The sequence below is a fragment of the Paenibacillus dendritiformis genome (genome assembly GCF_015845845.1).
Lineage (GTDB): Bacteria > Bacillota > Bacilli > Paenibacillales > Paenibacillaceae > Paenibacillus_B > Paenibacillus_B dendritiformis_C.
Genome location: NZ_LDIG01000123.1, coordinates 1 through 55,787 on the forward strand (window position 1 = coordinate 1; position 55,787 = coordinate 55,787).

The window sequence follows — 55,787 nt, forward strand, 5'->3', positions numbered from 1 at the left end:
GGGTCTGTCAAGAGTTTTGTGTAAACGCATTGATGATGAAGCCCCCTCGGGGGCGGTTCGCCCCTTAGCTTAAATGTTGTCCGACCCGATCCGGGAAGAAGATGGAGAGCTGGAGGAGGATTTGTCCCCAGTTCTGCACGCGCCCCGTCCATTTGCGAGTCACATCCATCGTCGCCAGGTACAGCATCTTCAGCAACGCCTCGTCCGTCGGGAAGATGCTCTTGCCCTTGGTCACTTTGCGAAGTTGGCGATGGTAGCTCTCGATGATGTTTGTGGTATAAATCAACTTACGGATCTCTGGCGGAAACTTGAAGAAGGTCGCGAGCTCATCCCAATTGTTGCGCCAGGAACGGATAATGAGCGGGTACTTCGTTCCCCAGACTTCTTCAAAGCGATCCAATTCCACAAGAGCGGCTTCTTCCGTGCTCGCCTTGTAGATCGGCTTCAGATCGGCAGTGACCTTCTTTAGGTCCTTGTAGGACACATAGCGCGTTGAATTGCGAATCTGATGAATGATGCATTTCTGAATCTCCGTCTGTGGATAGCATGCGGTGATGGCCTGCGAGAAGCCGGTCAGGTTGTCCACACACGTAATGAGAATGTCCTGTACGCCGCGATTCTTCAACTCATTCAGCACGCTCAGCCAGAACTTTGCAGATTCATTCTCGCCGATCCAGATGCCCAGAACATCCTTGTTGCCATCCAAATCGATGCCGATGACCATGTAAGCCGCCTTATTGACGATGGCGCCATCTTGCTTCACTTTAAAGTGAATGGCGTCCAAAAATACAACGGCATACACGCTTTGCAGCGGCCGGTTTTGCCATTCTTTGACCAGGGGCATGATCTTGTTGGTGACATTGGAGATAAGCGTAGGGGACACCTCAATGCCGTATAGCTGCTGGAGATGATCCTGAATCTCCCGTGTGCTTACGCCCTTGGCATAGAGCGCAATGATCTGATCCTCAATGCCGGTCACGTTCGACTGATACTTTTTCACCACCAGTGGCTCGAACTCACCTTGCCGGTCGCGGGGCACCGAAATCTCTTGCTCCCCATACTCACTGGTGATCTTCTTGCGGCTCTTGCCATTGCGTGAATTGGAGGTGGTCTTCTCCGCTTTCTCATGCTTCTCATAGCCCAGATGCGTGTCCATCTCGGCCTCCAGCATTTCCTGAATCGTCTCGGCGAACAGATCCTTCAAGGCGTTTTGCGCATCTTTCGCGGTCATGAGCTTGTTCTCTTTAATAAACGCTCGTAGTTGCTCTTTCGTCCATAGTCCCATGTGTTCTCCCAACCTTTCTATTAGTTCCATTTTAATAGGTTTTGGAGTTTACACAAACTATTTTACAGACTCAGTTTGTCCAATAGGTGTAGAAATTTCTTTCTCTATTTTTAGTCTACTCTCACTTACGTTAAACCATGTCATCATATTATTTATGATACGTTCCATATTTACCACAGGAGAGAGAAACAAACACTGCTTCAACGGCTCATGGCTATATTCTAATAGGCTAAAATATGCTCCTATGCTACAAGCAAAAATGCTTATATTATTTGATAACGATTTTGCATAGGTCATAATTGTATTAAGGTCTTGAACACAGTTTTGAACTTTGCAAAGATAAGTATCATCCTTACGGTCACCATGTTGAGGTAAATCAAAACTAAGCACTTGATAACCTACTGCTGTTGCTTCTTCTGCAAATACAATAATCGAGTCATCTGCCTTATTTGACATGTTACCATGCACCACCACAAATAACTTATCTGATTTGTCACCCCACAAAATTGCTGGAATGTTTTCTATTTTAAAATTATTTTTTATCATTACAATTTATCCTCCATAGAAATATAAATAATTCGTCATTCCAAATATTACAAATGTATTTACCTAAATAAATATTGGCTCTCTTTCTTTAAAATCTGTTATTCTTGTATAAGCATGGGCTACATTGCATTGAACCATAAAGTTCTTGATTTTAACAACTTCTTTGTCAGTTTCAAATAATTGTAGCCATTTAAACCAATACAAATAATTGCTGATATATTTAGTTGCAACACCATTAAACTTATTCATCCACTTTTTTAATTTGCTGTGTACAGCATTAATGTGTTGAATATGGTAAATTCCTTCTTTATGTTTTCCTCTTTGTATACGTTTATGTTCCAATGAACAATCTTTGGCAAACTGAACATAACTCTTATGACTATCAGTACAAAAGATAGAGTTATCCCCTACACGACCGTCATAGAGTCTTTCTAATTCTTGGTGTGTCATTCTACCTCTACATAGTAACTCCATAATTAGATTACCCTGTCTATCAATAGCAGTAGCAATACAAACCTGTTCGTTAGATATACCTCTCTTTTTAATCTGTTTGCCTCTTTTACGAGATTTTCTCGGCATTTTAGAAGGTTTTGTACCTTTGAAACTCTCTGCAAAGAATACTTCATCAGCCTCAATTACTCCCTCAACAGAGCCTACACCAAAAAATGACCTTATACAATCAAGTATTTTGTGTCTCCAAAAGAAACTTGTAAAACATAGCCTATTTTTGGGATGCGGCATGATGATGATTTTCGGTTCAGGCGTTTATTTACGAGCCATTGTTCGAAAAGATCGGGGGGGGATGCCGTATAATCGTTGAAACAGCTGATTGTAAACGGAAACAGAAGAAAAACCGCATTCGATGGCGATCTTTAATACGGTTTTATTTGTGTTTATCAGCATGTTTTGGCTGCGAATAACTCGATAAATTTGTAACCATGAGTATGGAGATATCCCGACAATTTCCTTGAAATAATGAGCAAATTGAAATTTACTGAAGTATGAAATATCCGCCATTTCATCTAACGTCCATGGGTGCTGATAATTTTCTTCACATTGCACATAGTCCATAACAAATTGAACCCATTTCGTCAACGAAGGGTGTCTTTCTGTACAAGAAGCAAATTTGAATATCACAATGAAGAGACGATATCGATTTGGCAGCCCGGTTTAAAAAAGACGGTTCAATTTCAATTAGAAACTTCATGCGTTTTACAAGAAATTGTACCATATGGGGCGTCCTAAGAAGTTAGCCGATTCTTTTCGTTATGGCGGCTGGATGGCGTGCAGCGCGATGCACGCTATTTTTTTGGGCGAGAATATGGAAATATGTTGAAAAAGAAGCTTTCTATAGTAAAATGATGGTAATAGTTTTTCCTAAACTTCATAGAGAAGAGGAGTGCAGGCGCTACTCAGCTCAATACTTTTCCACAACCAGAATTTTCTTTGTCACGGCACTCTTCAATGTCATTATCTCCTGTCCCATAGTGACATTATCTCAGAACAGTTATAGGGTGACATTATCACAGACGAATAACATACATGATTATTGAAGTATTGACACCAAAAATATATAGTGGTATTTTAAGGGAATCAAGATAGAAGAAGATTCAAAATTAGAGTTACGCTAGCCAAGAGAAAAGAAAAAAATTTCGATGTATTGAACGTTAACAGGCTTTGCATTTTCATTTTAAATGGACCCCGCCCTCAATTACTACACCGAAGTGTCAAAACGGTCGCATTCATCATGCCACGCTTTTACAGCCGTTTCTGGATGATATGAAAGAACCACTGAACTCGTTGTGCCCCCTTACAGGCCAAAACTCAATATTGTGGAAAGGTATGGAAATGGCCCAAGTCCGATGTTAGTCAATAATGGGTTCTATCAGACGGTGACCGATCTCAGAACTAATGTTTGAGACCCATCGAAATAAATGAACATAAATTCCATACACTTCTTGTGTAAAAATAGACAATAATAGCCGTTGATGTCGCTATGTATAACAAGCCTGTCTTCTTTTTTATGTGTAATTTTCCGAATGAGAAAGGAAGTCGAGGATGTATAAAAATTTGTTAGAAATGCTAGATTATACGGCGTATCACTATCCCGATCGCAAAGCGTTTATTTATTTGAAAAACGGGGAAATCGAGAGTGAAAGCTGCACCTATCATGAGCTGCGCCTCCGTTCCCAGAAGCTTGCCGCGTATTTTCAATTTCTGAACTTGTCCGGCGAGAGAATCATGATTCTGTTGCCGAGCGGGATCGACTATATCATTGCTTTTTTCGGATGCTTGCAGGCAGGCGCTTTGCCGGTGCCAGCCTTTCCTCCCAGCAAGTCGCGCAATGGGCAACGAGTCACAGCGATCTATGAGAACGCCAAGCCTGCCCTGCTTATTACGCAATCTCCCCTTGATTCCATGAAGCTTCCAGAGAAGATGAGAAGTGCCTACTCCATTCAGCTTGACGATATTCTGCAGCGTGACGATGAATTTACCTATCGGGCACAAACGATCCCGATCGACCATATCGCTTTCCTTCAATATACGTCCGGATCTACCAACACTCCGAAGGGCGTAATGGTAAGCCATCGCAATTTACTCCACAATCTCGAAATCATGAAGAAACGATTCTATCATTCAAATGACACGATTATGGTGTCTTGGCTGCCGATGTACCATGATATGGGGCTCATCGGGAACGTGCTGCAAAACGTATACAATGGCGGAAGCTGTTATCTGATGTCGCCCATGGATTTCATCCAAAAGCCGATTCGATGGCTGCGGACGATCACGAAATATCGAGCTACCTTCAGTGGAGCCCCCGACTTTGCCTACCGACTATGCGTCCAAAAAATAACGGATGAAGATAAACAAGAACTGAATCTGAGCCCTTGGGCGATCGCCTTCAACGGCTCCGAGCCGGTTCGGGCAGAAACGATCCGCCAGTTTTGCGATAGCTTCCGCGTATGCGGCTTCCGCGATGAAGCGCTGCTGCCTAGCTACGGCCTGGCCGAGGCGACGCTGTGCGTGACCGTTGCGGCCAAAGAGGCGCAAAAGAAGCTGCTCTATCTGGACGATAAGGCGCTCCAGCAGAACAATGTCGCCCCAGTCAAAGCCCACGGGGATGCGGCGCGTGCCCAGGTCGGCTGCGGTTCGATTTTTTCGGATCAGCAAATCAAAATCGTAGACCCGTCCACCCAGCTCGAATGCGAGGGGGGCGAAATCGGCGAAATATGGATTAAGGGAGAAAGCGTCGCCCAAGGCTATTGGGATGCTCCGGTCGAGAGCGAAGCGACATTTGCGGCTTATTTGTTGGATTCGGAGGAAGGTCCGTTCTTGCGCACCGGTGATCTCGGCTTTGTTCACGGTGGCGAATTATACATAGCCGGACGGCTAAAAGACTTGATCATCATTCGGGGACAGAACTATTATCCTCAGGATATCGAGGAGATTGCCGCCAGCTGCCATCCGGATATTAACGGGGCGAGTCTGGCCGCATTTTCGATAGAGGTGCAGGGCGGAGAGGAACTTGTCGTAGTATGCGAAATGAACCGGGAATTCAAGCATGCCGTGCAGCGCAAGCAACTCGATTGGGAAGCTTGCTGCAGCGGGATTGCTCATCGAATTCGCGAAGCCATTGCCGAACAGCTCCAGCTATATGCCTATGATGTCAAGCTCGTCAAGCCTTTGAATCTCCCGAAAACAACCAGTAACAAGATTCAGCGCCGCAAGTGCAAAGAGATGTATCTGAACGGAAGTTTATTCGTGTGGGGTGGATTAAATGGACAAGGGACAGGACAAGCGTTACAAGGACATATGTAATTGGTTCGTGCAGCAAATCAGCGCGCTGAAGCAAATATCGCAACATGAAATCAAGGCCGAATTTCCATTTTCCCGATATGGCCTTGACTCGAAGGAATTGGTGTCTTTATCCGGTGAATTGGAATCGTTCGTTAAGCGTTCCGTTGATCCAACCCTGTTCTGGGACTATCCTTCCATCCAAGCCGTGGCTCGGCATTTTGCGTTCGGAGGGGAGAATGGGCATGCAGCACGAGATGACTGCGGAGCCGAGCAAGAGGACGCGATTGCTGTCATCGGCATGGGCTGCCGATTTCCCAAATCGAGCAGCATCGACGAATATTGGCATAATCTCCGCAGCGGAGAAAATTGCATCACGGAGATGCCCGAGCTGCGCTCGTCACGGTTCGCGCAGGACGGTATGCACCGTGCCGGTATCGTTGAAGAAATCGACCTGTTCGATAATGAAGCCTTCCACTTATCTCCCCGCGAGGCAGAGCAGATGGATCCGCAGCAGCGCATGCTGTTGGAAGTGGTATGGGAGGCGCTCGAGGATGCGGGATTGACGAACGAAGCGATGAACGGCTCGAGGACGGGCGTGTTCGTCGGCATTTCCAGCAACGATTACGGCTGCGGCAAGCTGTCCGATTACGAGCGAAGCGGCATTTATACGGTGACGGGAAATTCCAATTGCATTGCCGCCAATCGAATTTCGTATATATGGAACTTGCGGGGCCCAAGCATGGCCGTGGATACAGCCTGCTCTTCCTCTCTCGTCGCGGTTCATCTGGCTTGCCAAAGTTTGAAAACGGGCGAGACGAATATGGCGATCGCGGGCGGGGTGAACGTGATATTGAATCCGGCCATCAGCAAAGCTTTCCGCGAAGCGGGTATGCTCTCGGCAGACGGCAGGTGCAAAACGTTCGATTCGCGCGCTGACGGTTACGTACGGGGAGAAGGAGCCGGCGCGGTCATCTTGAAGCCGCTGGCTGCTGCCCTTCGCGACCGTGATCGCATATACGCCGTGATCAGGGGGAGTGCCGTCAATCAGGACGGCTTAAGCAACGGCTTAACTGCACCCAATGGTCAGGCCCAGGAAGAGGTGCTGCAGGACGCTTACCGCGCCGCGGGCATATCCGGAGAAGAGATCGACTATATCGAAGCGCACGGGACGGGAACCGCTCTGGGAGATCCGATCGAAGTTCAGGCGATCGGGCGGGTGCTGTCTAGGAACCGCTCCGCTGCGAGCAAGTGCTACATCGGTTCGGTCAAGACCAACATCGGTCATCTGGAGGCGGCTGCCGGGATTGCCGGCTTCATCAAAACCGTGCTTTGCCTGCACTACCGGGAATGGGTTCCGCACTTGAACCTGCAGGAGATCAATCCATACATCCCGCTTCGCGATCTTCCGCTCCAGATCGTGCGGGATCCGGTAAGCTGGCCGGCAGGAAGCAGAGCTTCGGTGGCCGGGGTAAGCTCATTCGGCTTCGGCGGAACGAACGCTCACGTTGTGCTGCAGGAGTATGCAACTTCGTTGATGCCGCCGGCGCGGACATCGCAGCAGGCGCCTCCTTCGTTACATATTCTTCCTTTGTCCGCCAATAGCCACGGCTCCCTGACACGTCTTGCCGCCGACATGAGACGATACCTGCAGGAGCGCACTGATGCTTCGTTGGACGATATTTGCTACACGGCGCAGCAGAGGCGCACGCACCGTGCCTGGCGCGCAGCCGTTCTCGGGAGCAACCGCGAGGAGCTCGCTCTTGAGTTGGAGCGACTTACTTCGACTTGCGCGATCGCCGATCCGTCCAATCTTGTGTTCGTCTTCTCCGGCCAAGGCAATCAATGGAACGGAATGGGACTGCAATACTTATCCGGGGATAACGCATTTACACGAACATTCCTGGAATGCGATGCGATATGGAGCAAGTATGCCGGATGGTCGTTATGGGACGAACTTCACCGCGGAGATGCCGATGCTTGGGCAGATCGCACCGATGCGGCTCAGCCGCTCGTCTTTGCCGTTCAAGCGTCCCTTCTCGCTCTATGGAGGAGCTGGGGAATTGAACCGAAGGCGGTCATCGGGCACAGTCTTGGGGAAATTTCAGCGCACTACGCGGCTGGCGTGCTCACCTTGGAAGATGCGATGCGTCTCGTATATTGGCGCGGCACGCTCATGCAATCGACCAAGGGACAAGGTGCCATGGTCTCCATACGCATGCCGCTTGCCGATATCGAGCAGCGCCTCGGCGAATATCCGGGCGTAGGGATATCGGCGGTGAACGGGCCCTCATCCGTTGTCCTGGCCGGAGAAGCACATGAAGTGGAGCGCTTGCTGAGGAACCTGCCCGATACGGTTAAAACCCATCTCCTTTCAAGCTCGTTTGCCTTTCACAGCCACTTCATGGAGCCGTTATGCGATCGTCTTCAAACCGAGCTTGGCCCGGTTCGCCACCGACTGGCCCGCTTGCGCATCTATTCGACAGTGACGGGGCGGATGGAGAATGGGCTGAGGCTGGGGGCGGAGCATTGGTCTGACAATATGCGCAAGCCTGTTCGATTTGCGGACGCGCTGCATGCGGCCATGCTGGACGGATACGATGCCTTTGTAGAGCTCGGCCCTCATCCGGTCCTCACACAGCATGTAGAAGAATGCGGTCAGGCCGGAGGAGTCAAGCTGGCGGCATTCTCGATGCGCAGGGGCGATGACGGAGCATGCATGCCGGAGGCTGCGGCTAGGTTATACCGGTATGGGGCGGATCTGGACTGGAATGCCGTCGGCAGCCGGGGACAATGCATTGCCATACCGACCTATCCTTGGGAGAAGAGACGGCTGTGGATCGACGATCCGGAGGCGCTGGAGAGAGGAACGATTGGAGCGGTGCCCGAATCGCAAACGGACCGGGCGAGGGAAAGCTCTAGAAACGCTTCCTCAGTTCAGCATATCCTTCAAGCCGTACGCGATCGCGTGGAAACGCTGCCACTGCTCGAGGAGCACTTGCAGGGCATGTTCGCCAGCGTGCTGAAGATAATTCCCGCGTCCGACCTGTCCCTGGATCGTCCGCTGGTCATGCTCGGGATGGATTCCATAATGGCGCTGCAGCTGAAGCATGCGATCGAACAGCAATTCCAAGTATCTTTGCCGATTGTTCAGTTATTGGAAGGGATCACTACCCGCCAGGCCGCATCGAAATTGCACGGCATCCTGCTGGATGCCCGGGATAGGCAGAGCAACGAAGAACGATCGCAAATCGACGATTTGCTGAATTCCGGCGACATGGAGCGAGATCTGGGCGAGTTGTCCGACGAAGACATGGAACGGCTCCTTCTGCTGTTAACGCAAGAGAAGGGGTCATGATCGTGCTTCACATCAATGACAGGAGATGAACAAGATGAACGATTCGATTGTCACTGCAGGCTTATCCCGACAGGACAAAGAAAGGCTGATCCGCCAGCTCCTGCAGCAGCGTCAGGAGAAGCGGGATACGATGGCATCTTACGGGCAGAAGGCGCTCTGGCTGCTGCAGCAGGCCCATCCGGACAATTGCGCCTACCATATGCAAGCGGCATGGGATCTGTTAACGCCTGTGGATGAGCATAAGCTGCGCTTATCCTTTCAAAGTGTATATGATACGTACAGTTCTTTGCGCACTGTGTTTTCTATAGAAGACGGAGAGATCAAACGTCATGTAAGGCCTGACGGAGAAGTTGATTTTCGGGTGCATCGGCTCGCGTCTTGGGGATCCGAAGCGGAAGAATTGTTCCAGCGCTGCATGCGGGAGCCGTTCTCATTGCATGATGGCCCGCTGTTCCGTATTTTCCTGTTCTATGCTCCCGATCGTCCGCCACGACTATTGATATCAATGCATCACATAATTGCGGATGCATGGTCGATCGTCATGCTGCTGCGCGATTTCGCAAATCGGTACCAGCATGGCGTTCCGGTTCGGGAGCGATTGCGGGAGAGCCGCAGCTACAGCGCATTTGTGGATTGGCAGCAGGGTTATTTGCAGAGTGAGCGTGCAGAACAAGACCGGAACTACTGGGAGCGTACGCTTGCGGAGCCGCTGCCCATCTGCGCGCTGGTCGCGGACAAAGTCGGGGGCGGAGCCTCCGCGTACGATCATAGAGGGGAAAACTGTATCTTCAGGTTCAGTGAATCCTTGTCCCAAGAAGTGATTCGATTAAGCAGGAAGCTCGGTGTTACCGTGAATACGCTGCTGCTATCTTCCTTTGCTGCGCTGCTGTATCGCTATACGGAGCAAGAGGAAGTCGTAATCGGCACGTTCGTCTCCGGAAGGAACGAAGCCGGCTTCGAGGAGGTTTTCGGCTATTTGGTCAACACGGTTGCCCTGCGCCTCGAGTGCTCGGGCGAATTGCCATTTGGGAAGCTCGCGGATTCGGTCAAGCGATCAATGCTGGGGGCCATGGAGCACCAGGATTATCCGTTCCCTTTGGTGGCGGAACGGCTGCAGCCGGAGCGCGATGCCAAGATTTCACCCGTGTTTCAGGTTGCGTTTGTCATGGAACGGGCCCAGAGCGGGGATGGAACTCGCTCTCCGTTATTCATAAGCGATGATCAGGAGGTGACAGAGCTCGGGGGGATGATTTGGCGGCCGGTGCCGCTGGGAACCAAGGATACGCCGTTCGAGCTCGTCTTGATGGTGGAGGAGACGGACGCGTTCATCCATGGTTCTTTCATCTATCGCTCGAATTTGTTCAGTGCTGCCTTCATGAAGACAATGGCGCGCTTGTATACGGAGCTGGTCGAGGGGGTCGTGCGGAATCCGGAGGAGCGGATCGGCACGCTGAGGCTGAATGCGCGATCTGGCCATGGCCGGCGGTTGCAACTCCCGTCCGCGCCGCTGCCTCACATCTGCTTGCATCATTTGCTCGAATATCAAGCGTCGCAGCGGCCGGACTCGGCGGCCGTTACGTTCATGGACGATACGTTGACCTACCTGGAGCTGGAGCATAGGGCGAATCGCATCGCTTGGTGGCTGTCCGGCAAAGGCGTACGGAAGGGCGAATTTGTAGGAGTGTGCTTGCGTCGTTCGCCGGACATGGTCGCAGCGGTATTTGCCGTCTTGAAGCTCGGCGCGGTCTTTGTGCCGATCGATCCCTCATATCCGCCGCAGCGCATCGTCTATATGGCGAACAAGGTCGAGATGAGGGTCATCATCAGCACTTCGCCGATCGGCCTGGGTTCGTTCGGAGAAGGCATCGAACTGGCGCTGCTCGATCGGGACGAGGCGGACATTGCTGGCCAGAGCGCGAGGCCGACCGGGCTGGACGTAGGAATCCGCGACCTGGCTTATGTCATCTTCACGTCCGGATCCACTGGCAAGCCGAAGGCTGTCATGATTGAGCACTGCGGCATATGGAATATGGCAGAGGCGCAGCGTCAATATTTCAATCTTAGCGATAGAAGCAAGGTGCTCCAGTTCGCATCCTTCAGCTTCGATGCCTGGGTGTTTGAGGTCGTGATGGCATTTCGCAGCGGGGGAACGCTGTGCATGGCCGACAGGGATACGCTGATGCCCGGCGCGGCAATGGCACGGTGGATGAGGGAAAAGCGGATTTCTCATGCGGTGCTTCCTCCATCTGTTCTAACCTTGATTCCGGATGCGGACTTGCCGGAATTGGAGGTCCTCATATCGGCGGGCGAAGCGTGCACCCGCGATATCGTGGCACGCTGGGCTCCGGGAAGGCGTTTTTACAACGCATACGGTCCTTCGGAAGCAACCGTCTGGGTAACGGTCAAGGAATGCGGTTCAGATGAATCGATCATCGATCTCGGAGAAGCGATCCCGAATGTGGAGGTGCAGGTGTTCAATGACTACATGCAGCGCCCATTGCCTGGGGGCATTGGCGAATTGTACGTCGGCGGAATCGGGCTTGCCCGCGGGTATTGTAACGATGCCGAATTGACGCAGGCCAAATTCATTACGCCTTCGGCCGGCGATGGACACGAGCAGGGGCGCTTATATCGAACAGGCGATTTGGTAAGATGCCTGCCCGACGGAAGGCTCCAGTTCGTTGGCAGACGGGACGATCAAGTCAAGGTCAGGGGGGTAAGACTTCATCTCGGCGAAATCGAATCCCACTTGTCAGAGCGTTCTGACATTGCCAGCTGTGCCGTCATTGTCGCCGGAGAGGCTCCCGATCAGGCTTCGCTCGCCGCTTTTGTCGTCATGAAGCCGCAATCAGCGTGGGAGGAGACGGCTGTAAGGAAATTTCTGCAAGAACGTATGCCGGGCCATTACATTCCGTCCCGCTTTGTGGTACTAGGCGACATGCCTTTGACGCCCAATGGCAAGGTGGATCGCAATGCATTGTGCTCCTTGCTTGCAGAGGAGGCCGAAGAGGCTTACGGGATGCATGACGCGTCGGAAGATAACAGCTTCGGCAGTGATATGGTCGAAGAAGTGATGATACAAATATGGAAACAATTGCTTGGGAAAAAGCAGGTGCGTCCAGAAGAGCAATTCTTCGAGGCTGGCGGCCACTCCTTGCTGGCAACCCGGCTCATCACGGCCGTTCATGACGTGTTCGGAATCGAATTGCCGATCGGCACGGTCTTCGCCAAGCCCGCCCTGCGCGATATGGCATACGAAATCCGCCGAATGCTGCAGAAGGCGGAGGGCGGAACGGACAAGGCGGACATCGTTCCGCTGAAGCTGGCCGGGGATTACCGGGCTCCGCTAACGAGCGCCCAGCAGAGAATGTGGTTCCTGCAGAAGCTGGATGAGGATCAGACGGCTTATTTGCTGCCCGGCACGTTGTCTCTTGACGGGCCGCTGGACGTGGAGGCTCTCGAGCAAGCTCTGAAAGAGCTGATTCGCAGACATGATTCTCTCCGGACGACCATTCATGAAGAGGGAGGTATCCCCTTCTCCTTAGTCAGGGAGGAAAAGGCGTTCCGGCTGGCAATCAAGACATGCACGGAGGAAGAGGCACAGCAATGGATAAGAGAGGAGTGCCGTCGTCCGATTCGGGTGTCGGATAGCGAGCTGTACCGGATGACGCTGCTCCGCACGGGAGAACGCCGCCACTACTTGGTGCTAGTGCTGCACCATATTATCACGGACGGCTGGTCGACAGGCATAATCCTGAACGAGCTTCGGCAGCTCTATGCGATCCGGGTCGGGCAATCCCGGCAGACTTTGCCGAATCCGCCGCTGACGTATTCCGATTATGCCCGCTGGGAGCAAGAATGGATAGGAAGCGACTCCTATAGCCAGCAGCTTGAATATTGGGCAGGCGTGCTGCAGCAGCCGATTCCGCCCCTGCTGCTGCCGACCGACAGCCCTCGGACGCTTGCGTCGAGCTATCGGGGCAAGCAGGTCAGCTTGAAGCTTCCGCAAGCGCTCAGCGAGGAGTTGAAAGAGCTGGGGCAACGGCACAATTGCACGCTGTTCATGACGCTCGTCACTGTTTTCAATGTGCTGCTGTACCGATTGAGCAGAACCTCCGACATCGCCGTCGGCGTTCCGGTTGCGAACCGCCATCACCGGCATGTGGATCAAGTCGTCGGGTTATTCGTGAACACGCTGCTCCTCCGGCTTGATTTATCCGGCAATCCTGATTTTAACCAGCTGCTGTTGTTAGCGAGGGACGCAGCCATCAATGCTTATGCGCATCAGGACATGCCTTTCGAGAAGCTGGTGGAGATGGCAAGACCGGATCGGGATCTTAGCCGCTCCTCCATGTTCCAGGTCATGTTCAATATGCTTAACATTCCGCCGGTTACGGCTCAGTTGAGCGGACTGACTACGCAGATCATCGAGCTGGACGAGCCCGATTCCAAATGCGAGCTGACGCTGTACGCACTGGAGCAAGCCGAAGGGATTCAACTAACGATGACGTATGCTTCCAACCTGTTCGGGGAGGAAAGGGCAACCGAAATGCTGGCTCAATTCGAATGTCTGTGCCGCCAGATCGTGAATGATCCCGATTGGCCGATTGAGCGGTATTCGCTCCTCACCGAACGCTCGGCCGCGGTTCTGCCCGATCCGAGCATGCCGCTAAGGCAGGCGCGCGATCCGCTTCTGCAGCCGGTTCATGTGATGTTCAGGCACAAGGCGGCGCAATGTCCAGAGGCTATTGCGGTCATCGATAGCGATGATGCCGAATACACGTATCGCGATCTGGATGAACGCAGCGACAGACTGGCCGCGAAGTTGATTCGCTTCGCCCGCCAGCGGCGAGGAGTGATAGCCATATACGGTGAGCGAAGCGCGTCTCTTATCGTCGCCATGCTCGCCGTGCTCAAGAGCGGCTCGGCATTTGCGGTGATTGATCCGGCGCAGCCGGCGATCCGCGCGACAGAGTTGCTCAAGGCGTCCAAGGCGGACGGCATCGTCTTTCTCAGCGCGGAGCGGGAGAGACTGGGCGGGTTGCTCGATGAATGGGCAAGTCATGTATCGTTCTGCATTTACGGCATCAACGGCGATTATGCAGCTGATGAAGAAGACTCAGTCCGAGCGATACTGGCGCAGCTCGAGAAGGGATGCTCCGTGGAGGATCCGGCCTATGTGCTGTTTACCTCTGGCACGACGGGAGCGCCGAAGGGAATTCAATGCACGCACGAGCCGCTTGCCAACTTCATTCGCTGGCAAGTGAATGAATTCCGGCTTGATTGGCGGGATCGGTTCAGCATGTTCTCCGGCTTGGGACACGATCCATTGCTGCGGGACATATTCGTGCCGCTGTCCATCGGGGCCGCGATCTGCATTCCGGACGGAAGCCGGATGATTATTCCCGAATATGTGACGGAATGGATGGAACGCCGCCGGATAACGATTACCCATGTAACCCCTGCGATGGGCATGGTGATCGCGGGCGGAGGCAGCTCTGGGCAAAAGAGGTGCGATCTCGGGGCATGGCGGTATGCCTTTTTTGGCGGTGATGTGCTGATGCCGTCCCACATTGAGAATATCCGGGCGATCGCTCCGCAGGTTCGCTGTCTGAACGGGTATGGGGCGACGGAGACGCCGCAAATTATGGGGATCTATTCCGTTCCCGCGGATCCAGGGCCGTCGATCCCGATCGGCAAAGGGAGAGAAGGCGTGCAATTGCTCGTGATGGATTCGGATCTGGGCATGAAGGGGAGTGGAGAAACGGGCGAAATCTGCATTCGCTCGCCTTATCTGGCTTCCGGTTATATCGGGAACGCGGAAGCGGAACAAGGTCGCCCCGCGTTTGTCCCCAATCCTTATACATCAATGGAGCATGATCGAATATACAGGACGGGCGACTTAGGGAGGTACTTGCCGGACGGCAACGTTGAATTCATCGGCAGGCAGGGGGACTTTGTCAAAATTCGCGGCTATCGGGTGGAGCTGCGCGAAATTCAAGAGGCGATTCTGCGGCATTCCGCGATCGCCGATTGCTTAACGGTATGCCAAGCGGACAGGGACGACCGGATCATTGCTTATGTGGTTCCGGCCGAGAAGCCGTTCGACCCGACCGGCATGCAGCTTCATCTGAGAGACCGCCTGCCGGAATATATGCTGCCTGCGGCGTATGTGGAGCTGGATCAGATTCCGCTGACCCGCAACGGGAAGGCAGATGCGGCCAGACTGCCCGAGCCTGGGGCATTCAACTTCAGGGAGAGCCGACAGGGCACGGTACTGCCGGAGACGATGCTGCAGCGACAAATTGCGGAGGTATGGAAGCGCCATTTGAAAGTAGAGGAAGTGGGCATTCACGATAACTTTTTCGATGCGGGCGGCCACTCTCTGCTCCTGCTTCGCGTCCAGCAAGGACTCGAAGCGGAACTGGCAAGGCCGATCCATGTTGTGGATCTGTTCAAATATCCGACCATTTCCTTGTTGGCGCACTATCTCGAAGGAAACGGAAACGGCACGGAGGCGCAACGCGGCGTTGTTGTTGACGAACAGCGCAAAATCAAGCAGCGAGCCGCGCAACAAGCGCAAAAATTACGGCGAAAGGGGGAGCGTCAATGACGGCGAGCGAGGCAGAGAACACGATAGCCATTATCGGGATGAGCGGGAGATTCCCGGGAGCCAGCCATATGGGACAGTATTGGGATAATTTGAAGCACGGTAGGGAGACGATCACCTTTTTCACCGATGACATGCTGCGAGAATCCGGCATTGCAGAGGAGAAGTTGCGCAGCCCGAACTATGTGAAGGCTTCCCCGCTCCTGGATGGCATCGACAAGTTCGATTATCACTTTTTCGGCATGAGCAAGCGCGAGGCTGACCTGCTCGATCCGCAGCACCGCCTGCTGCTGATGTGCGCATGGGAAGCGCTTGAGGATGCGGGCTATGTCGCGGAGTCGTACCAGGGCTTGGTCAGTCTGTTTGCCGGATGCGGATTCAACAGTTACTTGGTGAACGAAATATTGCCGCGTCGCGATGAACTTTCGGAGGAAGAGCTGCAAATGGTGCTGCAGGCGAACAGCAACGATTATGTAAGCACCAGAATCTCCTACAAGCTGAATTTGCGCGGAACGAGCGTCACGATTCAGACGGCGTGCTCGACATCGCTCGTTGCCGTCCATTATGCCTGCCAGAGCCTTCTCATGTATCAATCGGATCTGGCTCTTGCAGGCGGCGCCTCCATCCGGGTTCCGCAGCAGGAAGGATACTTGTACCAGGAAGGGGGGATTTTCTCCCCGGACGGGCATTGCCGGGCGTTTGACGCTAAGGCGCAGGGGACGCTCTTCGGCAGCGGAGCGGGGATCGTGGCGCTTAAGCGCCTGGAGGACGCTCTGGCCGATCGCGATTCTATCTATGCCCTTATTCTTGGCAGCGCCGTGAATAATGACGGTGCCGCCAAGGTCGGGTACACGGCGCCAAGCATCGAAGGCCAGCGCCGCGTCGTGGCGGAGGCGCTCATGATGGCGGGGGCAGAACCGCAGACGATCGACTATATCGAAGCTCATGGGACCGGCACGGCGCTGGGCGATCCGATCGAGATAGCCGCGCTTCAAGAGGCATTCGGCGAGACTGGAGAAGTCAGCGCCAGGCAGCGCTGCGCAATCGGCTCCGTGAAGACGAATATCGGCCACTTGAACGCTGCCGCGGGCATTGCGGGGTTGATCAAGACGACATTGATGCTGCATCACCGGCAAATTCCGCCGAGCCTGCATTATGAGGATTCCAACCCGGCCATTGACTTCACGGCCAGTCATTTCTATGTCAATACGGCCTTGCGGGATTGGCCGGCCTCGGATCATCCCCGTCGCGCAGGGGTAAGCTCGTTCGGGATTGGCGGAACGAATGCGCATCTCATCTTGCAGGAGGCTCCAATACCTGCGGAATGCGCCGCGGGATGCCGGAAGGAGCAGAGAGAGCAGGCGCTGCTTCTGTCTGCGCGAACGGCCAGCGCTCTCGGTTCGATGGAGGATGCTCTGCATAGGTATTTCCGGCATCACCCGGACGCTTCCATGGACAAGGTCGCATATACGCTTCAAGTCGGCAGGAAAGCATTTCCTTATCGTTATGCGGCAATCTCCGGCAGGGACGGCAGTCTGCAACTCATTGGCAGGGGCATTGCGGGCAAGGACAAGGCCAGCATCATTTTTATGTTTCCGGGACAAGGAAGCCAGTACTTGAACATGGCGGCCGGATTGTATGAACAGATCCCTTTGTTCCGCAGTTGGGCGGACAAGTGCATTGCGATCCTGAACGGGAGCATGCGCACCGAGATATCGCAGGCGATGTTCCGTACGAACGGAGCCGGAGAACCGCAAATGTTGGAGCAGACCGCTATAGCGCAGCCGCTGCTGTTCATTGTCGAATATGCGCTTGCCCGCTGCTTGATGGATTGGGGACTGAGGCCCAGTGCCATGATCGGACACAGCCTCGGCGAATATGTAGCCGCCTGCCTCGCGGGCGTCATGCGGCTTGAAGAGGCGCTTGCGATCATCGTTCTAAGGGGGACGGTCATGCAGCAGAGCCCAGCGGGCGCCATGATGGCCGTATCTTCATCCTATGAGCAGATCCGGAGCTTAGCGGACGAAGCCGTGTACTTGTCGGCCGTCAACGGCCCCGATTCATGCACGGTTGCGGGCGAGCGCGAAGCCATCGCTGGCTTGGCGGCGCGATTGGAGTCCGGCGGTATCGGCCACAAGCTTCTGCCCGTATCGCATGCGTTCCACAGCCCGTTCATGGAGCCGGCCGCGGAGCAATTCGAACGCTTGCTTCGCCAGTACGAGCTGTCAGCCCCTTCCATCCCTTTCATCTCCAATGTAAGCGGTGATTACATAACGGAGGCCCAGGCCAGGAGCACCGCGTACTGGAGCGCCCATATGAGGGAGCCTGTCAACTTCGGAGGAGGGGTGTCCACGCTTATGCGGAGCTTCGGAGATGATGCCATCTGGCTGGAGGTGGGACCAGGGAGAGGCTTGGCCCAATTGGTGCGGCAGCGTGACGATGAATCGCGCAAGGTTCATGCGATCAACTTGATGCGGCATGGCAAGGAGGAGGAATCCGACGTTGCCGCGTTATGGAAAGGCTTGGCGCAATGCTGGCTATCCGGAGCAGATATCCATTGGAAGCATACTCACGATGGACAACCCGGACGCGTGCCGCTGCCTGCGTATCCGTTCGAGGGGACGAGATGCTGGTTCGGCGACAGGCTGGAAGGCCAAGCAAGCGCGGGACATGCAGAATCCGCTGCGCCAGTAGGCGCGGGCCATGAGCGATTGGAGGACGAAAGGGCGCACCTGTCAACGATGTACGTCCCTCCTGCGGACGGGTTGCAGGAGAATCTGGTGGACATATGGGAGCAGGTGCTTGGCGTACGCCCGATCGGCATCAAGGATAATTTCTTTGAACTGGGAGGCCATTCCTTGATGGCGACCCAGCTCATATCGCGCGTGCGGAATCTGCTGCCGGACATAGACATCAAGTTGGAGCGCATTTTCAAGTATCCGACGATTGAGGAGATTGCCGAGCAATTGGAACTGCAGATGATTGAGCATTTGGTAGGCAATGATCAGCGATAAAAATTCCGGTGGAACGGTGGGTGCTTATGACGAACAAAAATGAATTGGAAACGCGACGTTCACTTTTGTCGGACAAGCAGCGCGAGCTGCTTGAGCAGTGGAAGCTGGGACGAGGCAGGAAGCAACCGCGGATTGTTCCCAGACCGGAAGAAGATGGCCTGGTGCTGTCTCCGGCCCAGAAAAGGCTATGGTTCATAGATCAAATGCTGGCGGATAAGTCTGCTTACAACATGTATTTTGCCGTGAGGTTCAGCGGAGAGCTGGACATAGAGGCCGCCCGCCGGGCGCTGCAGCATATTATCGACCGCCATGAGTCGCTGCGCATCAATTTCATCAATTCCGGCGGTCGGCCGCAACTGCGGCGGATGGAGCATTTCACGCTGGAATTGCCCATCGAAGATGTTAGCGGACTGCATGAGACAGAAGCTGAAGCTCAAGCGAACGCGGTGATCCAGCGCGTCATTTCTTCACCTTTCGATCTGGAGAGAGGGCTTCTGATGCGTGCGCAGGTCATCCGGTTGAAGGAGCGGGAGCATATGCTCGCGATATGCCTGCACCATATTATTTCCGACGGCTGGTCCATGGGCGTGCTGGCAAAGGAATGGGTGGCGTGTTACCGATCTTATTCAGAAGGCAAGACGCCCGCTCTTGCTCCCTTGCCGATTCAGTACCGCGATTTCGCGCATTGGCAGACGGAGCAGCTAAATTCGGGGGCATGGGAGAAGCATTTGCGTTATTGGAAGTACAGATTGGAGCATTGCCCGAGCATTGCGCTCGCACCGGACAAAAAAATGACGGATTGGGCCGGAAACCGGGGCGGAGAGGTGCCCTTCGAACTCCCGGACGATCTGGCTCACGCACTCAAATCATTTTGCGCCGAAGCAGACGCGACAATGTTCATGACGCTGCTCGCCATGTTCGGGGGCTTGCTCTACCGCTATACCCATGAGCGCACGCTCGTGGTCGGGACGCCTGTTGCCAATCGCAACGATACAGAAATCGAAGGTCTCATCGGTTACTTCGTCAATTTATTGCCGCTTCGCGTGGACATAGGCGCGGACATGACATTCCGCGAACTGCTGCGACAAGTGGCAGCAACGGCGGCCGAAGCATACGATCATCAGGATTTCCCTTTCGACCGCATCGTTGAGGAACTGCAGCCGGATCGCCAAGGATGGGCCATCCCGCTAGTTCGAAATCTGTTCGTCTATCAAAATACGCCTGCCGTCGATATTCAGCTTCCGAAAGCGCGAGCGGAGAGCATCAGACTGTTTAACGGCACGTCGAAGTCGGATGTGCTGCTGTCGATGGCGGAATTGCAAGGAAAAATCACCGGGCGGCTTGAATATAACGCCAATCTGTTCGTTCCGCAGTTGATGCAGAACTTCGTCAATCACTTTATTCAGTTCATTCGATCGGCGCTGTCTGCGCCTGATCGGCCTATCGACCGGCTCGACTTGATGGAGGAGGGCGAGCGGGAGAGCATGCTGCAGCGCTCCGCCGCAATAGAGGCAACTGCGGCGGCATCGGAAGGCATTCATCGGCAATTCGAACGCAATGCGGCCCTGTATCCGAACAATGTCGCGTTGAAGTGGAATGAAGCGGATTGGACCTACCGGGAGCTCAACGCTTATGCGAACCGACTTGCCCGCCATCTGCTGCAGTCGGGGGCTGAGCCCGGGCAATTCATCGGCTTGTGCATGAACCGCTCCCCTTATCTGATTGCCGGAATCTTGGCCATCTTAAAAGCCGGCTGCGCATATGTACCTCTCGATCCGGCGTATCCCGAAGAACGCATCCGCTGGATGCTGAGCGACTCGGGATGCGCGCTGCTGCTGGTGGATGAAGAGACCCGGGACGTGATGGCAGTCCGTTCTTGCACGCGTATTAATGCCGCGGCGCTGCCGGAGGATCCGGCAAGCGATTCTGCGAGCGATCTGTCTGTATTCGTCAATGAATCCGATTTGGCCTACATGATCTACACGTCAGGCTCGACAGGGAAGCCTAAGGGAGTGCTTGTCGAGCATGGCAGCGTGAACCGGTTGTTCGCAGCGACGCGGCGATTGTTCGGCTTCCATGCGCAAGATGTATGGACGCTGTATCACTCATGCGCCTTCGATTTTTCTGTCTGGGAAATATGGGGGGCACTGCTGCATGGAGGAAGCCTCGTGATTGTGCCTGCCGGCGTGACGCGTTCCTTCGAGGACTTCTATCGGCTTCTCGTGCGCGAGCGGGTAACGGTACTGAATCAGACGCCGTCTGCCTTCAAGCAATTGATCCATGTCGAGCAGCATGCCGGGTTCGAGGAGGCTGGGGAACTGTCGCTGCGCTACATTATTTTCGGCGGGGAAGCGCTGGAGCTGCAGTCGCTGCGACCTTGGTTCCGGCTGCATGGCGATCGTCGGCCTCAATTGATCAATATGTACGGCATTACCGAAATTACGGTACACGCGACGTTCCGCCCGATTACGCTGGAGGATCTGGATGCCGGGGCGGGCAGTGTCATCGGCGTGCCGCTGCCGGATCTGGAAACGTACATACTCGACGAGCATGGCCAGCCGGTTCCCTTGGGGGTTCCGGGGGAGCTGTATATTGGCGGGAGAGGCGTAGCCCGCGGATACTGGAAGCGCGAAGAGCTGACCAGGGAGCGGTTCATCGCGAATCCGTTCGCTTCCGTATCGGCGAATGGACCCCGGGCTCGCCTGTACCGATCCGGGGACTTGGCCAGATGGACGGCGGCGGGAGAGATCGAATATTTGGGCCGCCGTGACGAGCAGGTGAAGGTTCGCGGCTATCGCATTGAGCTTGGCGAGATCGAGAGCGCAGTGAGCGATCATGAGCTGGTGTCCCAAAGCGTGGTCGTTGCCGAACGGAATGAGCACGGAGATGCCAAATTAACTTGTTATTTGATCCCGCACAAAAATGAACTGCATGCGCACGGCACGCTTCGGCAGTTCAAAGGCGAACTGGTCGATCGATGGGAAACGGTATTCGACAGCTATTATGCCAAAGGCAATGAACATGACGACAAGACGTTCCATATCGTCGGATGGAATGACACCTATACGGGGCTGCCCATACCGGCGGTCGAGATGGAGGAATGGACCAGCGAAACGGTCGAACGGATTCTGAAGTACAGGCCAAAACGGGTGCTGGAAATCGGATGCGGTACCGGCTTGCTGCTGTTCCGGATCGCCCCGTCGTGCGAGTCCTATTTCGGTACCGATTTATCCGAGAACGCGATCGAATATGTCAGTTCGCATCTGCACCTGCTGGGAGAGAATCGCCATAAGGTTTCGCTGTTCAAATGCAATGCCCACGAGCTTCCCGACGTGGAGCAGGTCGACATGGTCATATTGAACTCGGTGGTGCAGTATTTCCCGGATGTCTCGTATCTGAATGAGGTTCTGCAGCATGTGGCCGGCAAATTGAAGCCGGGAGGATGCATTTTTCTCGGCGACATTTGCGGCCTTATGTTCAGAGAAGCGTTCCATTGCTCCGTCGTGCTGAATGGCGTGGACGAGCGGCTTTCACTGCCGGAGTTCAACCGGCTCGTGCTTCGCAAAATGAAGCAGCACAGCGAACTGATGCTGGATACCGGCTATTTCGCGCAGTTGCAGCGGGAACTGACCTCCATCCGAACGGTTGAAGTGCTCTATAAAAAGGGCATCTATCGCAATGAGATGAACAAATTCCGATACGATGCGGTGCTGCATGTCGGCGATAAACCGGTATGGGAGACCGATGCTCTCTATGAATGGAGTCCCGATATCAAGCGGCAGCTGCGTGAAGGCAAGTTGTGCGCCGCGCATTCGTCCGCCTGCTTCCTCGTGACGGGAATCCCGAATGGACGCCTTGCGGAGGAGTGGGAATTTATGCGCTGGCGGCGCCAGGCCGATCCGGCGGACACGATCGCGGATTACCGGAGGCATCTCATGCAGGAGTCGCCCTCATGGCAATGGACAGATCCGGCGGACATTCTGCAATGGGGCGGGCAGAGCCATCGTGTGGAACTTCTGTTGTCCGATGATGAGAAATGCTTGGACGCGATCTTCATGCCTTACGGGGAGGAGAAGCTGACGCCTTGCAGATACACGGGTGCACACAAGGCTTCATTGGAGCTGGCAAGCATTCCGATGCAGCAGGAGGTGGAAGGAAGGCTGGCCGCCAGCATTCGAGAAGAGCTGAAGCAAAGGCTGCCGGACTTCATGATTCCGTCCCAATTCGTGGTTCTGGAGCAATTCCCGCTTACGGCCAACGGCAAGATCGAGCGCGCAAAATTGCGCGAGCTGAAGCCCGGCAGGCGCTTGGCGGATAAGGAGACGGCGTCAGATGTTGCGCAGCACTTCACGGATACGGAGCAGGCGCTGCGCGAGATGTGGCTAGGCTTGCTTGATGTGGAGCATGTCGGATTAGAGGATAGCTTTTTCGATATGGGCGGCCACTCGCTGCTAATCAGCCGGATGATGTTCCAGATTCGGAAGCAGTTCCAGGTGCAGATTCCGCTAGTACAGTTGATGCAAGAGCCGACGATCAAGAGCATTGCCTCGCAAATCGATAGGGTGTTGGCGCAGGAAGAAACTGGGGACGGACTGGACTTGGCAAGCAGGATCGTGCTCGATCCGGCCATTCAGGCTGCGGACATCCCGCAGGCGGTGAGCATGGCACAGGATGAAGCCGTGCTTCTGACGGGAAGCACGGGATTCTTCGGGGCGTTCCTGCTGCATGAGTTATTGCAGCCCGATTCCGCCCGGCACGTCTATTGTCTGGTACGCGCTGCGGATCGGGAGACAGGCATGCGCAGGATCGCCGAGGGGATGAGAAAGTATGGGCTATGGAAGGACGAGTACGAGACGCGGGTTACGGCGGTAATCGGAGATTTGGGTGCAGCGCGTCTAGGGCTGGACGAGAAGGCATACGAATTCTTGACCAAGCAGATCACGTCCATTTTTCACAACGGAGCCATCGTGAATTTTGCCCAACCTTATTTAGCATTGGAGGCTGTCAATGTCAAGGGGTGCGAGGAGATATTGCGGTTTGCCGCGGCCGGAGCCGTGAAGCCGATCCATTATATCTCCACATTATATGTATTCTCTGAAAAAGATGCCAAAATCAAGAAAATCATTCTAGAGGATGATGTGCCTGTTTGTAGCGATGCTTTAAAATTGGGGTACACACAAAGCAAATGGGTGGCGGAAGGAGTAATGCGGGAAGGCAGAACACGCGGAATCCCCGTCAGCATGTATCGTCTTGGCCGGATTTCGGGCGACAGCCGAACCGGGGCGTGCCAAGACAGTGATTTCTTCTGGAAAATCATCCGCTTCTGTCTCCAGCTTGGCGCATTCCCGGATATCGATTTCCGTTTCAACTTGATTCCGGCCGAATTTGCCGCAGACGTCATCGTTCGGCTAGCCTCCTCCAGATTCTCGAATCAGACATTTCACGTGATGAATGATCACGATTGCTCATTCAAGGATATCACCCGCATACTCGCGAAGCGAGGATATTCATTTGCGCAACTGCCTTGGATGGATTGGAAGTCGAGAGTGTCGCAGAGCCTTGAAGCAGGCAATGATGCAGGCAATGCGGGCGGGCTCGACATCTCGATCGTGCCGTTCATTGAAGAAATGTCCATCAGTGAAGGCGAGACACCTGTCTTTAACGCGGACAAAGTGTTCTCCTTCCTGAAAGAACGTAAGCTAGAATGCCCGCAAATGGATGCAGACAGATTGGCCATGTATATCGATTATTTTGCTGCCAGCGGTTATTTCGAACCAATTTCCGTGTAAAGAGGAGGAAGAACATGAACAAGCTGATGATGGATGAAGGAAAGCTGAAGCGGTTGTTAGATCGGATGAAAGGGCAAATGAACATCAGTTGGTCCAAGGAAGAACAGGTTCTCGGACAGTTCGGCGTCAAGGATGGCGATTCCATTCTGGAGGTTGGCAGCGGTCCCGGATTCGTGACGGAGCAGCTCTCGCGAATGTTCCCTTCGAGCCGCATTACTTCTATTGAAATCGAAGATTATTACGTCCAATATGCACGGCAGCGCATTGCGCCCGGAGATGATGGACGGGTAAGCGTCGTGCATGGAGACATTCTGGAACATGGCCTTCCGCTCGCTCATTTCGATGTCGCCATCGCCAGACTTGTGTTTCAGCATTTGCCGGATCCGGGCCAAGCCGCAAGGAACATATTCGATCTGCTGAAGCCGGGAGGAAAGCTGATTATTTTGGATGTGGACGACGCCATCTGGGGCATGGTCGATCCGGTTATTCCGGAGCTGCTGCATGTGTTGAATCAGCATGCCAAGGAGCAGGCTTCGCAAGGAGGAAACCGGTTCATTGGCCGCCAGCTCTGGCATATGCTGCAGCAGGCCGGCTATGCCGATTTGCAGTTGAAGCTGCTCGCCTCACATAGCGACGAGCTCGGCATCGAAGCCTTTCTGCCGCAAGTAGATGCCGAGGAGATGCGAACGATGGTGGAGAGCGGATTTACAACGGAAGAAGAAGTGGCGGCCGTGCAGAAAGGCGTCTCTTCCTTTCTCGCCAGCGAGCACCCATACGCCATGCTCATCATGATGGCTGTCTGTGGTGTCAGACCTAACTCATAGAAGGGGAGCGTGTCTATATGGGAACAAAGGATACGCCGTCTGCCGTTACCCGCATCCTGTTCTGGTCGGCTGTTGTCTTTAACGTGGCCGTGTGGATCGATCTGGTGGCGATGCTGAATTACTGGGGCTTTTACCATGCGGCCACGCCCATCCAGCTCGGGGTTCTCGTCATGAGCTTTTCGGGTTCCATGGCCCTGGCGACAGCAATGGGAAGCGGACGGATTCAGAAGCGGAATGTACTGGCTATGATGGGAGCTGCTTTGGGGAGCGGGATGATCATGGTTCTTCATTTGTACGTGGCTTCTTTTGCCGCGGCAATCGGACTGATCCTCATCAAAGGCTTGCTCATCGGATGCTTTGTTAACGGACAGGAGGTATTGCTGCGGAGGATGACCTCTCCGCAGCTATATGAAGCGCTTGACAATCGGTTCGAATGGCTGGTGGCGATCGTCAAGTGCGCCGGGCCGCTGGCTGCCGGATTGAGCGTGATGGTATGGCAACCGCAGGTGACCGTGTGGATAGCCGCCGTTACCTATGCCGTTACTGCCATTCCCGCAGCCTTTCTGTCCAGACCTGCGCTAGCGGGAGAAGCGAGCAGGGAGGAGCCGGCCCAGGACAACGGGAACGTGCAGCATCCAGGCGAGGCGCCGGACGCATCCGTTCGCGCATTCCTGATGTCGGGGCTCATTATCCTTGCGGCGATGTCCTTCTTCGTCACGGTCGGCGATTCACAATTGGTCGTGTTGTTCCGCGACGTTTACCAGTGGGACAATGCCGCGATCGTGGCTTATGTGATGGCTGCCGCAGGTCTCGGCACGCTGTTGGTTCGGATGCGGGTGGAATCATCCGGAGGCCAGCCTTCCTTCAAGGCGATAAGCCTGTCCTCGGCAGGGTTGGCGCTTGTATTTCTTGCCGTTACGTGGGCCATGAGCCGGCACATGGACGTGGCCTGGCTATTGGGACTGTTTTTTGCCGGCGGCATATGCTGGCAAATCGGCTTCTCCCTTTATCTGAAAAAGCTCGGTCAATTGGCTGCCGCTCGCGCAAAAATGGTGCAATTCGGCACGGTCATGGCGCTTACGTATATTTTGGGGCCCCTCTTCGGAGGAATGGGCGTGGCTTGGCTCGGAATCGGCGCGACGTTCTTGTGGACGGGAGTGTGCATACTTGTCTTCGGCCTTGCGGCCAGTGTGGGGTATGCCGCGATTCTGGCACAGCTGCGCAAATCGGCTCAGCGCTCATCCCATCCAGTGAAGGAAGCGAAATGAGAAAAGGGGGGAAGCGGTCTGCATGGAAGCAGCGAAACAGAGTTTGTTCGGCAATAAAAATGTAGTGTATTTATTATCCGCACAGCTATTTTCCGCTTTGGGAGACGGAATATCCCTGCTCGCTATACTGGCCTTGTTCGGCTTTCAAATGGAAGCCTCCCCGATGGAAATGGCATATGTCACGTTGTCATTAGGGCTTCCATTTGTTCTCTTCGGTCCTCTCACGGGCGTGTTGGCAGATAAATTCGACCGCAAGAAAATCATGATATTCTCGGATATTGCTCGCTGCGTCATCATGCTCGCGATTGCCTTCACGGACCAAATCTGGCTGCTGTACGGCTTGTTCTTCCTGAAAGGAACCTTCGAATCGATGTTTACTCCGGCCAAGAACGGAAAGGTGAAGGAATATGTCCCGAACGAGCAGATGGATCAGGTGGTCGGCATCACGACGATCATCGACTACGGATCCAAAATTGTCGGGCCTGCGGTCGGAGGAGTGCTGGTGGCGGCGACGGGCGTGAAGCTTGCCTTTTATATTGACGCCGCGTCTTTCCTCATTTCGGCCTTGCTGCTGCTGGGATTATCAAAGCGGTCGATCCCGGAGGATCAGGAACAGGACGGGAAGGGCGAGGAGTCGTTCGTCTCCTTGTTCAAAAACGGATTAACGTTCATACGGAACACGCCGGCTCTGTTATATAGCTCCATTGCATTCAGCGTTGCCATGCTTGTGCTGACCTTGACGGATACCCAGCTCGTGGTGCTGATGCGCGAAATGTCCGACGTTCCGCCATCCTTGTTCGGCATCGTCATGGGAGCGATCGGGCTCGGAACGCTGGCGGTCGCCGCTTACTTGTCCAAAGCGAAAATAAACGGCGCAATAGCCTATATGTCCCTGGGGTGCCTCGGGGCAGGCGTCGCTTTTGTGTTGATTACCTTGTTTACCCAATGGGAAATGTCAGGGAAGTGGATATGGTATCCTGCGTTAGGACTGTTTGGCGGTTGTTTTGCGGCGCTCGTATTCGTTCCTTTCCAGTCGATGGCTCAGAAGCTGACGCCGGAATCTTATACGAGCCGCGTGTTCGGAGTTATCGGCAGCCTCAGCACATTTGCCACGATCGTCGGTCCTTTGATGGGCGGGGTGTTGATCGACTTATACGGCGTGTTCCCCATTTTCTTCGTCGTTAGCGGCCTGCTCGTATTGACGAGCGCGGCTCTTGTGGCGTTGTACCTGAAAGACAGCAAGACGAAGCACGCGGCGGTCGACGGTTACGAAGGGGGATAATCAGATGGACTTAATAAGAGTCAACAATGTAAGCAAGATATATGGCGAAAAGGAAAGCCGGGTTTGCGCGCTCGACGGGATTACCGTCCGCATTGCAAAAGGCGATTTTGTCGCATTGCTTGGTCCGAGCGGCTCCGGCAAGTCTACTTTGCTCAACGTGATGTCCGGTTTGGAGAAGGCGGATGCGGGAGAAATTTATTTTGCCGACCAACCTATTTCCCGGTATGGGGATAAGCAATTGGTCGAATTTCGACGGAAGCATACAGGGTATATTTTTCAGCAGTATCATTTGATTTCGAACTTGACGGTTCAAGAAAATATCGAGATCGGACAATATCTGAACGCGGATAGCCTCAACTTGGATGAACTCACGAAGGAATTGAATATCCATCATCTGAAAAGCCGGTTCCCGTATGAACTATCCGGGGGCCAGCAGCAGCGGGTAGCGATTGCAAGGGCATTGATCAAAAAGCCCGAGGTGCTGTTCTGCGACGAAGCGACAGGCGCTCTGGATGAAGCGAACGGAAAGCAGGTGCTGAACTGCCTGCAAAATATGCAGCAAAAATACGGCATTACGATTGTATTCGTCACGCATCATCTCGGAATCGCGAAAATGGCCCGGCACATTATCAGGCTGAATAGCGGCCGGCTGATTGCCCAAGAAGTGAACGAGCATCCGCTTGCGGCCGAGGAAATCAGTTGGGGATAACATCATTGCAGGGGATGTGTATTCATGAGAAACGTAATGAGGTTTGTGTGGCGCGATTTGTTGAAGCATCGGCTGCAGGTATGGCTTATGCTTCTCCTCATCGTGGCTACATCCTTTATTTATTTCTTTATTCAATATGCTTCGGACGGAATCCTCACGGAATACGAGCGCTTTGCCGAAGCGAGCGGCCAGGAGCATTTTGCTTTCCGCCCGAATCTGGCCGTCCTGCTGGAGGAAGAGAAGCTGCGGCAGCTCGCGCGGAGGGAATCCATATCTCAGCAAGAGCTAGACTCGCTTGGACTGGAGAACCTGATCGATACCGGCATGCTGCGGCTGCCGGATGAAGAAGCTGCGGCAGCCGCGCGCTTGAGCGAAGAATATCGATTCGATGCGGACGAGATGAAATATAAAGAGAACGTCGAGCAAGGAATTCTCTATCGCTGGTACGATGATGCCAGCGGGCGGAGCGTGAATCGGATTCACGTCGTCGAAGGGCGGCTGCCCGCAGACAACGGCGAAATTGCCGTTGCCTTACATGCCGATACGGGGCAGCCGTGGAAGATCGGCGATCGGCTGACAATCGGGGATCAGACATACGCCATTACTGGAACGGTCATACTTCCCGAACAAATGCGGCGATATGCCGCTGACGCGGAACGTCCTTTCGATATTATCGTGTCCGCGAAGCAATATGAAGGGATTAACGGCAAGGAATTTCACTATTTTAGCGGACGTTTCCGAGATGGAGTATATAAAGAAGACGCAATCCGTCAAATGGCACAGGACGTACGCTTTGCTTCCTTCCTGCCTGCTCAAGATAATCCCGGGGCGACGGAACTGGCGAAGGGCGCGGCTTCCAATTCCGGGATGGCGCTCATATTTTTGATAATCTTGACGTTGTTATGCACAGGGGTATTTCTCATCTTTCTGAATCGCCGCTTGCGGCAGCAACAGAAATCACTGGGATGTCTCATTGCGCTAGGCTATCCGCGCGCCCAGCTCCGTAAGGCCTACGTCGCCATTCATGCGGCGCTATGTGCGGCTGGAGTTATTCTGGGTCTGCTTCTCGCTTATTTTGCCAGCGATTTGCTTCTCCAGCAGTTTCAGGCCCAATATGTGATGCCTGTTTTTCCGAAGAAGCTTGACGCTTCTTCCTTGCTCACGGGCGTGCTTGTCATCATGCTCGGATTCAATGCGGCTTCCTATTGGATCGTGGCCCGGATCATGAACGGCGACGCGGCTGCGATGCTTCAGGCCAGGCAGAAGCAGGAACACGTTAATTTCCTTACCAGGTGGGTAAGCCGCGCAACGGCGGGTCTGCCTTTCATCTGGCGGGTTAAATTGCAAATGTCTGTTAGAAGTCTGAAAATGATCGTTATGCTCGGCATAACGGTACTGCTGTCGTCGATCCTGTTTATTATGGGCTTGTCATTGAATCAGTCCAGCTCCATTGCGGTGGAACAGAGATTCCGCGGAGTTTCCTACCAATACGATATTCATTATGCGGAAGCAAGGATTTCTCAGCATGATGAGAGCCGCAATGATTACTATATGCAGACGAACAAGCGCATGGCGTGGGACGAGGGCAGCGGCAAGCGGGCGGGAGCGACGGTCAATCTGCTGGCATTCGATGGCGACGAACAGTGGCTGACATTGTCGGACGGAAGCGGACGGGAGATAAATGCCAAGCTGAAGGAAGGAGCCATCGTGCACGTTTCCAAGGCGCAATTATACGGCTTGCAAATCGGCTCGACCATCAAGCTCCTTATCGGCGGCAAGGAAGTTGCCGTTCCGATTGCAGCCTTCTGTTCTAATGGAGATCCGGCGGCCGTTTATATGGATAAGCTGCAGTTGACGAAGGCTCTCGGCATTTCACCGGATATTTACAACGCTTCGTTCACGAATTCGCTTGGGGCTGATGCGCGGCAGGGAGCGGGCAGCAAAGTCATATCCACCGAGAGCATGCGCAAGGAAATGCAGGATCAGGCGTCCTCCTCGCAGCTGAGCGCCGTCCTGAATCAGGTCATCGGCGGTGTCATTGCGGTCATCATGGTGTGGCTCGTCGCTTTGATAACGGTAGAAGAGAACAAAAATAACATGGCCATACTCCGCATAATCGGGTACAGCGAGAGGGAGATAGCCAATATGTTGTTGAATATATATATTGCGATTGTGATCGTTTCATATTGCGTGTTTACGCCGATCTCTTTATTGGTTGTGATATATATACTCAACTTGGTTTCGCTTAACACGAACGATTTTATTCCATTGATCTACAGTATTTATACATTTGTTTTCGTGCTGGCTATTATTGTAGCCATTTATTATGTCGTGCTCTTCGCCGTTAGGCGGTTGCATGTGCATACCTTCGGCGCGTCCCCGGCTAACATGTGACACAAGCTTATCAGCAGAGGAATAAGAGAACGAGGAGCAGGAGGTTCGGGCACCAAATTGTTCTTGGCGGAACAGAGGACTTTATAGCAGCTCTATCCAATTTGTGCGAGTGGGATCGACTAGTCCGGCAGGGTGCAGCATGCACATGCTTCCCGGGAGCCATTTTTTCTCTTCATCATGTTGAGCAAATAACCGTGATTAGGACTCGTGTATTGTTAGCCGGTTCGCTGCATCATTAAGCTATGGCGCCGCCCGCTTCCGCTGATGGAAGAGGAGCGGCGCTTCTTTCTGCGGCACCCAACGCCGGAGCAGTTCTGAACACGAAGTGAAGCTGTCATATGCATGGATTGCAGGCGCTAATGAGAGTTGCATGCGCATTGAGGACGAACATGGAAAGCCGCATGAGGGAAAACCTCCGTCCGGTTTGATCGGGAGGTGCTGAATTTATTTAAGCCTTTTACTCTAGCAATAATGTGGAAATATGTTGAAAAATAAGCTTTCTATAGTAAGATGATATTAGTTGTTTTTCCTATACTTCATAGAGAACAGGAGTGCAGGCGCTGAGATGGTAGCATCAGTTCATCCTTCAGTTGTCGTGCTGGGCGGCGGAATCGCCGGCATGAGTGCCGCGCAGGAGTTGATGGAGCGCGGATTTCACGTTACGGTTTTGGAGTCGCGCCGCATTCCCGGAGGGAAGGCGCGCAGCATGCCGGTGCCGGGAACGGGAACAGAGGGACGGCGGGATTTGCCGGCTGAGCACGGATTTCGCTTTTTCCCGAAGTTCTACAAGCATGTCACGGACACGATGAAGCGCATCCCTTATCAGGGGGGGCGGCGCAGCGTGTATGATAATCTCATCGAGGGCACGAATCTGGGACTTGCGTTTTTCGACCGGCCGATGCAGCCTTTTCTGACCGAATTCCCCCAATCCATCAGCGGATGGAGAACCTTGCTCAAATCTCTCTTCAGGAACAATCTCAGACTCAGCGAGCATGATATCGACCACTATGTGTCTGCCCTATGGAAGGTGTTGACGAGCTGTGACGAGCGCAGATTGCTCGATTATCAGCGCGTCTCCTGGTGGGATTTCCTGCAGGCGGAGAAGCAGTCCCCCGAATTCCGGCACATCTTTACCGGCTTGACGCGCATTCTTGTCGCAGCCAGAGCCAGAGAAGTAAACGCTTGCACGGTCGGCACGGTCGGAGCGACGATTATGCTGGACATGGTGCTGCCGGGAGGCAGCGCCGATCGGCTCTTGAACGGGCCGACGAATGATGTATGGATTAACCCGTGGCTGAACTACTTGCGTCAGGGGGGCGTCGATTACCGCTTCGGGGCGAAGGTCGAGCATATTCACTGCGAGGACGGCCGGATTCAAGGGGTAACGGTAACCGAGAACGGCCAGTCCAGACGGGTGACCGCGGATTATTACATTGCGGCGCTGCCGGTGGAGGTGATGGCCGGATTGCTGAATGACGGGCTGCTCGCCGGCGATCCGCTCCTGGGCGGGTTAATTGAGTTGGCCAAGAATGTCGAGTGGATGAACGGTGTCCAATTTTATCTGAAGGAGGATGTGCCGATCATTCATGGACATGTCATCTACATGGACAGCCCCTGGGCGTTGACCTCGGTCTCGCAGGCCCAGTTCTGGCCCGAATTCCGGCTAAGCGATTATGGCAACGGCCAGGTGAGGGGGATTATCTCCATTGACGTGTCCGATTGGAAGGTTCCGGGCATCTTGTACGGGAAGCCGGCGATGGAATGCACGCGGGAAGAGATTAAGGCCGAGGTGTGGGAACAGATGAAGCGCAGCCTGAATCAGGACAAAATCGTGCTGTCCGACGACATGATCGTGGAATGGAATCTGGATGAAGACATTCAATTTGAGGGGGGGCGGGCGACCAATGCGGAGCCGCTGCTCGTGAACCACGTGAACACCTGGAATCTGCGGCCGAACGCCTACACGGCGATTCCGAATTTGTTCCTGGCCTCCGATTATGTCCGGACGAATACGGATTTGGCCACGATGGAAAGCGCGAACGAAGCCGCCCGCCGGGCCGTCAACTGTATTCTGGAGCGCGCAGGCTCCGATGCGCCCCCATGCAAAATATGGGACATGTATGATTACCCGATCCTGTCGGCTTGGCGTTCCAACGATCGGGCCCGCTTCCACAAAGGCTTGCCCTGGAACGGGAAAATAATCGGTTAACTCGCTTTTCGCGTGTACGGCGAATGGCTACTACGTTCGGAAAGGAACGGTTAACTTTGATCGATTCTATACTATCCCAGGAATTCAAGGGACTGCTGTATATTATGTCCGCCTGTCTGATGTTCTTATTGATCACGCCGCAGTTCATGTTTGCCAATTACCGGAGAAAGATGCTGTTCATCGGCATCCTTCTGGTGCTTACGTATTTCTATATTCGCTATGAAAAGATTCATCCGTTCGTGTACGGCATACATCTCACGCCGATCTCGCTGACGCTGGCGGCGCTGTTTGAAGGCTTTTTGCCGGGGATCGTTACCTGGCTTGCCTTCAATCTGTGCACGGTGCTGCTGCTGGGAGAAAATGTGCTGGCGACCGCCGTCGGCTCGACGCTGCTGCTCGTTATGGGCCTTTATTTCCACTATCGGCATGTGCTCCAAAGCACCTATTGGCAGATTTGCCTGCTCGCCGTCACCTTGACGACGACCTATTTGCTCGGGTATTTGCTATGCTTCACGCAGTGGCAGCACCTGACCGGCGTCGATGCGGGAGTGGCGGTGGTCGGCACGTATTTGTCGGCGATGTACGTCAGCTACATTTATCATCATGTCAAAAACCAGGAAAAAATGCGGGAAGAGCTGTTCCGCGCCGAGAAGTACCAGGTCGTCGGCCAACTGGCCGCATCGATCTCCCATGAGATTCGCAACCCTCTTACCACATCCCAAGGCTTTCTCCAACTGATGACGAAGGAGAATCTCACCCCCGAGCAATTCGAGAACTATCACCGCCATGCCGTAGCGGGAATCGAGCAGGCGAATGCGATCATCACCGATTATTTGAACTATGCCAAACCTGTCGTCGAGCTGGCACGGCCGCTTCACGTGCAGAAGGAGGTGGATGATGTCGTCGCCATGATCGCGCCGCTGTGCGCCTTGTCCGAGGTGAAGGTGAATACCCAGCATCTGACCAAATCCCCGCGCTATGTGTCGGGGGAATCGAAAAAGCTGCAGCAATGTCTGCTGAACATTATGAAGAACGCCGTCGAGTCGATGCCAAGCGGCGGAGAGCTGACCGTGACGACATGGTCCGACAATGAGGGCGTCCATATCCATATCAAGGACACCGGGGTCGGCATGAGCGAGAGTCAGATCAAGCGCATCGGCATGCCGTTCTACACGACGAAGGAGAAGGGGACCGGCTTGGGCCTGATGGTCGTCATCGGATTGATGAAGGCGATGAACGGTAAGGTATCCTACTACAGCCGGCCGGATGAAGGGACCACCTGCGTGCTGCAGTTCAAGCAGGTGAGGCTGTTCCGGTAGCGGCCGATAGCATGCCCGGCTCCGCTTAACGCAGAACAGCCAAGAGCGTTGGATAGCTCTTGGCTGTTTGCAGGCCGTCCCGAGGAGTGAATCAGCACTTTTCGGGACGGCTTTTATGCCGGTTTACGAATGCTCGTGCACGGTCCATTCATCATCCGACTGCGGGAGCAGCGGACTGATGACGCCATCCACGCACAGAGTTAACTGATGGAGCGCGCGCGTGCAGCCGACATACATCAGCCGCGCTTCCAGCGGGCTCATGCCGTAATGCGTCTCATTGGCATGGAGCAGAATGACGGCGTCGAACTCAAGCCCTTTCGACAGATAGACCGGAAGGACCGAGATGCCGCCCGAATATTGCTGCTGCCGGCCGTCGATGAGATGCGCTTCGGCGCCCAGCGCCCGCAGCCGCTCATGCCATTCCCGCGCTTCCTCTGTCGTGCGGGTCAGAATCGCCGTCGTCTGGTAGCCCTGCTCCCGGTGGCACTGCAGTTCGCTGGCGACCCAGGAAGCGGCCTGCTCAGGGGCCGCATGCCGTATGCGGACCTTGTTCCCGCTGCGGAATACCGGCTCGGCGAGCATGGTCGTCTTCACGCCGCGCTTCAGGATCGCGTTGGCGAAGTGGATAATCTCCATCGTCGAACGGTAGCTTCGCGTCAAGGCGTGATATGCCGTGTCTTCGCCGGCGAAGGCGTCGCGCATCTCCTGCCAGTCTTCGATGCCGGCATAGGCATGAATGCCTTGGGACAGGTCACCCAGGATCGTGAACGAGTGGCTCTTCGCGATCCGGTCGAGCAGGGCGACTTGAAGCGGGGAGAAGTCCTGCGCTTCGTCGATGACGACGTGATCGAACCGCTGGGCGGAAGCCACGCCATGAAGCAGCAGGTGCAGATAGACGAGCGTAGCTACATCTTCCTGCTTCACGATGCCGCGCTTCAAGCTCGCCAACGTCTGCTTCCTTACGGATGGCGGAAGGTGCCCGGCATACGCATCGTCCTGCAGCAGCTGCTTGTAGACTTCCATGACCTCCGCTTTGGACCAGCGCTTCAGATATGATTTCAATTTGGCGGAGCCTTTGCGCTTCTTCTCCTGCAGGCGGGACTTGCTCAGCTCCTGCTTCAGTTCCATCTCCAACCAGCGCTGCATGCGGGCGGCCACGCGCTCCAGCCGCTTGGCCGGCTCATAGGAGCGGTACTCCTGCCGGAACCAATGCGCGATCGTCGCGTGCGGAAGCAAGCCGCCTTCCCATGGGATGAAGTCTTCTTCCGGTATCGCCCGCTCCACCCATTGCCGGACGAACTCGTCCAGCTGCCGCATCCATTCCAGCGAGCCCTTGAAGCGTCCCGGGCTGCCGCTGCTGTCGAGCGGCCGCTCCGCGAGGGAGCCGTACCATTGTTCGATCTCGTCCATCGGCGAGGCGAGCTGCACGCGTTCCTCCAGCCCGATCAGCTCCAGCGCCCAGTCGGCGAAGGTGCGCTGCTGGATATTGCCGACGCCCAGCTCGGGCAGCACTTCCCCGATATAGTCGAGGAACATGCGGTTCGGCGCAAAAATAATCATGCGCTCGGCATGAATCTGATCCTGATATTGATAGAGCAAGTAGGCGAGCCGATGCAGGGCGACGGTCGTCTTGCCGCTGCCCGCGACCCCTTGGATGAACAGCGCCTTGTTCTTCGGCGCGCGGATAATCGCATCCTGCTCGGATTGAATGGTCGAGACAATGTCGCGCAGCTTGTTGTCCTTGTTCTCGCCCAAGCGATAGACGAGGAATTCGTCGGTTACGCTCTCCTCTCCCTGCTCGCGGTCGAACGTATCGACCACCCGCAGGAGCTGTTCGTTGCGGATGACGAGGTTCCGCTTCAAATGAACCTCCGCTGTCATCGTCCCCTCCGGCGCCTCATAGGATGCGGGCTCCAATCCGCCCGTGAAGGAGTAGAACAGGCTGGCGACGGGAGCGCGCCAATCGATGACAAGCGGATAAGGATCCGCGCCCGGCTTGGTGGCTTCCTGGTCCCGCCTCTCGCTGGCGTCGACTCCCTGCTTCCCGATGTAGAGCGGAATTACCTGTTCGCGGCTTCCTTCGCGGAGGTCGAGGCGGCCGAAATAAGGCTCCTTCGCTGCCCGCTGGAGCTTCTGCCGGCGCTGCTCGCGATTGTCTTCCAATACTTGCTCGGTAAAGTCATCTCCCTTATAGACGGGGATTTGCCGCAGTGCTTCATACTGCTTCCGGATCTCCCGGAGTGTCGCATCAAGATGGTGCTGCTCTTCTTGATAGGCACTTTGAAACGTGTCAGTCACTTTCAGTTACCTCCTAAGAATGATCATATTGCTGGAAAATGGGAACCTAGCATACCACACGCTAGGAGCAAAAGCAATGACTGGAGCGCTTTTTGGCCTGGAGATGTGCGGCCTCCGTTCCCGACCGTCTGACTCGGCGGCGAAGGCCGTCCCATACCGTTGATTCGGCTGCGGCCCGAACGGGGAACATATGAATAAAGACAGGAACAGAATCATGATGATGCGACGGGAGGAATGAATGATGAAATCGATGGAACGGGCAGGGCGCCGGACGATCCGGCTGCGCCGGGCAGCGGGGAGAGGAGCCGCAGGAAGAGCCGTGGCAGCGGCTGCCGTCCTCTTGCTCCTGACAGGCATGCTGAGCGGGTGCGTGCCGGGTGACGGGAGCTATACGCCCGCGAAGCCGGCAGGCTTCTTCTGGGGCATCTGGCATGGCTGGATTGCTCCGATCTCGCTGATCCTCGGCGCAATTAACGGCGAATACCGCATTTATGAAGGGAATAATACCGGGTGGTGGTATGACCTCGGCTTCTACCTTGCCCTGCTCGGCGGATTCGGCGGCTTGTCGATCACCCGATCGAAGCGGAAGGACAGATAAAGAGCGGCTCTTCCTTAACGAGGCGCATATATCGATGCCAAAAGGAGCATGTCGATGCGAAAGACATGCTCCTTTTTGCGGCAAGAAAACGAATGACAGCGAATTGTTACAATAACGAAAGCTTCGCGTAAGGAAGAAGAATGGCTCGATTCCCCAATTCGGCTTACAGTAAAAGTAACAAAACGATTGCGAAGGAGCGTGCAAGTTACACATGCTGGAAGTACGGAACGTATCCAAAGTATATGAAGGCAAGCAGTCTTATCAGGCGCTGTCCAACTTGAATCTGAAGGTGAACACGGGGGAATTCGTCGGCGTGATGGGGCCGTCCGGCAGCGGCAAGACGACGCTGATGAATGTCGTCTCCACGATAGACAAGCCGACCTCCGGCGAAGTCTATGTCGGCAATGAGCAGATGAACAAGCTGAGCAAGCGGAAGCTGGCGCTGTTCCGCCGGCGCGAGCTCGGCTTCGTGTTCCAGGATTTCAACCTGCTGCAGACGCTGACGGTCAAGGAGAACATTATTTTCCCGCTTGCCCTGGACGGCATCGGCATCAAGGAGCAGGATGCGCGGGTGAACGCGATTGCCGAGAAGCTGGGGATTACGAGCATCCTCAACAAGCGGACGTACGAGATCTCCGGCGGCCAATGCCAGCGCACGGCGATCGCGCGGGCGGTCATCCACCAGCCGAAGCTGATTCTGGCCGACGAGCCGACAGGGAACCTCGACTCCAAATCCGCCCAGGACGTGCTGCAGACGCTGGAAAGATTGAACAAGGAAGAGGGCGTGACGATGATGATGGTTACGCATGACGCGCAGGCGGCAAGCTACTGCGATCGGGTCATCTTCATCAAGGACGGCACGCTGTATCAGGAACTGCACAAGACGGGAAGCCGCCAGATCTTTTTCCAGGGCATCATGGATATCTTGTCATCAATAGGAGGCAAGCGGGATGAATATTCGCCAGTTCGCGCTTAAAAACGTATTTCGCAACAAACGGCTGTACGCGGGCTATTTCTTCAGCTGCGCGTTCTCCGTCATGATCTTTTTCGTCTATTCGATGCTGGCGCTTCATCCGGCGCTCGATTTCAGCGGCAACGGCACTTACGGCGCGGGCGCGCAAGCGGGCATGGATGTCGCCCAATATATCATCTATCTGTTTACGTTTTTCTTCATTTTATATTCGATGAGTTCGTTCCTCAAATCCCGCAAAAAAGAATTCGGTATCTGCATCATGCACGGCATGTCCGATATGCAGCTGAGACGGCTCGTCTTTACGGAAAATATTGTAATCGGCCTGGGCGCAACCCTGTCCGGCATCGGAGCGGGTCTCGCCCTGTCGAAATGGCTGCTCTTGATGAGCTCCTCGGTTCTTAACCTGGAGCAGCCGCTCCCGTTCTACTTCCCGCTGAAGGCGATCGCGCTGTCAGGCGGAGCATTCGTGCTGCTGTTCCTGATCATCTCGCTGTTCACCGCGACGATTCTGCGCAGCAGCTCGCTTATCGACCTGCTGAAGGGAACGATGAAGCCGAAGCCGGAGCCGAAGGCGTCCCGCTGGCTTGCGTTCCTCGCGGTCTTCCTGCTGGCGTTAGGTTACGGCGTTGCCATGTGGGTCAAAGGCGTACTCGTCATTTTCGCGCTGCTGCCTGTCGCCACGGTCGTCAGTATCGGGACGTACTTCCTGTTCACGCAGCTTAGCGTGTACATTATTAACCGATTGAAGACCAAGAAATTGTACCGCCGCGGCACCAATCTGATTACCTTGTCGGATCTGGCTTACCGAATGAAGGACAATGCCCGCATGTTCTTCCTCGTCGCCATTATCTCGACGGTCGCGTTCACGGCGATCGGCACGCTCGTCGGACTGAAGGCGGTATTCACCAATATTGCGACATCCGGATCTCCTGTCATGAGGTACGAATCGCATTCGGGCAATAAGCTGGAGGCGAAGCATGCCGAGCTGATCGAGCAGTCGTTGAGCAAGGCGGGAATCAGCTACGAGGCTGTCGTCTTCCCGGTGAAGTTCGCCGAGGATACGAAAACGGAGAAGTCCTATCAGGTGATTCGCGTGTCCGACTACAATCAGTTGATGAAGACAAATCTGGCCCTGCGCGACGAGGAAGCGCATCTGCTCTATCAGGTCAATCCGATGAACATCGAGCAGGAGAAAAGCGAGGAAACGTCGGTTGCATTCGCTGCGGACAAGACGTTCGCGGTGACAGCCAATAAAGCGATGCCGGAAGCGATCACCCAGAATGTGGGCGGACGCAAAGTCATCGTCTTGTCCGACGCGGCGTTCCAGGGCTTGCCTGCATCCGAGAGAGACGACATGATCTATACGTATTTGATCGAGGACTGGGAGTCGACGCTGGCCGTGGCGAAGCAGTTGAACAAGCAATTGGGCGACCCGGACGGCAATTTTTTATTCGGTTCCAGAGCGCTGATGCTGAACGATGTGAATCAGGGCTTCGGTCAAATTTATTTGTCCGGACTGTTCATCGGCGCGGTATTTTTCGTCGCCGCCGGCAGCTTCCTGTACCTGCGCTTGTATTCCGATCTGGATCAGGATACGGTGCAGTACCGGGCCATCAGCAAGCTGGGGCTGACGGAAGGGGAACTGTCGAAGATTGTGTCCACCCAGATCGGGCTGTTGTTCTTCGTTCCGATTGTCGTCGCTATCGTACACGGCGCGGTCGCGCTGAACTCGCTGCAGAACACGTTCAGCATGAGTCTGGTGAAGGAATCCGCGATTGTCCTTGGCTCGTTCCTGGCGATTCAGGTGATCTACTTCATCTTTATCCGCGCGAATTACGTGCGCAAGCTCAAAAAAGTGATCTAACCCGATCCGCAAGGGGCTGTCTCCGAAGTTATTTTATTGCTGCAGGGGGACAGCCCCTTTCATTCTCCAAGCTTGACTCGCCGGAGAACTGAAAAAATGCAGTATTTCCTTACGGCGTTTAATTCGTTACAGAAAATCCTGCACAACGGCATCAATTTTCTCCTTTACAACGGAGGTAAAGCAAAAATCGGCGAAAATAATGCGCTTTTCAGGCTGTTGAGAAAGTCCAGGGGAATTTTCGGCACTTCATTTTTTATGTGGCGGATCTCGTCTCTCCGTAGAAAAAAATCGATTTAAAACGCTCTGAGAGCCAAGTTTTGAGCAGGAAAATGGACATCTCCATTCCTTCGAAAAAAACAGGGGGTTTCCAACCGCCTGAAACCTGCACCATCTCCCTTGACACGTCTATCCGGTAGGCGAACTCCGCAAAACTGCATGATTTCTCCACATACGCCGATTCGGTAAGCGAAATCCTGCGTAAATACAGCAATTCGATATGGATCACTTTACCAGAAAGGGAATCCTGCAAAATTACAGGATTTTCACCAGTTTCGCCTTGGCTTGAAGCAAAAGGACCTAAAATGATGTAGATTTGCAGCAATTCCTCGGGATGTGGACTCATTGAGCCAAAATTCCTGTAAAATAGCAGCATTTTCCTCCACACGTCCTAGCCCCAGGAGGCAACGATGCTTCCTTAAGGCGATAAAGCTTCCTGGAGGCAACGATGCTTCCTGAAGGCGATGATGCCCCAGGAGCCGACGCGTTCTCTTGGATCCCGTAAAATCAGGCCATTGAGTAGTCTATGGGACTTTTCGCCTCGTTTCCCTGTGTCCATAATCCGCCTTTTTCCCGTCTTTATATTCTCTGTCGTCCTTCTTGCCCCTCACCGTTGCGCGCTGCCTTTGGGGCAGCCTCCTTGTTGCTGCCGGACGGCAAACGGAGTTCCGAATTTTCTATGCGTTAGGCAGCAAAAATCCATATTCAACGGGACAAGAAAGGAGTAGACTGAAGCTGAACCAGCGTTGAACAAAAAGGAGCTGAACGTCTGATGGTAGCTGTTCAATCTACCCCCCGTCTCGTCTTCCCGGTCATCAGCGATGTGCATATCGCGCCGACGGGCGACGAGTCGATCCATAAGTACGAGCAAGCGCTGCGGTACTTGAATGCGCGCGCGCCGCGGCAGGACGCCTTCGTCATCGTGGGCGACCTGACGAACAATGGCACCATTGAGGAATATGAGCGCCATATGGCTGCGCTTCGCAAGCATAAGCAGGACGGAGCGGAGCTGCTTATTGCGATCGGGAACCATGATTATTGGAACGATCTGCCGGCGAAGGAGGCACAAGCGCGCTTTCTGGAAATGACGGGTATGGAGGCAATGTATTATCATCGCGTCATCTATGGATATCATTTTATTGTGCTGGCGACAGAGGATAAGCCGACCCATGGCTACTTCTCCCTGGAACAGATCGAATGGCTCAAGCGGCAGCTGGAGGAAGCGGCCGCCGATGCGCCGGAGCAGCCAATCTTTGTCTTCCTTCATCAGCATTTGAAGGATACGGTGTACGGCAGCGAAGAATGGGGCATCCAGGAAAATATCGGCGAGCTGATGGCCGCGCTGGCTCCTTACCCCCAGGTCATTACGTTCTCCGGGCATTCTCATTACCCGTTGAACGATCCGCGCAGCATCCATCAGAAGCGCTTCACGTCCGTTGGCACCGCTTCGCTTAGCTATATGGAAGTAGAGCGCGGCAAGCTTCAAGGCAATTTGCCGCCGGGGCATGAGAAGTTCAGCCAAGGCTGTCTGGTTGAAGTGTACGAGGACAAGGTGGCGATTACCCGGATCGACTTTGCGCATCAACGGGAGATCGGGGATGCATGGGTGGTGCCGGTACCGGTAACTCCCGAGGCGTTCGTCTATACGGATGAGCGCGATCGGGAAGCGCCCCGTTTCCCGGCGAATGCGGAAATTGATGTCAAGGAGGAGCTGGCGGCTTCGGATTCGATCGCGATCGTGTTCGACCAGGCGCAAGATAATGAACTGGTTCATTCCTACCGGATTACGCTCTCGGATGCAGAGACCGGAACAGAGCTAACGCAGTGCTTCGCTTATTCGGAATTTTATCTTCATCCGATGCCGGAGAAGCTTGAACTGACATTGACGGAACTGGAGCCGGATCGCGGCTATTCCATAGAAGTTCACGCGATCGATGCCTTCGGCAATGTGAGTGAACAGGCCTTGTCCGCTCGCGGCAGAACGAAATCGGGATCAGCCTTTGCATGAGATAGGACAAAAAACTTTATTCACGGGATGTCCCTGCGGTTATCGAATGATGACAGGGCATCCTTTTTTGTGTTCAACGAACATGGAAAAGTATCAAACATCGTTGTTTACTCATATATTCACCTATTTGCATTCCGACTATGAATTATTATTTGAAAATTGCATTCTCAAAGATTGCTATAAAGAAGAAAAGAATATTGCAGAAAGGGAGAGATTATCAATCTTGAATCGATCTTGACCGCTATCCTTTGCACCGTTCTTGTCTGCTCTTCCATAGCCAAAATAGCCGGCTACCGCGACTTTACCCGCACGATTCATCAACTGAGTTATCCCTCTTTTCTTGCATGGGGAGTCATTGCCGCGGAACTGGCGATCGCGCTTCTGCTGCTCTTCGACACCACCCGCTTCATTGGCGAAATCGGTTCGCTGCTCCTCTTCTGCGCATTCTACGCCGCGGCCGGCAAAGCAATAAGGAAGAAAACGAAGGTTGTCTGCAACTGCTTTGGCAAGTCCACTGAAGAGGGATTGGGCCGGGCCGCCATCCTGAAGATTACTCCATTATTTATCGCCTCTGCGCTATGCGTCAGCCTGCAATCCCCGACTTCATTGACTGCGAATCAACCTCTCGACTGGATCAGCACCGCCGGAATGACAATAGCGATAATCAATCTGTACGCGTTGTGGAAAAACCGTCACTTTCTTGCCCAGGTGAAAGGGAAATGATGAACATGTTTGACGTATCTTATTTGCTGCTCTGGGGTGTCGTCGCTCTGCAGACCTATTATATCGTTCAAATCGGCAGGCGGAAACAGGTTCGGCAGGCGAATCCGCAGCAAGACCCAACCTTGGTTCATGAGCATCATGGAGTGCCTGCAGGCGCCTCCTTTCCTCAACTCCTGTTTGACACGATCAATCATGGGTTTATCGATATCGCGCAAATGAAGAAAACTGGCTTTCTTATCGCGTTTATCTCCGTGGGCTGCGATCAGTGCAAGCTCGTCTATCCTATCCTGAAGCGCTTCCAAGAAGCCGGACACGATATTCAGATTATTATGCTGATGCAAGGCAGTCCGGACGAGATTCAACATGTAATCCATCAATGGCAGATGACGATGCCAGTCGTCCCCATCCAGCTTGAAGATATGGCCAGACTTCAGACCGGCTACTATCCGTTCATCTACTATTTATCATCTTCAGCGGTGGTTCAGACGAAGAGCATTATTAATTTCGAGGAGCAGTTGAATCTTTTGGTCAAGCAAGGACAGCTAAAGGTTGCGGTGTGAACAGCGAAAATATGAATCAGCGAAATATGAATTGGGGTAGCAAAGGCATGCCTTTGACTATAAATAGAAAACGCGAAAGGAGGCATTACGCATGAGCTCAGGCTGCTTCACGACCGGCGGTTGCACTTCCTCGAAATGCGCTCACTATCCGCAAGAGAAGTTCGTGTATGAAAGCGTATATGTGTGCGCCGGATCTTCCACGACGACTTACTATTGCACTTGTTAATGCCGCATGCGGGCAGGGAAGAGAGCACGACTCTTCTCTGCCTCAACCTCATGGCCCGGCGGCAAACGGGCTTATTTTATGGTGTAGGGTGAAAATCAATGGATAACCCATCGGATAACCAGGCGAAGATCAGCGTCAAGCAAAAAGGGCTTATCGTTAAAAATGTGCTGTTCCGGTTTATGCCGTTATTGATCAAGGTCATTCCTGGAATGACCTTGTTGTTAATGGGCAGCAGACCCGTTCGTTATCATTTGTTTTCTTATTGCTAGGCCTGCAAGGTTTATTGTTGCTGCTCGACAAGCTCGTGCAATTTGTCGAACAGCTCATCGGATATCGTTCTCAGCAGCATCTGAAATATCATTTCGAAATGCTGCTGCTGCAAAAATCAGCTAAATTGCCGCTGCGGTATTTCGATCGTCCCGATTATTTTGATCAACTGGAACGAGCGGCTCTCGGAATGGATATTAAAGGCTTCCATATTTTCGTCTTGCTCATGAACATGGTGCGCAATTGCATTTCCATTATCGGAATGGTGTATATTTTGATTTCCTTCCACTGGGTTTTGGCGCTTGCGGTATTGATTATGATCGTGCTGAATCTGTGGGTGAACGCCTCCTTCGGCCAGCGGAAATACATGCAGATGATACTGCATACCCCGGCGCAGCGGAAAACACATTATTTGCTTCAGCTTTTGCACAGCAGAAATGCGGCCAAAGAAATGAGAGTGTATCAAAATGCTCCTTACTTAATTGCGAAATGGCAGAGGCTATTCTGGAAAACGACAGATGAACGCTATCAATTGGAAAAGAAAGCAGGCTGGAGATCCTTGCTCGTGGATGCTTCGCACTCGCTTTTGAACATAAGTACATTCGGTTTACTGGCATGGCTTGGTTATCAAGGCTCCCTCACGGTAGGGCATTATGTTTCGTTAACTCAGGCACTGGTGCAAATCGAGGGTATTATCTCCGGATTGGGCCGAAATATTGCCGGAATCTATGAGGAGTCCTTATTCGTCAATGAAGTGTTGACCTATCTGGAATTGGAGACAGAGGAGTCAGGGGAGATCAAATTCCCGGAGCCTTTGCGCGATGGCATTGAGGTTTCGGATCTTGCCTTTGCGTACACCAACCAATCGCCGCCGGTGTTAAAGGGCGTAAGTTTGCGCATCCGGCCCGGAGAAAAAATCGCCATTGTCGGAGAAAACGGGGCGGGGAAAAGCACGCTTGTAAAATGTCTGCTTGGGTTGTATATTCCGGACAGAGGAACCGTTCGATTCGATGGCATCGACCTGCGGGACATGGATAAGGACGGCATGAGGGCCAATATTTCCGCCGTATTTCAAGATTTCATGAGCTACCAGCTTACGGCACGGGAAAATATTGCCATGGGACAGGTAAGCAAAATAAACGATGACGGCGCGATCCGGGAAGCGGCGGACAAGGCGGGAGCGGGAGAATTGATCCGGCGGCTGCCGCAAGACATGGACACGGAGCTGGGACCTCTGTTCGACCATGGTTATGAACTGTCGGGAGGACAGTGGCAAAAAATTGCCTTGAGCCGAGCCTTTTTGAAGGATGCGCAAGTTGTCATTTTGGATGAGCCGACTGCTGCTCTTGATCCGAAAGCAGAAGCCGAGGTGTACGATAACTTCACGAGATTGTACGAGGGGAAGACGACCATCATGATTTCTCATCGTCTGAGCAGCTGCCGCCATGCCGATCGGATTATTGTGCTGAGAGACGGCAGAATTATTGAGGAAGGAAGCCATGAGGAGTTAATCCGCAGGGAAGGCGAGTACGCGCAAATGTTTATTTCCCAAGCGCAAAGATATACCGCTTGATAGGGAACAAGGGTTGATAACAAGAACATCTTAAAGTATCAATAATCGTTGTTTTGTCATATATTCGTGAAAGCGTTTCGAATGTAGAATGAAGGAAAAGACAAATATGGAGGGAGAATATGGAGGAGGACATGGCATCAAGCCAGATATAGAGAGCTGATGCGAGGCGGAGCATCGCTCTGCCGCTGTAAATTAAACCGCTTTACATCTGGCGGCATAGGTAAGGAGGAGGGATTCACATATGGCGAAAGCATCTGCCGGGCTGGACACGGAATCACGCTTGAATCTCGATAAGCATCGTAAAAGCGCGTTTAAACGGTTTTTCATGCAAATAGATATTCAACTGATGGTACTGCCTGCGCTCGTGTTTATCTTTATTTTTTCCTATATTCCCATGTATGGCGTTCTGATCGCTTTTCAGGACTACAAGATGGGTTCGAACTTATTGAACAACAATTGGGTTGGCTTCAAGCACTTTGTCGCCTTTTTCAATGCTCCGGAATTTTATCCCGTCATGCGCAACACGATTGTTATCAGTTTTTTAAAGTTTATTTTCGGGTTCCCGGCGCCGATTCTTTTGGCGCTCATGCTGAATGAAGTGCGCAAAATGTTCTTCAAACGGGTGGTACAGACTGTGACGTATTTGCCGCACTTCCTGTCCTGGGTCGTCATCGGGTCGATGGTGACATCGTTGCTGTCCGTGGACAACGGCAGTGTGAATATGATGCTCGAGAAATTGAAACTTATCGACGAGCCTGTCAATTTCCTGTCCATGTCGGAATATTTCTGGACGATACTCGTCACGACCAATGTATGGAAAGAAATTGGATTCGCTTCCATTGTCTATTTGGCGGCGATTGCCGGGATCGATCCTCATTTATATGAGGCGGCCTCCATCGACGGCGCCAGCCGGTTCAAGCAGATGTGGCTGATTACGCTCCCGTGCATTATGCCTGTCGTCATCATTTTTATGATATTGGCTATCGGCAATTTGACGAATGCCGGCTTCGAAGATATTTTGATTCTGGCCTCCAACCCGGCATTGCGCGAAGTGTCGGATTCACTGGATGTCTACGTGGTTCGGGTCGGTATCGACAACTACAGGTACTCCTATGCGACGGCAATCGGCCTGTTCAAGGCCGTGGTCAGCGTCACGCTGCTTACATTTGCGAACTTCATCGCCAGAAAAACGGGCAATAGCTTGTGGTGATGAATCTTTCCAGAGACAGGAGGACTGAACGATGATACGAGACAGTATAGGAGACCGCATCTTTGTCGCCTTTATCTATGTATTTTTAACGTTGCTGGCGTTTTCCACCTTTTATCCGTTTTGGAACTCGCTCGTCATTTCCTTCAATGAAGGGTTGGATACCGCGAAGGGCGGGATTACGTTCTGGCCGCGGGAATTCACGCTGGAGAACTACCGCATCGTCTTCGAGGACTCGCGGTTGATGAACGGCTTCGTCATTGCCGCCCTGCGGACGGTCATCGGAACCGTATCCGCGATACTGGCCACATCGATATTTGCCTATGGCATGTCGAAGCGAGAGCTGATGGGCCGCAAATATTACATGATCATGTGCATTATTACGATGTATTTCGGCGGCGGGCTCATTCCGACTTATATGCTTATCCGCAGCCTTGGCTTGTTCAACTCGTTCTGGGTGTTCATTATTCCGGCTCTGATCAGCGTATGGAACATGATTATATTCCGCACGTTCTTCCAGGGGCTCCCGGCAGGCTTGGAGGAATCGGCGAAGATCGATGGCTGCGGCAACTGGGGAACGTTCTTTCGGATTGTGCTGCCATTATCCGGCCCCGTCGTGGCCACGCTGTCGCTGTTCACGGCCGTGGCGCACTGGAACGAATGGTTCGTGGCCAGTATCTATATCACGAATGAAGATCTGCTGCCTATCCAGACGGTGCTGCGCCAAATTCTGTTCTCGAATATCGCCTCGGAACAGATGGCCAATGTCGATATGAGCGCGATTGCGCATATGAATGCCGCCAAAAAAATTACGTCCAAAGCCTTGACGATGGCGACGATTATGGTTGCGACGGTTCCTATCGTATGCGTCTATCCGTTCCTGCAGAAATACTTCGTCAAGGGCGTATTGATTGGATCGCTGAAAGAGTAGTTGCTTGGAGCAATACGGGAAGATTCGCTGGCGTTTAGAGCATCCATGCTTTAAACATAGATTAAAAATTGAAAGGGGAAAATATCCAGTGAAGAACAAGAGAAACCTCCTTCTTAGCGTGCTCTCTGTCTTTATGGTGTTCACCTTGGCGGTCGGGTGCAGCGGCGGCGGGAACACAAGCGCGCCTCCAGCCAATGAACCGGCGAAGCAGGAAGGCAGCAAAGGGCAAGAACCTTCCGGTGAATCACCGAAGAGCGATCTGTACGAATTGGGCAAGGAAGAGCTGAATGTCTCGTTCTACGGCAACTATGGCTGGTATCAGATGCCGAAATGGGGCAAGGATCCCGCTTCCAAATGGGTTCAGGACAATCTGAAGGTAACGGTTACGGCTGTCAGCTCGGGCGGGAACAATGCGCAGAAGCTGCAGACGATGATCGCCGGCGATGAGCTTCCGGATATTATTTGGACAGACAGAGGCCCGGACGTTGAGCGGCTCCGCGAAGCAGGCATGCTCGTGCCGCTGGACGAGTACATCGAGAAATATCCAAATTTCAAAAAGTCTCTGTCCGAACAGCATCTGGCGCTGCTCCGGTCCCCGGACGGCAAAATCTACCAGCTCCCGAACTATTATACGCAGCAGCCGAACGGCAACGCCGGATATGCAATCAATAAAAAGATCTATAAAGCGCTCGGCTCTCCGAAGCTGGAGACGACCGACGACTTGTACAATTATCTTAAAGCGGTCAAAGAAAAATTCCCGGATGTCATTCCGTTCGAGACGGGATTGGCCAAAGACGGTCATGGCATTGACCAGATTTTCTCTTCCTTCAAGGAAAACAACCTGTCCTTCACGCGTTTCTTCGGCGTCCCTGACGGCGACAAGATCGTCTCGATCTATAAAGATCCGGGATTCCGCGAATCCGTCGTCTTCACGGCGAAGCTGATGCGCGAGAAGCTGATGACGCAGGATGCGAATACGCAGACCGAGGACCAAGTAAGAGAAAAAGCGATGAATGGCAAATTTGCCGTTATCGCCACCTTTGATCCGATGAAGATGCTGGCGACCGCGGACGCCGAACTGAAGAAGAAGGATCCGGAGGACGGATACATGTTCATCCAGCCGATCGCCAAGGAGGGTCTCGATCGGACCAAAATCTACCCGGGAACCTATAATCAGTTAGGCTGGAACGTGGCTCTCATTACGAAGAACGCAAAAAATCCGGAAGCCGTGTTCGCGCTTCTTGATTGGATGACAGGGCCGGAAGGCAGCATGGTGCTCAACTGGGGTCCCCCTGGACCGGACGGATATTGGGACGGCTTCGAGGCGGACGGCGTGACGCCGAAGTTCAATGAAGAGAAGTATTTGAATGACCCGGATACGCTTGCGGAAATTAACGGAAAAGCCGGCGACCTGGTATGGGTAGGCAACACGATGTTCCTCGATAACACGAAGAAGCAGATGTTGTCCAACGTTCCGGCCGATCAAATCGACTTCAGCAACCGTTGGCAAATGGAAATTACATGGGGCACGCAGGGCGATTTCACGGAGTTCCTCGGCTGGGAGCCGGCTCCTGACAGCGAAGTCGGCATCATTAGACAGAGCATCAGAGATATTTGGCTGACCGCGAGAGCGAAATCGATGTATGCCAAGTCCGACGAGGAAGCATTGCAAATTCTGGATAAGGCTCACGAAGACTCGATGAAGCTGGGCTATGATAAATTCCTTGAGCATGTAACCAACGTGTGGACGGAAAACAAGAAAGCGTTGGGCAAATAAGGAAATCGGAACGGAGGCTCGCTATACCGGCGGGCCTTCGTTTTTGTTCGCTGCCGCGGGGGCGGAACTGGCAGCCGCATACTGTTCAAACGGGATGGTTCATTGCTATACTTGGGATGGAAATGATTAGGCTGCAGGTAACGATTGACCGCATGTCCTGAAGGGAGATCTTTCATGTACAACGTGTTATTGGTGGATGACGAGATGCTTGATCTCGAAGGGATGAAGCAATTTATTCCATGGGAAGATTTAGGCATGAAAGTGGCGGCGGCGGTGAACAACGCCTTTGACGCATGCGAGAGTATCGAACAGCTTCCAATAGACATTATGGTTAGCGACATCAATATGCCCAATATGTCGGGATTGGAACTGGCCCGGAGAGCAATCGAAAAAAAAGCGGACATTCGTGTCATTTTTGTAAGCGGTTACCAGGACTTCAGCTATGTGAAGCAGGCATTGTCACTGAAGGCTTATAGTTATGTGCTGAAGCCGATGGATGATAACGAGCTGATCGCGGCGCTGCAGAAGGTGAAGCAGGATCTGGAGAACGAGCGGAAGCGCCGTGACGTGGAAGAGGCGTACCAGCGCATGATTCCGATGGCTAAGAACGACCTGTTGGTCAGGCTGCTGGAAGGGGAATGCGATCAGGATTATTTGCAGGAAATGAGGAAGGTGATTCAGTCCAACGGGCTGGATCAGTTGGAATGGCCCGTGCGTGCCGCCGTTATGGAGCTGGATGACATGAATTGGGCGCAGGAGGCCGTCAGCCTGTCCCACCAGATGATGTCGAAGAACTTCCTCTTTGAAGTAAGCGAGATCGGGCACAAGCACGGCATGCGTCATGTCTGCAAGCTGTCCTCGCACCGGATCGGGCTGTTGATTGACGGCCAGCGGATGGAAGCGCTGATTCATGACTTGTACGCGGCGATTCAAGCCAACTTCCCGTTTACGATGACAGTTGGGGTCGGCGAGCCGGTGCATACGCTCGAACAGCTTCACGTATCGTGCAAGCAGGCCATGGAAGCCGTGGACGGCAAAATGTTTTTGGGCAAAGGCAAGCTAATAATGTATGAAGAAGTGAGCCGGGAACCGGGAATGGTCGATGCCCGGACGCTCGATACGCGCGTGGAGGCCTTATTTCATGCGCTGACCGAATACGATCTTGTCCGTATCTATGACGAGATCGGGCGATTGTTCGAATCCGTAAGCATGCTGAGATCCAAATTCACGGTGCATAATCTGGCCATGTTTATTATATGGAAGCTGGATCAGCAACTGAAGGCAAGAGGCGAGAACTTGTTCGATATGCTTGGGATGGAGCTTCATAATCTGGATATCCTGCTGAAGTTCGATACGATCAGCGATATTCGTTCCTGGCTCGTGCGGAAAACGTTCGAAATATCCGAGCACTTGCGAAGCAAATCAAGCTCCAAGAACAATAAGCTGATTCGGGAAATGATTCAAATGATGAAGGATCGAATGAATGACAATATCACCCTCAAGGATGTGGCGCATCAATTTTCTTTTTCTCCCAACTATCTCGGCTACATGTTCAAGGAAGAGACGGGCAAGTCGTTCAGCGAAGTGTTGATTCAACTCCGGATGGAGCGGGCCCGCGAATTGCTGCACGATCCTTCGATGAAGATCTATGAAATCGCGAACCAGGTCGGTTACCGTTATCTGCCGTATTTCAGCAGACAATTCAAGGAAGCCTACGGCATGACGCCGATGGAGTACCGCAAGCGAGAAACGTGACAGGGGATGGCGGATATGAAAGCACAACAGGCGAGGCGAAGGTACTTGCCGTTTGGATATAAATTAATGCTTACTTATATGCTGTTCATCGTGAGTGCCGTATCTGTCATTGGCTATGTGTCCCACTCCATGTACGACGAATCGATCCGGAAGCACACCAGGATGAATGTTCAGGGAACCTTGCTGCAGATACGCGATAATATCGAATATAAGATGCAGGATGTCGTCCGCATTTCCTCCCTTCTCTATGACGATTATGAATTGTACCGGCATCTGCGAAGCTATGAGGAGGGGTGGGACAACTATGACCGTATGACGAAGGACGTTCTGCCCAAAATAGAAGCCGCCACCAAGTCGACCGGCATGAAGCTGTGGACCTCGGTCTACTTCCGCAATGAATCGATTTATGAAGTATATAAGAATAGGATCGAGGACAGTAACTGGTCGTATGATATTTATCATCTTAGCCGCATTACGGACAAGGAATGGTACAAGCAATTCCCGCCTGAAAAGTATGGCTTCACGATGCAGTGGAGCCAGATCGAAAATGACCGCGAGCTTCAGCGGATTTCTCTGCTGCGGAGGCTGATGGACACCTACAATCCGAATCAGCTGCAGGAAGTCGGATTCCTCCGGATCAACGTGGCCATTCAGGAGTTGTTCGACAGTCTGGATTACTCCAAAATTGGAAGTGGAAGCGTCCTCTATATTCAGGATGAGTCCGGGCGCATCATGTATCAATCGGGCGAGCTTCCGGCCGCCTACTCGGAAGGCCGGGAGCAACTGGACAAGGATTTTTTGACGATCCAGGAGACGGTCGGCCGGCAATCGTGGAAGCTGGCCGCGCTCGTGCCGGTCGCGCTGATCCAGCAGGATGCGCTCAAGGTCAGGATTTTTATCATTTTCGCTTGTCTGATTTGCGTGGTCGTCCTCTCTTTCGCAGGCGGCTTTATATCCCGGTTCTTCTCGATTCGGATACATAAGTTTGTCTCCGTGCTGAATGCATTTCGCGAAGGAGATCTGCATAAGCGCATCTCCTACCGGGGCAATGACGAATTTTCGCAGATTGCGACCGCGCTCAACAATATGGGCGAGAACATCGAGTCTCTAATCAAGGAAGTGTACTTGACTCAGCTGCAGAAGAAGGAAGCGGAGCTGGAAATGCTTCAGTCGCAAATTAATCCGCATTTTCTCTATAACACCCTGTCCTCGATCAGCCGCCTCGCCAAATTCGGCGAAAATGACAAGCTGCAGCAAATGGTGATGGGGCTGGCCAAATTTTACCGCCTGGCTCTGAACAACGGCAAGCTGATGATCCGGGTTCCGCAAGAGCTGGAGCAGGCGCAGGCGTATGTCGATATCCAGAAGATCAAATACGGCGAACGGCTTGAGGTGATGTTCGATATCGACCCCGTCATTTGGCCGTACAGCACTGTCAAGCTGATTTTGCAGCCATTTATTGAGAATGTCCTGGAGCACGCCTGGTGCGGTGATCGGATTCACATTCGCGTCGTGGCGTCCAAAGAAGGGGAAACTCTGCTGTTCCGCGTCATCGATGATGGGGTCGGAATGACTCCGGAGCGGGTGAGCGATATTTTCCATGGCCGGGATCATGTCAATGCGGGCTATGGCATACGCAACGTCGATCAGCGCATCAAGCTGCAATACGGACCGGAGTACGGCGTGAGCATCCACAGCAGGCTCGGGATCGGGACCTCGGTGTCCATCCGGATACCGGCGAAGCATAGCTGATTCCCACGAACCCCCTAATCTTGTATAATAGAGGTTGCACTATACGCATTCATAGAGTATGTATTTCTGAATCGGAGTGGGGGGAACTGGATTGAATACCCGATCGCTGGCCTATGTGGCGGTGCGGTTGCTGGCGCTGTATTTCTTCATTAACGCAATCGTCCATGTATCCAACGTGGTTCAGGTCAGCTTGCCGAATCTGATGTCAATCAAGGATGCAGCGGCCAGCAGGCCGGATCAGATGCTTCTGTTGGTGGTGGTCCTGCTCCCGTCCATCATTATGCTGCTCAGCGCCTTCGTATTATGGACGGCGGCCTACCGCATCTCCGGACTGTTGGCACCGTCCGCGCAGCCGCGGGAGGAAGCTGCGGCTGCAGAGGCGCCGGGCGGGGGAGAGCTTCCGCGGCGATCGCAGGAGCTGGCGTCGCTGACCAGGCCGCTGCTGCAGACGGGCCTCGGCATCTCCGGCCTGATCCTGCTCGTTAACGGCATCCCGGACTTCATACATATGTTGATGACGATTACCTATGTCGATACGCACATGTACCCGGATCATATGCAGCGCGAATTAAGCGCGAATTTCGTGCAAGTCATCGTGAAGATGCTGCTCGGTCTCTGTCTGGCGATTGGGGCCGGCGGACTGACCCGGTACTTCACGCGCTCGTCCTCATCCTGAACGGGGACAGCGGCGAACGTGACGCTTTCGAAGGAGGAATGAACGATGCGAATGTCCCATATTGTCAAAGGTTATGTTATTCCGATGCTCATCGCGTTCGGCATCAGCCTGTTGATACAGCAGGTCGCCTATGCGCAAGTCGTCGTGCAGCAGCACTCCATGCAGCATACGTATAATCCCGGGGATCGGCTTATCGAGAACAAATGGGTGTACAATTGGTTCGAGCCCGCCTACGGCGATGTCGTCATCATCGATCCGGCGTTCCAGGGAGAACGGTATATCAAGCGCGTCGTCGGCGTGGCGGGCGATACGATCGATGCCCGCGACGGGAAGCTGGAAGTGAACGGCCGGGTCGTCGACGAGCCGTTCGCAGAGGGCAGCACGCTGCCGAAGCAGCTCGAACTGCCGATTGTGGTGCCGGAAGGGCATGTGTTCGTCATGGGCGATAACCGGGCCGTCAGCATAGACAGCCGGACATACGGGCCTGTGCCGCTGGAGTATCTGGAAGGCAAGGTAGAATGCAAAGTATGGCCTTGGTGGTAGCAGGAAGCAGAAGCGGGGAGCGGTTGTTCCTCGCTTCTTTATGTCCGTGCGGGCATGTCTGGAAGCGCGTCGAAGCAAGCTTCGGCGAGTCCGGGCGAGCATGATGGTAAGCGTCGCGAAGCCTGCTTCGGCGAGTCCGCGCGTTCGTGGTAGTTCGCGTAATGACACCCCTGTTATATGCCCGTCGCCCCCTCAAGTTGCATGCCGGAAGGCGGCGCGCTATACTTGAACACGATGAACTAAGGCGTTGTCCCTTCCGGGACGGAGCGGCGAAAGGACTCGAATTCACCACGATGTTGACAGAGAAGAAAGCGTTTAGACGAATCCAATGGGGATTGCTGTTTTTTATTGATTACACGGTGGGAGGCGTAGATCTGCTGCCGGATATCGTCGGCTTGTTCCTCATCTATACGGCGATTCGCGATTTGGAAGGGGTCGACCCCCCGTTCCGGCGCGCGAAGGCCGTGGTTATCCCTCTGATGGCGTTGGCCGTTATCGAAATTTTGCAGCCGTTCTTCATTCAAGCCATCCCGCGGGGGATATTGGCCTGGTACGGAGTCGGGCGATCCGTGCTCGAGACCGGATTGAATATCGCGCTGATGGCCCTGCTGTGCGGCGGGCTGCGAGCGTTCATGCTGCGGACCGGACAGCCCGCGCTCGCGCACATGGCCCGTCGGCGGCTCATCTATTTCATTGTCGCGCTTGGATGCTCGTTGAGCATGATCGGCTTTGCCCTGGCGTCGCCGATGCTGTTCGACGCGATGGCCGTGCCGTTCTTCCTGCTCTATATTATTGTCGTGATCATGCTGATGGGCTTGTTCGGGCAGGCGGCAAAGCGAACGGATGCGATGGGCGGAAGCATGGCATAACAATGGGGTTACGCCGGGGCGGTTGCGGCGCTCCCAGGGGTGGGAGGCAAAGACAGGCGAAGAGTTTCGCCTGTCTTTTGTTATGGGCTTTAGCCCGTTGAGTGCGTGAAACGCACGAAACAAAAAACCACCCGCTATGCGGGTGGAGGGATCGAGGGTTTGACCAACAAGACCATCCCGATAAAATTGAGATGTTCAGGCTCAATGAAAGGAATGGTCTTAGATGGCAAACAAGAACTATAGTCTAGCTCACACGAAGTGGATGTGCAAATACCACATTGTGTTCACCCCGAAGTATAGACGGAAAGAGATTTATAATCAAGTGAGAAAAGACTTGATTGAAATCTTCAAGCGTTTATGTAAATACAAGGGAGTGGAGATCTTAGAAGGTCACATGATGCCAGATCATGTACATATGCTAGTAGCGATTCCTCCAAAAATCTCAGTATCATCATTCATGGGATATCTGAAGGGAAAAAGCTCACTGATGATATTCGAGAAGCATG

33 protein-coding genes and 2 pseudogenes are annotated in these 55,787 nt (G+C 53.6%); 29 read left to right on the forward strand and 6 right to left on the reverse strand.

Translation table 11 applies throughout. The features are described 5' to 3' along the window. Positions 1-64 precede the first annotated feature (64 nt). From ABD76_RS10695 to ABD76_RS10710, 4 genes and pseudogenes are all read right to left on the reverse strand, one after another. Positions 65-1,285 carry an IS256 family transposase gene (locus ABD76_RS10695; protein ID WP_197255154.1) on the reverse strand — a complete coding sequence of 407 codons (1,221 nt, stop codon included), beginning with the start codon at positions 1,283-1,285 and terminating at the stop codon, positions 65-67. Positions 1,286-1,357: 72 nt separating this feature from the next. Continuing rightward, positions 1,358-1,831: pseudogene (locus ABD76_RS10700) on the reverse strand (alpha/beta hydrolase); the annotation flags it as partial. 63 nt (positions 1,832-1,894) lie between these two features. After that, a pseudogene (locus ABD76_RS10705) lies at positions 1,895-2,542 on the reverse strand (IS1595-like element ISBth19 family transposase); the annotation flags it as partial. 54 nt (positions 2,543-2,596) lie between these two features. Continuing rightward, positions 2,597-2,902: a helix-turn-helix transcriptional regulator gene (locus ABD76_RS10710; RefSeq protein ID WP_197256738.1), complete on the reverse strand. Its 306-nt coding sequence runs from the start codon at positions 2,900-2,902 to the stop codon at positions 2,597-2,599. Positions 2,903-3,910: 1,008 nt separating this feature from the next. Here ABD76_RS10710 and ABD76_RS10715 point away from each other — a divergent pair. The 12 genes from ABD76_RS10715 to ABD76_RS10770 all read left to right on the forward strand — a co-directional run bounded on the left by ABD76_RS10715 (position 3,911) and on the right by ABD76_RS10770 (position 34,405). Continuing rightward, positions 3,911-5,653 carry a fatty acyl-AMP ligase gene (locus ABD76_RS10715; protein WP_242069512.1) on the forward strand — a complete coding sequence of 581 codons (1,743 nt, stop codon included), beginning with the start codon at positions 3,911-3,913 and terminating at the stop codon, positions 5,651-5,653. Then, complete coding sequence (locus ABD76_RS10720; protein ID WP_197256741.1) at positions 5,613-8,987, forward strand: type I polyketide synthase; 3,375 nt, start codon at positions 5,613-5,615, stop codon at positions 8,985-8,987. The genes ABD76_RS10715 and ABD76_RS10720 overlap by 41 nt, the downstream gene beginning before the upstream one ends. A gap of 34 nt (positions 8,988-9,021) precedes the next feature. Further along, on the forward strand, positions 9,022-15,600 hold the full coding sequence (locus ABD76_RS10725; RefSeq protein WP_197256743.1) for a non-ribosomal peptide synthetase: 6,579 nt from the start codon (positions 9,022-9,024) through the stop codon (positions 15,598-15,600). Beyond that, on the forward strand, positions 15,597-18,611 hold the full coding sequence (locus tag ABD76_RS10730) for a type I polyketide synthase (RefSeq protein WP_197256745.1): 3,015 nt from the start codon (positions 15,597-15,599) through the stop codon (positions 18,609-18,611). The genes ABD76_RS10725 and ABD76_RS10730 overlap by 4 nt, the downstream gene beginning before the upstream one ends. A 26-nt stretch (positions 18,612-18,637) precedes the next feature. After that, on the forward strand, positions 18,638-24,400 hold the full coding sequence (locus ABD76_RS10735; RefSeq protein WP_197256747.1) for a non-ribosomal peptide synthetase: 5,763 nt from the start codon (positions 18,638-18,640) through the stop codon (positions 24,398-24,400). A 14-nt stretch (positions 24,401-24,414) separates the two neighbouring features. Next, complete coding sequence (locus tag ABD76_RS10740) at positions 24,415-25,224, forward strand: methyltransferase domain-containing protein (protein ID WP_197256749.1); 810 nt, start codon at positions 24,415-24,417, stop codon at positions 25,222-25,224. 17 nt (positions 25,225-25,241) lie between these two features. Further along, positions 25,242-26,492, forward strand: a complete 1,251-nt coding sequence (locus ABD76_RS10745) for an MFS transporter (protein WP_197256751.1) — start codon at positions 25,242-25,244, stop codon at positions 26,490-26,492. Positions 26,493-26,514: 22 nt separating this feature from the next. Next, a complete protein-coding gene (locus tag ABD76_RS10750; RefSeq protein WP_197256753.1) occupies positions 26,515-27,774 on the forward strand; it encodes an MFS transporter in 1,260 nt (419 codons plus the stop codon). Positions 27,775-27,778: 4 nt separating this feature from the next. Further along, the gene (locus tag ABD76_RS10755; RefSeq protein ID WP_197256755.1) at positions 27,779-28,483 is read left to right on the forward strand and encodes an ABC transporter ATP-binding protein; all 705 of its coding nucleotides are present in this window, start codon (positions 27,779-27,781) and stop codon (positions 28,481-28,483) included. 24 nt (positions 28,484-28,507) lie between these two features. Beyond that, positions 28,508-30,877: an ABC transporter permease gene (locus tag ABD76_RS10760; RefSeq protein WP_197256757.1), complete on the forward strand. Its 2,370-nt coding sequence runs from the start codon at positions 28,508-28,510 to the stop codon at positions 30,875-30,877. A gap of 565 nt (positions 30,878-31,442) precedes the next feature. Further along, positions 31,443-33,086, forward strand: coding sequence for a hydroxysqualene dehydroxylase (locus ABD76_RS10765; protein WP_197256759.1), 1,644 nt, complete (start codon positions 31,443-31,445; stop codon positions 33,084-33,086). A gap of 56 nt (positions 33,087-33,142) precedes the next feature. After that, positions 33,143-34,405, forward strand: coding sequence for a sensor histidine kinase (locus ABD76_RS10770; protein ID WP_197256762.1), 1,263 nt, complete (start codon positions 33,143-33,145; stop codon positions 34,403-34,405). A 123-nt stretch (positions 34,406-34,528) separates the two neighbouring features. On the opposite strand, the gene ABD76_RS10775 is transcribed toward ABD76_RS10770, so the two are convergent. After that, positions 34,529-36,703: a 3'-5' exonuclease gene (locus ABD76_RS10775; RefSeq protein ID WP_197256764.1), complete on the reverse strand. Its 2,175-nt coding sequence runs from the start codon at positions 36,701-36,703 to the stop codon at positions 34,529-34,531. A 238-nt stretch (positions 36,704-36,941) separates the two neighbouring features. Here ABD76_RS10775 and ABD76_RS10780 point away from each other — a divergent pair, with 238 nt between their 5' ends. From ABD76_RS10780 to ABD76_RS10790, 3 genes are all read left to right on the forward strand, one after another. Continuing rightward, the gene (locus ABD76_RS10780) at positions 36,942-37,301 is read left to right on the forward strand and encodes a hypothetical protein (RefSeq protein WP_242069511.1); all 360 of its coding nucleotides are present in this window, start codon (positions 36,942-36,944) and stop codon (positions 37,299-37,301) included. Positions 37,302-37,512: 211 nt separating this feature from the next. After that, positions 37,513-38,277: an ABC transporter ATP-binding protein gene (locus ABD76_RS10785; RefSeq protein ID WP_197256766.1), complete on the forward strand. Its 765-nt coding sequence runs from the start codon at positions 37,513-37,515 to the stop codon at positions 38,275-38,277. Next, on the forward strand, positions 38,252-40,138 hold the full coding sequence (locus tag ABD76_RS10790; protein ID WP_197256768.1) for an ABC transporter permease: 1,887 nt from the start codon (positions 38,252-38,254) through the stop codon (positions 40,136-40,138). Before ABD76_RS10785 ends, ABD76_RS10790 begins: the two co-directional genes overlap by 26 nt. 253 nt (positions 40,139-40,391) lie before the next feature. Here ABD76_RS10790 and ABD76_RS10795 read toward each other — a convergent pair whose 3' ends face one another. Continuing rightward, positions 40,392-40,760, reverse strand: a complete 369-nt coding sequence (locus ABD76_RS10795; RefSeq protein ID WP_197256770.1) for a hypothetical protein — start codon at positions 40,758-40,760, stop codon at positions 40,392-40,394. Positions 40,761-41,186: 426 nt separating this feature from the next. Between ABD76_RS10795 and ABD76_RS10800 the strand changes: the two genes are divergently transcribed. The 14 genes from ABD76_RS10800 to tnpA form a co-directional block, all read left to right on the forward strand. Then, the gene (locus ABD76_RS10800; RefSeq protein ID WP_197256772.1) at positions 41,187-42,422 is read left to right on the forward strand and encodes a metallophosphoesterase family protein; all 1,236 of its coding nucleotides are present in this window, start codon (positions 41,187-41,189) and stop codon (positions 42,420-42,422) included. 234 nt (positions 42,423-42,656) lie between these two features. Next, on the forward strand, positions 42,657-43,145 hold the full coding sequence (locus ABD76_RS10805; RefSeq protein WP_197256774.1) for a MauE/DoxX family redox-associated membrane protein: 489 nt from the start codon (positions 42,657-42,659) through the stop codon (positions 43,143-43,145). Further along, positions 43,142-43,705 carry a hypothetical protein gene (locus tag ABD76_RS10810; RefSeq protein ID WP_197256776.1) on the forward strand — a complete coding sequence of 188 codons (564 nt, stop codon included), beginning with the start codon at positions 43,142-43,144 and terminating at the stop codon, positions 43,703-43,705. Before ABD76_RS10805 ends, ABD76_RS10810 begins: the two co-directional genes overlap by 4 nt. Before the next feature lie 324 nt (positions 43,706-44,029). Then, complete coding sequence (locus ABD76_RS10815) at positions 44,030-44,200, forward strand: hypothetical protein (RefSeq protein WP_197256778.1); 171 nt, start codon at positions 44,030-44,032, stop codon at positions 44,198-44,200. A gap of 17 nt (positions 44,201-44,217) precedes the next feature. Beyond that, positions 44,218-45,771, forward strand: a complete 1,554-nt coding sequence (locus tag ABD76_RS10820) for an ABC transporter ATP-binding protein (protein ID WP_197256780.1) — start codon at positions 44,218-44,220, stop codon at positions 45,769-45,771. A gap of 241 nt (positions 45,772-46,012) precedes the next feature. After that, a complete protein-coding gene (locus tag ABD76_RS10825; RefSeq protein ID WP_197256782.1) occupies positions 46,013-46,981 on the forward strand; it encodes an ABC transporter permease in 969 nt (322 codons plus the stop codon). Between the two features lie 31 nt (positions 46,982-47,012). Continuing rightward, complete coding sequence (locus ABD76_RS10830; RefSeq protein WP_197256784.1) at positions 47,013-47,909, forward strand: carbohydrate ABC transporter permease; 897 nt, start codon at positions 47,013-47,015, stop codon at positions 47,907-47,909. A gap of 88 nt (positions 47,910-47,997) precedes the next feature. Beyond that, positions 47,998-49,686, forward strand: a complete 1,689-nt coding sequence (locus ABD76_RS10835; RefSeq protein WP_197256787.1) for an extracellular solute-binding protein — start codon at positions 47,998-48,000, stop codon at positions 49,684-49,686. A 174-nt stretch (positions 49,687-49,860) separates the two neighbouring features. Continuing rightward, a complete protein-coding gene (locus tag ABD76_RS10840; RefSeq protein WP_197256789.1) occupies positions 49,861-51,441 on the forward strand; it encodes a response regulator in 1,581 nt (526 codons plus the stop codon). 15 nt (positions 51,442-51,456) lie between these two features. Next, positions 51,457-53,193, forward strand: coding sequence for a sensor histidine kinase (locus ABD76_RS10845; RefSeq protein WP_197256791.1), 1,737 nt, complete (start codon positions 51,457-51,459; stop codon positions 53,191-53,193). A 91-nt stretch (positions 53,194-53,284) separates the two neighbouring features. Further along, positions 53,285-53,869, forward strand: coding sequence for a hypothetical protein (locus tag ABD76_RS10850; protein ID WP_197256793.1), 585 nt, complete (start codon positions 53,285-53,287; stop codon positions 53,867-53,869). Between the two features lie 45 nt (positions 53,870-53,914). After that, positions 53,915-54,412: a signal peptidase I gene (gene lepB / locus ABD76_RS10855; protein ID WP_197256795.1), complete on the forward strand. Its 498-nt coding sequence runs from the start codon at positions 53,915-53,917 to the stop codon at positions 54,410-54,412. Between the two features lie 293 nt (positions 54,413-54,705). After that, positions 54,706-55,281 carry a hypothetical protein gene (locus ABD76_RS10860; RefSeq protein ID WP_197256797.1) on the forward strand — a complete coding sequence of 192 codons (576 nt, stop codon included), beginning with the start codon at positions 54,706-54,708 and terminating at the stop codon, positions 55,279-55,281. A gap of 223 nt (positions 55,282-55,504) precedes the next feature. After that, positions 55,505-55,787: IS200/IS605 family transposase (gene tnpA / locus ABD76_RS10865; protein WP_197256799.1), on the forward strand; the 283-nt coding region annotated here is incomplete at its 3' end.

What these genes read in the sequence shown, in the direction of transcription:
- ABD76_RS10830 (WP_197256784.1), top strand. Translation starts at nt 47,013, where the DNA reads ATGATACGAGACAGTATAGGAGACCGCATCTTTGTCGCCTTTATCTAT.
- ABD76_RS10810 (WP_197256776.1), top strand. Translation starts at nt 43,142, where the DNA reads ATGATGAACATGTTTGACGTATCTTATTTGCTGCTCTGGGGTGTCGTC.
- ABD76_RS10800 (WP_197256772.1), top strand. Translation starts at nt 41,187, where the DNA reads ATGGTAGCTGTTCAATCTACCCCCCGTCTCGTCTTCCCGGTCATCAGC.
- ABD76_RS10790 (WP_197256768.1), top strand. Translation starts at nt 38,252, where the DNA reads ATGAATATTCGCCAGTTCGCGCTTAAAAACGTATTTCGCAACAAACGG.
- ABD76_RS10725 (WP_197256743.1), top strand. Translation starts at nt 9,022, where the DNA reads ATGAACGATTCGATTGTCACTGCAGGCTTATCCCGACAGGACAAAGAA.
- ABD76_RS10845 (WP_197256791.1), top strand. Translation starts at nt 51,457, where the DNA reads ATGAAAGCACAACAGGCGAGGCGAAGGTACTTGCCGTTTGGATATAAA.
- ABD76_RS10795 (WP_197256770.1), bottom strand. Translation starts at nt 40,760, where the DNA reads ATGAGTCCACATCCCGAGGAATTGCTGCAAATCTACATCATTTTAGGT.
- ABD76_RS10840 (WP_197256789.1), top strand. Translation starts at nt 49,861, where the DNA reads ATGTACAACGTGTTATTGGTGGATGACGAGATGCTTGATCTCGAAGGG.
- ABD76_RS10755 (WP_197256755.1), top strand. Translation starts at nt 27,779, where the DNA reads ATGGACTTAATAAGAGTCAACAATGTAAGCAAGATATATGGCGAAAAG.
- ABD76_RS10740 (WP_197256749.1), top strand. Translation starts at nt 24,415, where the DNA reads ATGAACAAGCTGATGATGGATGAAGGAAAGCTGAAGCGGTTGTTAGAT.
- ABD76_RS10815 (WP_197256778.1), top strand. Translation starts at nt 44,030, where the DNA reads ATGGATAACCCATCGGATAACCAGGCGAAGATCAGCGTCAAGCAAAAA.
- lepB (WP_197256795.1), top strand. Translation starts at nt 53,915, where the DNA reads ATGCGAATGTCCCATATTGTCAAAGGTTATGTTATTCCGATGCTCATC.
- ABD76_RS10760 (WP_197256757.1), top strand. Translation starts at nt 28,508, where the DNA reads ATGAGAAACGTAATGAGGTTTGTGTGGCGCGATTTGTTGAAGCATCGG.
- ABD76_RS10695 (WP_197255154.1), bottom strand. Translation starts at nt 1,285, where the DNA reads ATGGGACTATGGACGAAAGAGCAACTACGAGCGTTTATTAAAGAGAAC.
- ABD76_RS10720 (WP_197256741.1), top strand. Translation starts at nt 5,613, where the DNA reads ATGGACAAGGGACAGGACAAGCGTTACAAGGACATATGTAATTGGTTC.
- ABD76_RS10745 (WP_197256751.1), top strand. Translation starts at nt 25,242, where the DNA reads ATGGGAACAAAGGATACGCCGTCTGCCGTTACCCGCATCCTGTTCTGG.
- ABD76_RS10730 (WP_197256745.1), top strand. Translation starts at nt 15,597, where the DNA reads ATGACGGCGAGCGAGGCAGAGAACACGATAGCCATTATCGGGATGAGC.
- ABD76_RS10710 (WP_197256738.1), bottom strand. Translation starts at nt 2,902, where the DNA reads ATGGACTATGTGCAATGTGAAGAAAATTATCAGCACCCATGGACGTTA.
- ABD76_RS10765 (WP_197256759.1), top strand. Translation starts at nt 31,443, where the DNA reads ATGGTAGCATCAGTTCATCCTTCAGTTGTCGTGCTGGGCGGCGGAATC.
- ABD76_RS10735 (WP_197256747.1), top strand. Translation starts at nt 18,638, where the DNA reads ATGACGAACAAAAATGAATTGGAAACGCGACGTTCACTTTTGTCGGAC.
- ABD76_RS10750 (WP_197256753.1), top strand. Translation starts at nt 26,515, where the DNA reads ATGGAAGCAGCGAAACAGAGTTTGTTCGGCAATAAAAATGTAGTGTAT.
- ABD76_RS10785 (WP_197256766.1), top strand. Translation starts at nt 37,513, where the DNA reads ATGCTGGAAGTACGGAACGTATCCAAAGTATATGAAGGCAAGCAGTCT.
- ABD76_RS10860 (WP_197256797.1), top strand. Translation starts at nt 54,706, where the DNA reads ATGTTGACAGAGAAGAAAGCGTTTAGACGAATCCAATGGGGATTGCTG.
- ABD76_RS10780 (WP_242069511.1), top strand. Translation starts at nt 36,942, where the DNA reads ATGATGAAATCGATGGAACGGGCAGGGCGCCGGACGATCCGGCTGCGC.
- ABD76_RS10715 (WP_242069512.1), top strand. Translation starts at nt 3,911, where the DNA reads ATGCTAGATTATACGGCGTATCACTATCCCGATCGCAAAGCGTTTATT.
- ABD76_RS10825 (WP_197256782.1), top strand. Translation starts at nt 46,013, where the DNA reads ATGGCGAAAGCATCTGCCGGGCTGGACACGGAATCACGCTTGAATCTC.